Origin of the sequence: Bradyrhizobium sp. ISRA430, from assembly GCF_029909975.1 — a bacterium.
GTDB lineage: Bacteria > Pseudomonadota > Alphaproteobacteria > Rhizobiales > Xanthobacteraceae > Bradyrhizobium.
Window position 1 is genome coordinate 4,301,001 of record NZ_CP094516.1, and the last position, 57,671, is coordinate 4,358,671.

General features: G+C 59.3%; 42 protein-coding genes and 3 pseudogenes (2 of these 45 cut by a window edge). 12 read left to right on the forward strand and 33 right to left on the reverse strand.

Translation table 11 applies throughout. From position 1 onward, the window contains the following. Positions 1-1,582 carry the 5' portion of a thiamine pyrophosphate-dependent enzyme gene (locus MTX21_RS20570; protein WP_280966534.1) on the reverse strand. 176 nt of this gene lie to the left of the window's left edge, so 1,582 of the gene's 1,758 nt are visible here — the first part of the coding sequence; the start codon lies at positions 1,580-1,582; its stop codon lies beyond the left edge, outside the window. Positions 1,583-1,780: 198 nt separating this feature from the next. Between MTX21_RS20570 and MTX21_RS20575 the strand changes: the two genes are divergently transcribed. Next, complete coding sequence (locus MTX21_RS20575) at positions 1,781-2,809, forward strand: SDR family oxidoreductase (protein WP_280971119.1); 1,029 nt, start codon at positions 1,781-1,783, stop codon at positions 2,807-2,809. 8 nt (positions 2,810-2,817) lie between these two features. Here the strand turns inward: MTX21_RS20575 and MTX21_RS20580 are convergent, their stop codons facing one another. The 5 genes from MTX21_RS20580 to MTX21_RS20600 form a co-directional block, all read right to left on the reverse strand. After that, positions 2,818-3,324, reverse strand: coding sequence for a hypothetical protein (locus tag MTX21_RS20580; RefSeq protein WP_280966535.1), 507 nt, complete (start codon positions 3,322-3,324; stop codon positions 2,818-2,820). After that, complete coding sequence (locus tag MTX21_RS20585; RefSeq protein ID WP_280966536.1) at positions 3,321-5,153, reverse strand: glycoside hydrolase family 15 protein; 1,833 nt, start codon at positions 5,151-5,153, stop codon at positions 3,321-3,323. Before MTX21_RS20585 ends, MTX21_RS20580 begins: the two co-directional genes overlap by 4 nt. Before the next feature lie 101 nt (positions 5,154-5,254). After that, positions 5,255-6,709 (reverse strand): alpha-hydroxy acid oxidase, encoded by a 1,455-nt coding sequence (locus tag MTX21_RS20590; RefSeq protein ID WP_280966537.1) that lies wholly within the window; start codon positions 6,707-6,709, stop codon positions 5,255-5,257. A gap of 520 nt (positions 6,710-7,229) precedes the next feature. Further along, entirely contained in the window at positions 7,230-7,613 is a 384-nt protein-coding gene (locus tag MTX21_RS20595; RefSeq protein ID WP_280966538.1) for a hypothetical protein, read from the reverse strand. Positions 7,614-7,716: 103 nt separating this feature from the next. After that, complete coding sequence (locus MTX21_RS20600; protein WP_280966539.1) at positions 7,717-8,373, reverse strand: protoglobin domain-containing protein; 657 nt, start codon at positions 8,371-8,373, stop codon at positions 7,717-7,719. Between the two features lie 348 nt (positions 8,374-8,721). Here MTX21_RS20600 and MTX21_RS20605 point away from each other — a divergent pair, with 348 nt between their 5' ends. Further along, the gene (locus MTX21_RS20605) at positions 8,722-10,536 is read left to right on the forward strand and encodes an acetolactate synthase catalytic subunit (RefSeq protein ID WP_348637449.1); all 1,815 of its coding nucleotides are present in this window, start codon (positions 8,722-8,724) and stop codon (positions 10,534-10,536) included. A gap of 280 nt (positions 10,537-10,816) precedes the next feature. After that, on the forward strand, positions 10,817-11,296 hold the full coding sequence (locus tag MTX21_RS20610) for an aconitase family protein (protein WP_280966540.1): 480 nt from the start codon (positions 10,817-10,819) through the stop codon (positions 11,294-11,296). A gap of 319 nt (positions 11,297-11,615) precedes the next feature. Here the strand turns inward: MTX21_RS20610 and MTX21_RS20615 are convergent, their stop codons facing one another. The 3 genes from MTX21_RS20615 to MTX21_RS20625 form a co-directional block, all read right to left on the reverse strand. Then, on the reverse strand, positions 11,616-12,644 hold the full coding sequence (locus tag MTX21_RS20615) for an IS110 family transposase (protein WP_280966541.1): 1,029 nt from the start codon (positions 12,642-12,644) through the stop codon (positions 11,616-11,618). Positions 12,645-13,535: 891 nt separating this feature from the next. Next, positions 13,536-13,742, reverse strand: a complete 207-nt coding sequence (locus tag MTX21_RS20620; RefSeq protein WP_280966542.1) for a hypothetical protein — start codon at positions 13,740-13,742, stop codon at positions 13,536-13,538. Between the two features lie 1,190 nt (positions 13,743-14,932). Further along, the gene (locus MTX21_RS20625) at positions 14,933-15,679 is read right to left on the reverse strand and encodes a hypothetical protein (RefSeq protein ID WP_280966543.1); all 747 of its coding nucleotides are present in this window, start codon (positions 15,677-15,679) and stop codon (positions 14,933-14,935) included. A 90-nt stretch (positions 15,680-15,769) separates the two neighbouring features. Here MTX21_RS20625 and MTX21_RS20630 point away from each other — a divergent pair, with 90 nt between their 5' ends. Further along, positions 15,770-16,210: a CBS domain-containing protein gene (locus MTX21_RS20630; protein WP_280966544.1), complete on the forward strand. Its 441-nt coding sequence runs from the start codon at positions 15,770-15,772 to the stop codon at positions 16,208-16,210. A gap of 229 nt (positions 16,211-16,439) precedes the next feature. Here the strand turns inward: MTX21_RS20630 and MTX21_RS20635 are convergent, their stop codons facing one another. After that, complete coding sequence (locus MTX21_RS20635) at positions 16,440-19,520, reverse strand: AAA family ATPase (protein ID WP_280971121.1); 3,081 nt, start codon at positions 19,518-19,520, stop codon at positions 16,440-16,442. Between MTX21_RS20635 and MTX21_RS20640 the strand changes: the two are divergent. Both MTX21_RS20640 and MTX21_RS20645 read left to right on the forward strand, forming a co-directional pair. Beyond that, positions 19,506-19,645 (forward strand): annotated as a pseudogene (locus MTX21_RS20640) (transposase); the annotation flags it as partial. The gene MTX21_RS20635 and the pseudogene MTX21_RS20640 overlap by 15 nt on opposite strands. A gap of 284 nt (positions 19,646-19,929) precedes the next feature. After that, the gene (locus tag MTX21_RS20645) at positions 19,930-20,700 is read left to right on the forward strand and encodes a class I SAM-dependent methyltransferase (RefSeq protein WP_280966545.1); all 771 of its coding nucleotides are present in this window, start codon (positions 19,930-19,932) and stop codon (positions 20,698-20,700) included. Here MTX21_RS20645 and MTX21_RS20650 read toward each other — a convergent pair. Then, the gene (locus MTX21_RS20650) at positions 20,685-21,089 is read right to left on the reverse strand and encodes a hypothetical protein (protein WP_280966546.1); all 405 of its coding nucleotides are present in this window, start codon (positions 21,087-21,089) and stop codon (positions 20,685-20,687) included. The two genes, MTX21_RS20645 and MTX21_RS20650, sit on opposite strands and share 16 nt — an antisense overlap. A gap of 475 nt (positions 21,090-21,564) precedes the next feature. Here MTX21_RS20650 and MTX21_RS20655 point away from each other — a divergent pair, with 475 nt between their 5' ends. After that, complete coding sequence (locus tag MTX21_RS20655) at positions 21,565-21,882, forward strand: hypothetical protein (protein WP_280966547.1); 318 nt, start codon at positions 21,565-21,567, stop codon at positions 21,880-21,882. 196 nt (positions 21,883-22,078) lie between these two features. Here MTX21_RS20655 and MTX21_RS20660 read toward each other — a convergent pair whose 3' ends face one another. Then, on the reverse strand, positions 22,079-22,342 hold the full coding sequence (locus MTX21_RS20660; protein WP_280966548.1) for a hypothetical protein: 264 nt from the start codon (positions 22,340-22,342) through the stop codon (positions 22,079-22,081). A gap of 282 nt (positions 22,343-22,624) precedes the next feature. Here MTX21_RS20660 and MTX21_RS20665 point away from each other — a divergent pair, with 282 nt between their 5' ends. Continuing rightward, positions 22,625-22,825 (forward strand): CsbD family protein, encoded by a 201-nt coding sequence (locus tag MTX21_RS20665; protein ID WP_280966549.1) that lies wholly within the window; start codon positions 22,625-22,627, stop codon positions 22,823-22,825. Between the two features lie 733 nt (positions 22,826-23,558). Here the strand turns inward: MTX21_RS20665 and MTX21_RS20670 are convergent. From MTX21_RS20670 to MTX21_RS20700, 7 genes and pseudogenes are all read right to left on the reverse strand, one after another. Then, the gene (locus MTX21_RS20670; RefSeq protein WP_280966550.1) at positions 23,559-24,377 is read right to left on the reverse strand and encodes a response regulator transcription factor; all 819 of its coding nucleotides are present in this window, start codon (positions 24,375-24,377) and stop codon (positions 23,559-23,561) included. A gap of 438 nt (positions 24,378-24,815) precedes the next feature. After that, complete coding sequence (locus tag MTX21_RS20675; RefSeq protein WP_280966551.1) at positions 24,816-25,145, reverse strand: hypothetical protein; 330 nt, start codon at positions 25,143-25,145, stop codon at positions 24,816-24,818. A gap of 335 nt (positions 25,146-25,480) precedes the next feature. Continuing rightward, positions 25,481-26,497 (reverse strand): UDP-glucose 4-epimerase GalE, encoded by a 1,017-nt coding sequence (gene galE, locus MTX21_RS20680; protein WP_280966552.1) that lies wholly within the window; start codon positions 26,495-26,497, stop codon positions 25,481-25,483. Positions 26,498-27,046: 549 nt separating this feature from the next. Beyond that, positions 27,047-28,474, reverse strand: coding sequence for an HlyD family type I secretion periplasmic adaptor subunit (locus tag MTX21_RS20685; protein WP_280966553.1), 1,428 nt, complete (start codon positions 28,472-28,474; stop codon positions 27,047-27,049). Then, positions 28,461-30,629 (reverse strand): type I secretion system permease/ATPase, encoded by a 2,169-nt coding sequence (locus tag MTX21_RS20690; protein ID WP_280971122.1) that lies wholly within the window; start codon positions 30,627-30,629, stop codon positions 28,461-28,463. Before MTX21_RS20690 ends, MTX21_RS20685 begins: the two co-directional genes overlap by 14 nt. Before the next feature lie 243 nt (positions 30,630-30,872). Further along, a pseudogene (locus MTX21_RS20695) lies at positions 30,873-31,235 on the reverse strand (cysteine peptidase family C39 domain-containing protein); the annotation flags it as partial. Positions 31,236-31,942: 707 nt separating this feature from the next. Continuing rightward, complete coding sequence (locus MTX21_RS20700; protein WP_280966554.1) at positions 31,943-33,997, reverse strand: hypothetical protein; 2,055 nt, start codon at positions 33,995-33,997, stop codon at positions 31,943-31,945. A gap of 561 nt (positions 33,998-34,558) precedes the next feature. On the opposite strand from MTX21_RS20700, the pseudogene MTX21_RS20705 reads away from it, so the two are divergent. Both MTX21_RS20705 and MTX21_RS20710 read left to right on the forward strand, forming a co-directional pair. Then, a pseudogene (locus MTX21_RS20705) lies at positions 34,559-34,710 on the forward strand (integrase); the annotation flags it as partial. Positions 34,711-34,729: 19 nt separating this feature from the next. Further along, the gene (locus MTX21_RS20710) at positions 34,730-36,931 is read left to right on the forward strand and encodes a sialidase family protein (protein ID WP_280966555.1); all 2,202 of its coding nucleotides are present in this window, start codon (positions 34,730-34,732) and stop codon (positions 36,929-36,931) included. Positions 36,932-37,027: 96 nt separating this feature from the next. On the opposite strand, the gene asnB (MTX21_RS20715) is transcribed toward MTX21_RS20710, so the two are convergent. The 14 genes from asnB (MTX21_RS20715) to MTX21_RS20780 form a co-directional block, all read right to left on the reverse strand. Next, positions 37,028-38,899, reverse strand: coding sequence for an asparagine synthase (glutamine-hydrolyzing) (gene asnB / locus MTX21_RS20715; protein WP_280966556.1), 1,872 nt, complete (start codon positions 38,897-38,899; stop codon positions 37,028-37,030). A 155-nt stretch (positions 38,900-39,054) separates the two neighbouring features. Beyond that, entirely contained in the window at positions 39,055-39,198 is a 144-nt protein-coding gene (locus MTX21_RS20720) for a hypothetical protein (RefSeq protein WP_280966557.1), read from the reverse strand. 36 nt (positions 39,199-39,234) lie between these two features. Continuing rightward, positions 39,235-40,203 carry a glycosyltransferase gene (locus MTX21_RS20725; protein WP_280966558.1) on the reverse strand — a complete coding sequence of 323 codons (969 nt, stop codon included), beginning with the start codon at positions 40,201-40,203 and terminating at the stop codon, positions 39,235-39,237. A 135-nt stretch (positions 40,204-40,338) separates the two neighbouring features. Continuing rightward, positions 40,339-40,536: a Rho termination factor N-terminal domain-containing protein gene (locus tag MTX21_RS20730; protein ID WP_280971411.1), complete on the reverse strand. Its 198-nt coding sequence runs from the start codon at positions 40,534-40,536 to the stop codon at positions 40,339-40,341. A 1,104-nt stretch (positions 40,537-41,640) separates the two neighbouring features. Beyond that, positions 41,641-42,924: an NAD(P)/FAD-dependent oxidoreductase gene (locus MTX21_RS20735; protein ID WP_348637450.1), complete on the reverse strand. Its 1,284-nt coding sequence runs from the start codon at positions 42,922-42,924 to the stop codon at positions 41,641-41,643. A gap of 65 nt (positions 42,925-42,989) precedes the next feature. After that, the gene (locus tag MTX21_RS20740; protein ID WP_280966560.1) at positions 42,990-44,153 is read right to left on the reverse strand and encodes a GNAT family N-acetyltransferase; all 1,164 of its coding nucleotides are present in this window, start codon (positions 44,151-44,153) and stop codon (positions 42,990-42,992) included. A gap of 125 nt (positions 44,154-44,278) precedes the next feature. After that, positions 44,279-46,273 (reverse strand): asparagine synthase (glutamine-hydrolyzing), encoded by a 1,995-nt coding sequence (asnB, locus tag MTX21_RS20745; RefSeq protein ID WP_280966561.1) that lies wholly within the window; start codon positions 46,271-46,273, stop codon positions 44,279-44,281. Between the two features lie 89 nt (positions 46,274-46,362). Next, positions 46,363-47,184 carry a glycosyltransferase gene (locus MTX21_RS20750; RefSeq protein WP_280966562.1) on the reverse strand — a complete coding sequence of 274 codons (822 nt, stop codon included), beginning with the start codon at positions 47,182-47,184 and terminating at the stop codon, positions 46,363-46,365. A gap of 372 nt (positions 47,185-47,556) precedes the next feature. Next, positions 47,557-48,306 carry a hypothetical protein gene (locus MTX21_RS20755; RefSeq protein WP_280966563.1) on the reverse strand — a complete coding sequence of 250 codons (750 nt, stop codon included), beginning with the start codon at positions 48,304-48,306 and terminating at the stop codon, positions 47,557-47,559. After that, the gene (locus tag MTX21_RS20760) at positions 48,303-49,484 is read right to left on the reverse strand and encodes a DegT/DnrJ/EryC1/StrS family aminotransferase (RefSeq protein ID WP_280966564.1); all 1,182 of its coding nucleotides are present in this window, start codon (positions 49,482-49,484) and stop codon (positions 48,303-48,305) included. The genes MTX21_RS20755 and MTX21_RS20760 overlap by 4 nt, the downstream gene beginning before the upstream one ends. Positions 49,485-49,526: 42 nt before the next feature. Then, positions 49,527-50,186 (reverse strand): sugar transferase, encoded by a 660-nt coding sequence (locus MTX21_RS20765; protein WP_280966565.1) that lies wholly within the window; start codon positions 50,184-50,186, stop codon positions 49,527-49,529. Then, entirely contained in the window at positions 50,173-51,330 is a 1,158-nt protein-coding gene (locus MTX21_RS20770) for a Gfo/Idh/MocA family oxidoreductase (RefSeq protein ID WP_280966566.1), read from the reverse strand. The genes MTX21_RS20765 and MTX21_RS20770 overlap by 14 nt, the downstream gene beginning before the upstream one ends. Before the next feature lie 301 nt (positions 51,331-51,631). Next, positions 51,632-53,119 (reverse strand): hypothetical protein, encoded by a 1,488-nt coding sequence (locus tag MTX21_RS20775; RefSeq protein WP_280966567.1) that lies wholly within the window; start codon positions 53,117-53,119, stop codon positions 51,632-51,634. Positions 53,120-53,677: 558 nt separating this feature from the next. Continuing rightward, a complete protein-coding gene (locus MTX21_RS20780) occupies positions 53,678-54,949 on the reverse strand; it encodes a glycosyltransferase family 4 protein (protein ID WP_280966568.1) in 1,272 nt (423 codons plus the stop codon). A 105-nt stretch (positions 54,950-55,054) separates the two neighbouring features. Here MTX21_RS20780 and MTX21_RS20785 point away from each other — a divergent pair, with 105 nt between their 5' ends. Both MTX21_RS20785 and MTX21_RS20790 read left to right on the forward strand, forming a co-directional pair. Further along, on the forward strand, positions 55,055-56,863 hold the full coding sequence (locus MTX21_RS20785) for a hypothetical protein (RefSeq protein ID WP_280966569.1): 1,809 nt from the start codon (positions 55,055-55,057) through the stop codon (positions 56,861-56,863). A gap of 216 nt (positions 56,864-57,079) precedes the next feature. Beyond that, positions 57,080-57,671: the 5' portion of an O-antigen ligase family protein gene (locus MTX21_RS20790; protein ID WP_280971307.1), read on the forward strand. 851 nt of this gene lie beyond the right edge of the window; 592 of the gene's 1,443 nt are visible here — the first part of the coding sequence; its start codon is at positions 57,080-57,082; its stop codon lies beyond the right edge, outside the window.

The window sequence follows — 57,671 nt, forward strand, 5'->3', positions numbered from 1 at the left end:
TCAGCGCCTGGCGCAGAACCTCGCGGCAGCGCTTCGGATCATCGACACTGAAGGCATTGACGCCAAAGCCGCGCGCCACGGCGACAAAGTCGATTGGCTGGAGCTCGCAAACGTATTCGGGATTGCCCAGAAATACCATCTGCTCCCATTTTATCTGACCAAGCGCGTTGTTCTTGATCACCACGATCTTCACGTCGAGGCCATACTTTGCGCAGGTCGCAAGTTCACCCATCAGCATGGTGAGGCCGCCGTCACCTACAAATGCAACGACCTGCCTACCCGGATAGGCAACCGCTGCGGCAATCGCGTATGGCAAGCCACAGGCCATGGTCGCAAGATTGCCCGAGCAGGAGAACATCATGTTTCCGCGCATCACGAGATGACGCGCGATCCAGGTCGTAATCGTTCCGGAGTCGGTTGACACGATTGCGTCGTCGGCAAGGAGCTTGTCGAGTTCGTATGCGACGACTTCCGGCTTCATCGGCTTGTCGTCACGTGTGCCCCGTTCGGTCATCAGCTCGCTCCATTCCTTCATGCCGACTTGGGCCGTTTCCAGGAAGGACCGATCGTCCCGGTAGTCCAGCCGGGGCAGAAGCGCCTGAAGCGCCTTGCCGGTGTCGCCGACCAGGCCTGCCGCAACTGGATAGCGCAGGCCTATCCGCATCGGATCGAGTTCGATTTGCACCGCCTGCGCCTGTCCCGGCTTGGGATAAAACTCGATGTACGGAAACGCGCTGCCAGCGATCAGCAGCGTGTCGCAGCCCTCCAGCGCCTCCTGCGCAGGCTTGGTGCCAAGCAGGCCAATGCCGCCCGCCGAGAACGGACTGTCGTCGGGAATCACCCCCTTGCCCAGCAATGGCTTGATGACAGGCGCCGCGAGACGCTCAGCCACAACCAAGACCTGGTCACGCGCCTCAAGCGCGCCGCGTCCAGCGAGAATGGCCGTTTTCTTGCCGGCATTGAGGATCGCAGCAGCACGGCCGAGCTGTTCGTCGCTCGGAGCCTGTGCAGAGCGGGCCATCAGGTCCGAAACGTGATGGGCGACGTTACGCTCCGACTTCTTGTCGGCGCTCACTGGTTGAGCCTGCATATCGACTGGCACTGTGACGTGCGAAACGCCGCGATAGGCGAGCGCGGAACGACAGGCCAGCTCCATGACATTCTCAACATGCTGAGGTCCCATGATGCGGCTGTTATAGACGCAGACATCCATGAAGAGCTTGTCCAGTTCCACATCCTGCTGGGTGAAGGTGTGAAGCAGGTCATGAAACTGGAGCCCCGTGATGGCGAGGACCGGCTGCCCATCGAGTTTGGCGTCATAGAGACCATTGAGAAGATGAATGCCGCCGGGGCCGGAGGTTGCAATGCATACGCCAAGCCGGCCGGTCCACTTTGCGTAGGCGCAGGCGTTGAACGCCGCAGCCTCTTCGTGACGTACCTGAATGAATTTGATCCGGTCCTGGCGTGTGCGCAGCGCTTCGATGATTCCGTTGATCCCATCACCGGGAAGGCCAAAAACAGTGTCCACGCCCCAGTCGAGCAGCTTCTCGACCAGGACGTCTGATGCAGTAGGAGATGCCATGGGACCTTATCCGCAATTTCAACGTCGCCCGTCGATGGAAGAACGGATCGTAGCCGAGAGCGTTCCTACCAACCTTCGACGGGGACGCCGATGTCTTTGATTCCATGGAACTCCCCGATGCCCCGCGCGGTTTGCTCGGCAGTGGCCTGATCGCCCCGCCGTCGCTTTACAAGCCAGCCAGGGAGGATGACGAGCCGGATGCCAGGTGAATTTCGAAACCGCACGGTTGTGATTACGGGGGCATCCGCCGGCGTGGGACGGGCCGCCGTTCATCGGTTTGCGCGAGCAGGCGCAAGGATCGGACTGATCGCCCGTGACGAGGCTGCCCTGACCGACGTGAAAGACGAGATCGAAAGGCTTGGTGGAAGTGGCTTTGTGGCGCCGGCGGACGTTGCGGATGCGGACCAGGTTTTTGCCGCGGCGGATGCCATTGCCCGGCAACTCGGACCGATCGACATCTGGATCAATGATGCGATGGTTACCGTCTTCTCGCCGGTCTGGGATCTGACGCCGGAAGAATTCCGTCGCGTCACCGATGTCACTTACCTTGGCGTTGTCCACGGCACGATGGCCGCGCTCCGCCACATGCGTCCGCGCAATCGCGGCTCAATCATTCAGGTCGGCTCGGCCCTGGCGTTTCGCGGCATCCCATTGCAGGCCGCCTATTGCGGCGCAAAGCACGCCATCCGCGGGTTCACGAATTCCCTTCGCACCGAACTCATCCATGCGCGCTCCCGCATCAGAATCACGATCGTGGAACTGCCGGCCGTCAATACACCGCAGTTCGATTGGGCACGCACCCATATGAAGCATCAACCCCGTCCGGTACCGCCGGTCGTTCAGCCGGAAGTGATCGCAGACGCGCTCTACCGAGCAGCCCTGCGCCCCGCGCGGGAATATTGGGTCGGCTCGAGCACGCTGGCCGTCGTCCTTGGAAACATGCTGGCTCCCGGTTTGTTCGATCGCTACGTCGCGGGAACGACCGTCAGCGGACAGCAGACCAGGAAGCCCGTCGCGCCTTATCGCAAGGACAATCTTTTGGAGCCAATCCGCGAACTGCATCGCACCCGTGGGAGCTTTGGAGACGAATCCCGAAGTAACGCGATTGTGGCTCGCGGCACTGTCGCCCGCATAGCACCGGTCGTTGCATGCGGGGCTGCCCTCCTGACGCTTGGCCTGCTGATCCGGTCTCATTCGCGCGGAACGTTGCGCACACGGTACAACTAGAGGCTCCGTCACGAACTCGCCCAGTGTGTGATCTGGGTGAAACCGCCAAGCGTCGCGCCATATACGACCTGGGCGATCAAGGTGCTCAAGGGTGTATGGTAGCCGTAGTTCATTGCGAGGAAACCAGGCGGCTCGAGCTGCCGGATCGAGCTCGCGGAATGGTATTCCGACGCCATCCGAGGATGCACGAACGGCAACAGAGGCAGCGCGCACGTCAGGAGAAACACGCCGTGCACAAAACCGGCGAGCGCTCCGAACCACCAAGTGTAAATCCGAACACTCGAAAACAGCAGGAAATAGATGAATGCAAACAGCCATCCGCCGATCACATAAACGGTGAACCCGGCGATCACTGCACGTCCACGCTGCCCCGTAAAAAAAGTACCGATCAGCAATGGCAGGCTCAGTCGCGAAAATCCGAGACCGCGGCTGGCCTCCAGAATAGACGTCATCACCAGGGTCGCGATCAGCGCCCATAGAGGCAAATACAAGGAAGATCCGTTCAGCGCGCTCACTGGCCGGCTCTCCGACGGGCCCGCTCGATTGCCAGTGCGGAATAGATCAGCCCGACATGGGTGAAGGCTTGAGGATAGTTGCCCAGCGCTCTTCCGGAACGAGGTTCTATCTCTTCACCAAACAGGCCGACGTCATTTGCAAATCCGCACAGACGATCGAAGCGTTGCACCGCTTCCTGAACAAAATCGCGCTCCGCCAGGTGAACGACCGCAAAGAAACTGACGATCCCGAAGGCGCCTTCCCTGCTGCTGAGACCATCATATCCCGGGCGATATCTATAGAGCAGGCCGTCGCAACCGAGTTCCTTCTCAAGCAGGTTGTAGGTTGAGACCATTCGCGAGTCTGATGCACGCGTGTAGCCGAAGCAAATGAGCAATAGCATCGCCGCATCGATCTCCGCTCCACCGAGCTCTGCTGTGTAACTGTTGAGCTCTGTGCTAAACCCTCGCGCTTCGATACATTCGGCGATTTCCGCACGCGTCCGGCGAAACCGGTTTTCGCGAGATCCAATATCGATCGCTCCCCGGTCGTGCAGGGACATCAGCCTGTCTAACGCCACCCAACACATGGCTTTTGAGAATGTATATGGGCGACGTGATCCCGGGATCTCCCACATGCCGTTATCCGGCTCTCGCCACCGCTTGCAGATCACGTCGCCGAAGCCGACGAGCATTCGCGCCTCCAATGGGCTCAGTTCACTGCCCGAGGCAGCAAAGATATGCGCGGCGGCGATCACCTGACCGTGTACATCAAGCTGAAGCTGCGTGATCGCGTCATTTCCGACGCGAACCGGGGCGGTGTTCAGATAGCCGGCGAGCCAATCAACGGTCCATTCTCGCAAATTTGAGCGTCCGTAGACGTCATAGAGGCTGTTCAGATTTGGTCGCGTCAGGCGCGTGGCGTGCAGCAACCAGCCCAGATATGCCGACGCCTCCTCATGAAAGCCCAAATCGACCAGCGAGCTCATGGTCAGTCCCGCGTCTCGAAGCCAGCAGTATCGATAATCCCAATTGCGCTCGCCACCGATCGCCTCCGGAACGGATGTGGTGGGTGCTGCGATAATCGCGCCGGAAAGGCAGAACGTCATCAGCTTGAGCATGATGGCACTTCTCAGCACAGCATCTCGCTCACGCCCCTGGAAATTGCAGGCCCTGCTCCAGTCGCGCCACCACGCGATCGTGTCATCGCAGCGAGCGTCGGCGTCAGGGCCGACCGGGGCGATTGTACCGACGTCGCGCTCGACATAAGAAATGCTGAAATACTGGCGCTCGCCCACTGTCGTGCGGAACGCTGCCTTCAGCATTGCTCCATCATAGAGCAGATCGACGTTGCTGTTGAGGAGGAGCAGCTCATCCGCGCATCCGCAGCGCCACACGGCGTCGGTCAGCTTACGGATCGGAGGTCGCGCGCGCCCATAGTGCGGTCGCGGCGCGAACTCGATGTCTAGGTCGACAGAGCCTGCGACGCCCTCAACAATGCGCAGAATCTCACGCATGGGTGAAAGGGACCCTACGCTGTCCGAGATCGGACAGAGGTCGATCAGCCGCACAATGCCGCTGTCCGTTGCAAACGTCGTTTCGAGCACGGCTGTCGCGTGCACATAGTGGCGTTCGACAACAAATGATGAATGTGGCTTGATGGAGAAGTGACCGGCGGCCGGGTCAAGCAGGCGGGCAAATGCACTCGGGCTGGAGAAGTTCGGCAAGCACAACCAATCGAGCGACCCCTCCCGCGAGATCAGGGCGGCCGTTCTGCAATCGCCAATAATGGCGTAGTCCTTGATTTCCGGTTGATGGATTTCTCCAGCACGTGACGTCTGCCGGTTCAATGTCGATCTCCGGCGCTTGATGTCGTTTGGACCAAGGCCTTGTGGTTCTGGCTCGGTTGCGCCAGGACGCCACATGATCCGTAAAAATTGACGCCGCCGAGCTACTTTGGTTCCCGACGTACGAGGCCCATGTGCGCGAGAAGATGCGGGCCAAGCTCGTCCACCCGGCTCACACCCAGCAGGCCCATCGCATCCAATGCCTCGATCTTGAGGATTTCGAGAGCGCGGACGGCACCTGCAGCCCCGGCAGCGCAAAGGCCGTACAGAGGTGCTCGCCCCACCCAAACCGCGTCGGTGCCCAGCGCGCAAGCCTTGAGCATATCGGTCCCTCGCCGGATGCCGCCTGACATATAAAGAGCCATCTTTTGGTCGACGATATCCCGCGCCACCGGCAGGAGATCGAGCGGCGAAATCGTCCAGTCCAGTTGGCGACCGCCATGGCTGCTCAGCACAACTCCATCCACGCCGCTGTCGAGCGCGCGGCGCACATCATCGGGACAGAGAATGCCCTTCAGGATGAAAGGCTTCTTCCAGCGCTCGCGTATTTTTGCGACCGTGTCCCAACCGAGCGAGGTCGGTTGATGCATCCGGATCCAGCTTGAGGCAGCGAAGAAGCTGCGCTGATCCCTGGGCACGAACTCGATGATGTTGGCAAAGTTCGGCAGCCCGTGCGACAGCGGATTTTCGGCAAACCAGAGCGGATGCGTGAGGCTTTCGAGGGCTGCCGACGCCGAAAGCCGCTTCTTCCCGATCTGATTGCGGCGCTGCCACTCGCGGTCACCGAATATCTGGGCGTTAGTCGTCAACACAAGAGCTTCGCACCCGACGCGTTCGGCACGGCGGAGGAGTTCCTGCCATATCTCATCGCCGCCGAAGACATAGAGCTGCCACCAGTGGCGTACGCCAGGTGCGGCGCGGGCCACCTGCTCCATCGTGTCGTTCGACATCGTGCTTTGGACAAATGGAACGTTCGCACGCAGCGCGGCCTGGGCCAGCGCGCTATCACCATGAGTGCGGAGGATGCCGTTGAGGCCAGTGGGTGAAACCACCAGCGGCATGGCGGCAGAGCGGCCAAGAATACCGGTCGCGAGCGTGCGACGAGAGACGTCGACCAGCGTCCTGGGCATGAAGCGCCAATCGGCAAAGGCATGCCGCTCACCAAACATCGCGGCCTCATCTTCTGCGCCGCCTTCGAGATATTCGAGTGCAAAGCGCGGTAGCCGCTTGTGGCTCATCGCGCGCAGATCGGAGATGGCAATCGCTCGCTGTGGGTTGAAGCCGGTGTAGTACCGCCGCGAGGGTGTATCATTGAGTTGCGCCAATTGCGTATGGCGATTTGGCTCGTGCCCGATCGGATCCCCCCGGCGCGCCAACGCGACGCCGGCAACGGCACCCGCGAAGCCTGCAAGAGCACACGCCAACAGGCGAGCGAGGTCATGATCCATGATGCGGTGGGGAACAAACCTGTCCAAAGCCTGCATTGGAGCCTCGATCACGCGCGTGCAGCCAAAGCGACCGAATGCGGGAAGATCCGTCGGCGCACTGACGCCGCCCATGATCTGTCGTCTTCGCGAACGCCGTGGCGAAGCCCCTTGCAATCGCCGCTCGGTCGAGGGACTTCTCAGTCCGGCCGCGGGCTGCAGCGTCTGCTTTTGACAATTGTCCGCCGGCTGCTTTGGTTCCCCCTTGGAGGATTCGCGATCGGGCGAGGCCGCCGCAATAGTTTGATTGACCCCACCTGAGGAACGCGGTGAACGCGCTCATGAATTCGCCCGCCATGCTCGCGCCGCGTGCCGTTGACGTCCGGACCAGGGGCGCTCGTGGCTTCCTCTGGACTGATATAGATGTCCGGCAATGGCGGCGGTTTCGTCGTCCCGCTTGTGCATCGAAACACTGTGCACCCCTCCCGATCAGCTACCGCCGCAACCGAAGTGATCAGCGCAAGCTGCTCCTCGTCGTAGATCGGTGAAGCAGCAATAGTGATATTGTCGATCAAGGGCTGCGATCACCTGATGAGAGCAAATCCGCGGAACTGGAATCTGACACCGATCGTCTTGCGACGCTCGTCTCGAAGCATTATTCGTCCTGATCGCGGTGATACTCGTTGCGCTGAAGTATACGAAAACCGAACCAACCCCAATTGACGCAGTGGCGCTGGATGAGACTATGGTCGTTGAGATCCATCGCTTCCACAAGATCCATCTGTTCGCCTTTGCCGGCATCGCGCGGATATTCCCAGACCCGTCGCTTGCCATCGGTGAGGTATCCAGTTCGATAATACTGGCGCACCGGAGGCTTTCGGATCGCAAGGGGGTCGAACAGGGGCTGCATCTCCTTGTGCCCACGCAGATACCCTCTTTCGATGCCCAACAGATGCGGTACAGGTGGGCTTTCGAACCAGACCATCCTCGGCATAAAGTGCAAGGAGGCCACCCGCATCGTCGTGAGATAGCGCATCATTCCAGGCAAAGTACATCCGTTCGACCGGCGTCGTAGGCTGTGACTAAATTCCTCGGCAGTGCTCGGTCGCCCCCTTTCCTGCAATTGACCACGAGGTTAGCTGTTAGAAGTCGCCTTCCCGGACGTAAGGCTGGGCCCACAGAGTTGCCTGGAGGATCATCGATTTCCACCAGGCATCATACATCCGGTTAACGATATCGGGAGGATGTCCGTTCTTGGCCAGGAACGGCCTCATCGGCACGATGATCGTCGCGCAGAATGCGAGCAGGTCGCGCGCGCGGATGTGGCCCAGCGTGTGTCCGTGGTCCGTCTTGTTCTTCTTGGAGCGATGATGTCTCAGTCCGATTTCGTACTGATAGTCGAGCCAAGCTTGGTCATATTTGGCCCGGGCCGTGTCGATCACCCATTGGCCAAATCTCCGTGCGACTGCCTTTGCATACTCCGCGTCGACTTCGTGCGTTTTTGGATCTTCGTCATAAGCGCGAAGATGGGGGTGATCGAAGATGACGCCACGCCAGACTTTGAGCAAATCTTCAACCTGGTCGGCGAGGATACGCTCTGACATGCGCAGGTAAACAACGTCCTCCTCCGAAAACAGAGCCGATTTCTTCAACTCTTCCCATTCCTCGAGGGAGATCGGCGATTTGGCCACCTTGTCGGTTCCGTAATCATAACCCGGGATCTTCTGTTGTTTGCCTGGGGCATCCATCGTTGATCCTCCTTGTTGTTCGACGGAACGATACACGATTGCCCCAGCCATTCCTTTTCGGGCTCTTCGACCCGAATTGCAGCGACAGAGATGCCACGTCTCCGGCGGATCAGGTTTTTGGCAAAAGCCTCGATGCAGGCCGCCATGTGCGGGCCGAACGCCCGGAGGTTCGGGACGTTGCAAAGGAGCGGCCATCAAAACGGGATACGTGATCTCCAACTGATGCAGGCCTCCAATTTGGAGCGGCCTTGCCCGAGCCGTTTTGAGTTAGCCCGCATCAGGAGGAACAGGTTGAGGCGATCCATGTTGGGTACGGGTGTCGCGGTTGTCAGGCGCACCTGGCTATTCAGGCACGATTCGAATGCCCACTGGGCCAGACCTGAAGATCGACTACCATCTTTGAAGCGACACACCCAATGGAGGATACTCGAATCGCGAGGTGGCGGGCGATGTTGGAAACGCAGCTTTTTGAGGGCCTGTGATTCTGTGATGATGGCTAATACGTCGCGTACTCTCGTCGATGTTGTCGCCGATGGACTCGTGCGCCATGGCGTTGAGTTCATTCTGGGACAGAGCGTGCCGACCGCGTTAGTGCTGGCCTGCGAAGATCGCGGTATCCGCAACATCACCTATCGCCAGGAGAATGCCGGCGGAGCGATTGCCGACGGGTTCGCGCGCGTCTCCGGCCGCGTGCCGGTCATGATCTGCCAAAATGGTCCCGCTGCGGCACTCGCCGTCGCCCCGTTTGCTGAAGCCATGAAGGCAGGAATACCCATCATCGCCATCATGCAGGAAGTGGACCGGTCGCACATCGGCAAGAACGCTTTTCAGGAATATGATCACAAGGCGTTGTTGGGACCGGTGACCAAGTGGTTTCATCTCGTCGAAAGCGTTGATGGCATTGAAGATCATCTCGATCGGGCCTTCATCGCTGCCACGACCGGCAAGCCGGGCCCGGCTTGCCTTATGCTTCCCGTCGATCTGCACAAGGCGCATCTGGACGACGGCCGACATCGCAAGATGCGGTTCGGCACCTGGCCGCTCGACCGACCACGCCCCGACGATGGTATCATCCGCGAGGCGGCGCGGCTCATCGACTGCGCTCGCCTCCCCATCGTGATCGCTGGCGGCGGGGTGCACGGATCAAATGCGTGTGAGGCGCTGCTTCGCTTTGCCGAAAAAGCTGCTGTTCCTGTCGCGACGACCAGCATGGGCAAGGGCGCGATTCCCGAAACGCATCCCCTCGCCATGGGCGTCATCGGCAATCTCACCGGCCCGGCTGGGCTTGGCAGGCAGATCAAGCCGCTCGTAAAGCAAGCTGATGTCGTGCTGCTCGTCGGCAATCGCACCAACGAGGACGGCACCGACCGCTGGTCGCTGATCCCGGACAGCGCGTGTGTCCTCCACATCGATATCGACCCGCAGGAGATTGGCCGCAACTACGAAGCAGTGCGTCTACTCGGCGACGCCCGCGCGACGCTCGATGCGCTCACTGATGCGCTCGGCTGCCACGCGAGAGATCGACAATCGATCGAGCGTCGCGTTGCCGATGCTTGGGCAGCATTCGAGCGCGAACGCGCGCCGCTCCTGGCGGACACCGAGCCCATTCGCGCCGAGCGCGTCCTCAGTGCGATCCAGAAGCGCTTGGGCCCCGAGACGGTGATAGCCGCGGACGCGAGTTACTCCTCGAGTTGGGTTGCGGGCCAGCTTCGAACAAATCACCCCACAACGCGCGTGATTTCGCCTCGGAGCCTTGCGGGACTCGGCTGGGGCTTGCCGCTCGCGCTCGGCGCAAAGCTGGCACGCCAAAATGGAGAGGTCATCGTTGTGGTTGGCGACGGCGGATTTGGGCATGCCTGGGCCGAGCTGGAAACCGCCGTGCGGACCGGCATACGTGTGACCGTCGTGGTGCTCAACAACGGTGTGCTCGGCTATCAAAAAGATGCCGAAACAGCCAAATTCGGTCGTTACACCAGTGCCGGTCATCTGGACCGTGTCGATCACGCCGCGATTGCGCGTGCCTGCGGTGGCTATGGCGAATTGGTCGAGCACGCGCGGGACCTCGATGCGGCATTCGATCGCGCAGCCAGGTCCGACACCGTGGCTTTGCTCGACGTATTGACCGATCCTGGCAGTCATCCGCCGATCGCGCTCTACGATGGAACGTTAGATCGGTTGCAGAAGGGACGCGTGATCCAAGATCCGGTGCCGTAGAGCATTGCTTGGCCCGGATGCACACCCGAGGAACCGACAGGCACGGCATGCTTTAGCGAACTGAGCTATTGGTCTGATCGAGAACTTCTCCGGCACAGCTACGCGATCATGACTTCCAATAAAATTCGGAGGCAGCTCCGATGACCGACAATTTGACGCGTCAGCTTATTGCGGCGCATCTCGTCAATGGCAACATGCGCTCGGGTCATGAGATCGCTCTCAAGGTCGACCAGGTGCTGATGCACGATGCCAATGGTGCACTTTGTGCGCTCCCGAGGCCATGGGCGTTGACCGCGTCCATGTTGAAACCGCGGTCGCCTATATTGACCACCTTGTCGTCGAGGGCGACAGCAGGAACGCTGACGATCATCTCATGCTCGAGAGCGCAGCCCGCAGCTATGGCATGTGGTTCTCGCGAAGCGGCAATGGCATCAGCCATCCCGTCCATCAGCAGTGCTTCGGCATCCCGGGCAAAACGTTGGTCGGCGCGGACTCACATACACCGGCTGCAGGCGCGATCGGCATGCTCGCGATCGGCGCGGGCGGCCTCTCTGTCTCTCTGGCGCTGGCTGGCGAGCCGTTCCATATACCGATGCCGGAGATCTGGGGAATTCGCTTGACAGGCGCGCTTCCGGATTGGATCAGCGCCAAGGACGTCATCCTCGAGCTCCTGCGCCGTCACGACGTATCGGGCGGCAATGGGCGGATCGTCGAGTATCACGGTCCCGGAGTGTCATTCGGCCCTTTAATTGCGGTTTGATGTCAAGTGGTGTCTCCTTTCTTGAAGGCGGTAGCGCTCGACCTGTCGGAGCCCGCCATTGCGTAGACAGGGCGAGCGCGGGTGATGACGATGCCAGTCCGGTTGCGGTTTGGCGTCGTTGGGTCTGATGCCATCGCTGGGGTCATGGTCCTTTCCGAGGTCGCGCAGCGCCTCATGATGATGTCCGGGGCGGACGCCTCAACGTCTGCAGCAGGGTACGGTCGAGCCGCCACCAGCCGAATGAACGAGGTCGTCACAACCACCGTCCCAGCGGGACATCGCTAGTCCGGCGAACCGGACCAGGAGCTAATAAATAGGATCAGGCTTCCTTCGCCTGCCCCCAATGGAACGGTGTGCCATCGACCCAGACGCAGTGGAGGATCACGGCGATCTTGCGGGCGATGGCGACTTTTGCCTTTCTCATGCCAATTCGCTTGGCAAGCTTTATTCCCCAAGCCTTGAGAGAAGACCATTTCTTGGTCCGATAAAGCAGCACCGTCGCCGCCTCGAACAGGTAAGTCCGGAGCAGACGGTCGCCCCATCGGGATATCTTGCCATTGATGTCCGTTTCGCCAGATTGGCTGCGCCGCGGTGTAAGACCCAGATAGGCGCCGACGCTTGATGCCGATCGGAAGCGCGATGGATCATCGCTCGTATGGCGGAACGTCAAGGCAGTCACCACGCCAACACCAGGAACCGTCATTAGGCGACGCGTCGTCTCATCCGACTTCGCCAACTGGCGGACTTCGTTGTCGAATGTGCCTTGTTGCTTGCAGATCTGCTCATGGATCGACAGAAGCGGCGCGATCGCACTGAGGAGCTGATGATCTTCACCCAATAGCTCCCGAACCTGATTGCGGAATTGCAGTCCGATCGCACGGGGGAACAGCAAGCCGTATTCTTTGATGAGACAGCGGACCTGGTTCTCGATATCTCGACGAATGGCTACGAGCCGGGATCTCGCCACGAGTATCGCACGGATCTTCTGACTTTCCTCGCTCTTGACCTTGACTTCTCGATACCAGCCAACCCGTACCAGTTCGGCCAGGCCTCGAGCATCGTTCTGATCGCTTTTGTTCATGCGCACTGACAAAGCCGCGTGCGCATGCCGAGCGTCGATACAGACCACTGGAAGATCGACCCTACGAAGCTCGTGCCACAGCCAACTCGCCATCGCCCCGGTCTCAAAACCAATGCGCTCGGCGTGTGGAGCTCGCTTGCGAAGCAGTGCCGTGAGCGCCCCGGGGTCGGACTTGGCCTTTCCCTCGAACAAGACCTGACCTACCTCGTCGACCACACATACTGACGTTTCTTTCTGCGAGACATCCAGCCCAACAAATTGCTTCATAGCCCCTCCGATTCGTAAGATTGCGGAAGGCTTGAAGATAGCGGACCTTTCGTGCCGCGGGCGCCGACCGCAATTACGTCATCGTCTGCAATATGACCCCCTGAGCCGGGGGATCGGCGTCCAAAATTTGGACGCCGATTGACACGGTAGTGGGATCAGGGGCGCGATTGATGTCCGCGCGAGAGCGGACACTATAGGGGTCCGAATCGGAATCACAAGCCGACATGGCTTACGTGCTAAGTCGCCAGCTTTGCGCCGTGGCATCGGCAAATCACAAGCTTGGCCGGTGAGTCAAAGTTCTGGTTCAACCTTCTAGATTTGTCTCTACTTTCCTGGCGGCACGCTTTACGGCGCCGGCCGCTCTCTTGGCCGCGCGCTTTGAAGCTTCACTCGAGTACCTGGCCGCACGCTTTACGCCACCGGCCGCTTTTTTTGCCGCACGCTTTACCGCTCCAGTTGCAGTTCCAGCCGAGTACTTGGCCGCACGCTTTACGGCGCGGGCCGAACGACGAGCCTTCTTCGCCGGATGGCGCACGAGGCGCCGGACTTGCGTGCGGCCTCGGGCGGTCTGCTTTTTCGCCTTTTTCGCCATTGCTGATCCTCCTACTTGAGGATAATGCGAATACTTGAGGATAATACGAAGTCGCGCAGCGTGGTTCCTAAAATCGGAACAAAGAGCAAGCGCGTGTAAAGTATGCGTTCTTTATCAGAAACCAGCCGAGGACCGGTTTTGGTCCAAAAGTCGGCATGCTCTAGAAGAAGATTTCGGCTCAGCCCAAAAGTCGACATGTGCGCTTTTGTGTGCACTCCCGTACAGGTTCGGATCAATTCGTGGCTCGGCGTAGGCCTGCAGCAGATTCTTGATACCCTGATTGGGCTGCAGCGATGCGATCACCGATCATGGTTGGGGATCCATTCCTCCGCGGTTGAATCCCAATGATGGGTGTCGTCGAAGTGTTTCCAGAGTGGCTGCCTTGGTTCGCTTTCACCCTTCTGTCCTTTTGCATTCAATGTGCTGAGTTGAACGACCAGTGCCCCAGCCATCATCACCCATTCGCGAGCCTTATTTCCGGGGTTCCATTTGGTTGTCGCGAACATCGGATGTCTCCTCCAGAGTAAGAAGCCTTCGTCATCTTAGCATAGCAGGAACATTGGGATGTAAGGTACTTCACAGCAAGCCAACATCTTCGATACAACCTGCGGCGATCCTCGCACGGGTCTGGCGGGGCTGAGCGTCCCTCGATCATATCCTCTCTATCACAATGACCAGACATCATTGGCGAGACGGTAGATCCGCGAACCGGTGACTTGGCGGCCCTGTACATCTCTAAACGACACCGACACGTAGGATTGAGCGGTTCTACGCTCCGCAACGAGCTGGGGCGCTTAGTCTGCCTGCAGTGGACACTGCTGATCGAGGGTTCGGACGGCAGGGGCCGCAATAGCTCCAACGGCCTTGGCGGTCTCGAGAAACTCCGCGGTCGTAAACCAAAGGTTAGTGACACCGACGTTCTCAAGATCGTGGATTGTATATTCGCCACCACGATAGGCGTAGTGACGCGTTTCGCCTGCGGCGTAGGTTGCTTCTTACGACGGGTCCGTCCTCCCTGTATATTCGTGCGCGACCCGCCATGTTGGCAGTCCCGAAATAGTCTAGCACCTGCCGATGAAATCCGATGTGCTCGCCGGGGTAGGATGCACCCAAGGACTTTGAACCCAAAGCTCCTTCGCCCGACAGAACCTGTCCCAGGGGTAAGCGGACGTTTCATGCGTTTGAAGACACTCACGTCGCATTTCCTTACCTGCATCGTGAGCCTCGCCGGTCTGATTAGAGCGCAGCAAGCATTTTCCTACCAGGCAGATGTTAGCGCGAAAGCCGCCATAGTTGTCGATCAAGTTGCCAATCGAGCGGTCAAAGGTGACAAGCTGCCTGCTATGCGAGCGCGGCCTAACGCTCAAAATGGATTACTCGTGCCAAAATCGCGCTTCGGCGCGAATTGCAAGCCGCCGATTGACGTCGTGGGACGCTGTTTCGCCGACGCGAGATTGAACCAGAGCATAGCCTGAGCAGAACCGAATTCCCCTCCGTTCGTTATGCTGTGACCCACCGGCCCGCCGCGGCCGGGTGAATTAGGGATTTGTCCGTTTCAGCGTTTCACCGGATCTACGGGCGCTGACCTTGAGATGTCGCGCAACGGGATTTTCATTGCGAGGCCCGCAGCAAGAACCCGCAGGCGGCGTCACAAACCTGTGGCATGGCCATTGCACAGTCGAGATCAATTGGGATTTCAGCGCTCAGTTTGAGAAGAAAATGCCGCCGGGGACCTGTATTTCGAGCCCAGCAGCGTTCTATTTTCGAAACTAATGAGACAGCCGACAACGTCAACCTTCGGTTCCTTAACCGGCTTAGTGAGCTTGGTCTTCGAGCTCACCACCGTATCAAGAGCATTCCTAATTTGACGGGAGGTGGCCCTGCTCCAACCAGTTCCGACCTTCCCAATGTAGCGCAGTTCTTTCCCTTCTTTCTTGCCAAGGTAGAGCGCGGCAACGCCTGTAGGGTCTTTGATGAAGCCGACGACGGGAAACTTCTCGCGCTGGACGGTCTTCACCTTGAGCCAGGCTTCGGTCCTGTCAGAACGGTACGGCGCGTCGGCGCGCTTGGAGACAATGCCTTCATAATTGAGCTTGTTGGCATGCTCGGACAGCGCGTGGCAAAGCCTACCCGCATTTTCTCCAGGAGTCGCTAAAACTCGGGGTGTAACAGCGTTGCTACGGCTCGGACCAACGCTGTGGGCCTTGTTGAGGAAGGACTCGCTATCGCCAAGGGCATCGAGCAGGCGCTCCGTCTGTTGGCTGCCATCCCGTCCCTCAGCCACGCGAAGAGAGCCCTCGTGTTCGCCTTCGGTTTCTCGGACGGTGCCAAACCAGCCGATTTCTCGCCAGAGCGCGTCCGCATCTCTGTTGACGCAAGCGGCTTCGACTATCGAGGGTTCCTCTTCATGGTCACCAGTCTCATCTTTGGAACGCGCAACCACCGCATCCGTTGAGATTGCATTGACCCGTCAATCGAAAAAGCCCTCGCTTTAAGCGAGACTTACCGGCGATGCGCGGCATAGGAGGTGACCATGAAAAAGATCAGCGATGTAATGACGCGCGACGCGAAACTCGTAGATCCAAACGACACGGTCCAGGACGCGGCAAAGCTGATGAAGGAATGCGATTGTGGCGTGTTGGCCGTGGGCGAAGGTGATCGGCTCGTGGGCATGATCACCGACCGCGATATCGCGGTGCGCTGCATCGCGGATGGCAAAGGGCCGGACAGCAAGGTTCGTGACGCGATGACCCAAGAGGTGAAATACTGCTTCGAAGACGAGGACATGTCTCACGTCTGCGCGAACATGAGTGAGATTCAGGTGCGGCGGTTGCCCGTCGTGAACAGGAACAAGCGCCTGGTCGGTATTGTATCGCTCAGCGACTTGGCGCGCCAATCGGCGGGAACTGCCAAAGCACTGCATGGAATCGCTCGGCCCAGTCAGCAGCACAACCAGAGCTCGCCTACCGCCTGAGCCTTTTCATCGCCCGTTGATATCGTGGGTCCCCGAGCGATGTTGCATGGTATGGCGGGAAAGTTGGAGTCCCCGCTCTGGTTGATGCCCTGCTCTCGCTGTGTGAAAGCATTGTGGGATCGCCTCAAGATCCCTCTCACCTCTCGCGGATGCAATGCGCTAGCTCTGCCGGGATGGTCATGCGCGGTGTCGGCCTGCGAAAAGACTTCGCCATTAGTGTGCATCGCTCTCACGGGCGTGGAGTGCCCTTGACGTCCAGCTCATCCAAGAGCGTCTTGGCGTCCCTGAGGTCAGGAGTATCGAATCCTTCCGTGAATTGACCGTAGATCTCGCGCAGCAGGTCGCGCGCTTCGCCGCGGCGGTCCTGGTCCTGCCACAAACGGGCAAGGTTTATGGCGGCGCGGAGCTTGAACGCAAGCGCCCCTTGCCGGTCGGCAGTGTCGATCGCCTGCAACAGTCGCTGCGCGGCCTCCACGGTCGCTTCGCCGCCGCGAGCCGCGAGGCATGTACCCGCCAGACGATGCGCTTCCGCCTCGAACAGGCGGTTGCGGCTGGTCGTGATGACCTCGAGCGCCTCGTGGACGACTTGCTGCGCGCGGTCGACTTCACCGGAGTTCAGAAGGGCTTCCGCGAACACCAGAAGCTCATACTCGTAATAGAAACGTCGCACCGACTGCCGCGTGGCCTGGACGGCATCCTCCATGCGCTCCAGGCCCTCCGACACCTGCCCGGATTGAAACACGATCCAGCCTAGAAGGAGCGGGCACACGACGAACATGTTGCTCCCTTGGTCGCGCCCGATCCGTATCGTCAGCTCGGCATATTCGCGGCACGGCTCCGGGGCGCGAAGCATTTGGCGAAGCGCTGCCGACCACCATGCCGCATGGGCCAGGCTCGGAGGATGGCCGAGCCGGTTCCCAAGTTCGAGCGCGCAAACCGACATTTGCATCGCCTTGTCCGCAAAGCCGATGACCCAGAGCGTGATAGCGCTGTGCGCGTAGGCGCACACGCCGGTATCGTGACCGCCATAGTCGTAGGCGTGCGCGTGATGACGCTCGGGATCGTACAGCGCGATGCCGCGCTCTGTGTCGGCCAACGTAATCGAATTGAGGCCCAGCACGTGGGAGTTCGCCCAGCGCGAGTGATAGGCCTCGAGCATCAGATCGGGATCGGCGAGCCGTTCGGCCACCTCGACGAGCTCGTTGGCCATTCCAAGCGCCTGCTCGGTCCGCCCGGTAATCAGATTCGTGTACCAGTTGCCCCACATCGCCCGGAAGAGCTTCTTGTCGTCGCCCAGTCCCCGACCGAGCGTAACGGCCCGAGCATAATGATCGACGATTTCGTGCCCAGCCGAACGAAAGCCGCGTGCGATGATCAGGGCGGTGCCCAACCCAAGCCGGATGTCGAGCTCCTGCTGCCAGCGCTCCGCTGAATCAGGCATCTCTTCCAGAAGCCGCAACGCGTTGGAAAAGTGCTTCAGCGCCTCGCTCCCTGCCGAACGGCGCAACGCCAGCTCACCAGCGCGCTGCCAATAGACCGCGGCCTGCTTCCTCAGACCCGCTTCGGTCCGGTGGCGCGCCACCACTTCCGGTTGGCTCTCGACGATTTCGGGAAAAATCTCCTCGATCGCCTGCGCAATGCGCGCGTGCAGGCTTCGTCGCCGGTCCCGCAGCAGGGTGCTGTAAGCGGCATCCTGCAACAGGCCATGCTTGAACAGGAAGCTCGATCGCGGCGGCTCGCCGCGCTGGAAGATCAGGCCGGCCTCGACCAGCCGACCAAGCGTCTCCTTGATCTCCCCCTCAGGCCGCTCGGCGACCCTGGCCGCGAGCTCGTAGGAAAACTCCCGGCCAATTGTCGCGCCGATCTGCGCAATCTCCTTGGCCGCGGGGCCGATGCGGTCAAGCCTCGCCATCAAGGAAGCATGCAGAGTCGGTGGGACCGAGAGCGACGGGCGCGACGTCGAGGCTTCCGCCCGACGAGCCGGGCTGGCATCCACGACTGTCTTGGTTACCTCTTCCAGGAACAGCGGAACGCCATCGCCGCGCTCGACGATTTCTCCGATCAGTTCACTCGGCAATGATTTCGCTTTCGCCGCGAGCTGCCGGACGAGGGCCTCGCTATCAAACCGGTTCAGACGGTTCAGCGTCAGCATGGTAACGTGCGCCTGGTCTGCCCATGGCGCGATGAAGTCCGGACGAAACGTTCCGATCAGCATGACGGGCATGCGCTCGATCCGACGGATGAAGAGGTCCAGCAGCTCCCTCGTGGTCGGATCAATCCAGTGCAGGTCTTCAAAGATCATCAACACCGGCTTCTTCCGCGCCAGCGCGGTGAGCTGCTCCTGCAATGCTTCAAAAGTCTCCTCTCTCCTGCGTCGCGGGTTTTGCTCAACGCTGCGGTAGCGTCCGGTGGGCAGCAGCAAGAGGTCAGCCAACAGCGCCACGTCCCGTTCGGCTGCCGAGGTTTCAGCCATCAGCGCTTCCAGCTTGTCCAGCTTTGCGGCCGGCGTGTCCTCTCGCCCGAAGCCGGCGGCACGCTCGAGCAGATTGATGACCGGGAAGAGCGCGCTGTCCTGGTGGTGCGGCGAGCAAAAGTAATGCAATTCGATGTACTGCTCCGCATCAAGTAGGTCCCGGAGCGCCACCGTCAGGCGCGATTTGCCAATGCCGGGCTCGCCGGAGAACAGGATGACACGCCCTTCGCCGGCTCTTGCCTGCGCCCAGCGTCGAAGCAAGAGCTCGGTTTCCTCCTGGCGATCGACGAGCGGTGTCTCAGCGGAGCGCAGCGCCTCGAAACGGCTCTTGAACCGGTCCTCGCCCAGCACGCGCCAAGCGCGTTGAGGCTCGGTGAAGCCTTTGAGGTCCTTGAACCCGAGGTCCTCCAGCGCAAAAACCGATCCGATCTGCCGCCGCGTGCTGTCGGCGATCACAATCGTGTTCGGCTCGGCCAGAGCCAGCAGCCGGGCGGCGAGATTGGGCACCTCACCCAGAACCTCCGCGTCGTTTCCCGATCCGATCAGGTCACCCACGACCACGAGGCCGGTAGCGATGCCAACTCTGATCTGCAGCGGCTCCGGGCTCCCCAGGCGCCCGATGCCCTCGATCAAGGCCAGGCCCGCCCGCACGGCCTGCTCGGGATCATCCTCATGAGCGTCCGGATAACCGAAATAGACCAAGACACCGTCACCAACGCGGCGGGACACAAAGCCGCCGAACCGGGGCAAGATCTGTGCAACGCGCTTGTGGTAGGCGCCGATGAGTTCGTGAAAGTCTTCGACGTCGAGATGGATGGAAAAACACCTCACCCGCATGTCCACATGATCGTGCCGGGCGGCGGCATCTTGCCCGATGGCGCGCACTGGTGTCCTGCCGACCCGGATTCTTCCCCCGATGCGTGCTCTCCCGCCTGTTCCGGCGGCTGTTCCTGGAGAAGCTCATCGAGTGCGGCACGGTCAGCCGGCGGCGAGAGTGTGGGCCATACTCGATCTATTTTGCACCTGGCAGGCAGGAAGCTGCGACCCCGTGCCCGTTCGTTGAGCGGAACAGTTCGGTATCAGAGGCGTTTTTTTCGCACTGAGAAGAAAGCCATTGGCGCATGTGCTGATGCGAAACGACCGAACTGCGCTTACGCTTAAGTGTCCCGCTTGCGGTCGGGCGACGCCGCATCGGTTTCTTTACATCAAGAACGGTTGTGACATTTTTCAATCTCGTGACTGCGGATTGGGACGCATCGAAGCATCGAGCTTCGATCCCCTCGCCTATTATGACGACGGCTACTTTTCCGGCCGTCAGTCCGACGGCTATGCCGACTACCGCGGCGCCGAACCCGTGCTACGGCGCGAGTTCGCCCGTACGGTCGAGTTCATCCGGCACCGCAAGCCACAGGGCTGCCTGCTCGAGATCGGTTGCGCCTACGGCTTTTTTCTCGATGAGGCCCGCCGCGCCGGATTTGAGGTGAGCGGCATCGAGCCGGCGGAAGCGGCTGCTGCCCATGCTGGCGATCTCGGCTTGAACGTCGTCTGCGGCCTGCTGAGCGAAGCGACTCTCAAGTCGCTTGGCACCTTGGATGTTATCGTCCTCCTCGATGTCATCGAGCATCTGCCCGACCCACAGGAAGCCCTCGCACTGTTCGCGGACCATCTCCGGCCGGGCGGAATCATCGTGCTGACGACCGGAGACTTCGGTTCCTTGGCGGCGCGGTCGATCGGCGCGCACTGGCGCCTGATGACGCCTCCGCAGCACCTGTGGTTCTTCAACCGCGACAACATCGGGTCTCTCGCCCATTCGGTCGGCTCGCGCGTCGACAGTTCCGATCACCCCTGGAAATTCGTGCCGTTCTCGCTGATCGCCTTCCAGGTCGGTCGCATGCTCGGCCGCAAGATCGCGGCCAGCCCGACCGGCAACCGGTTCGCTATTCCGGTGAACCTGTTCGACGCGATGCGCGTGGTCTTGAGCAAGGCGCCCCCACGTTCGGATCAGAGCCTCCCATGACAGAGCGCCTCAACCTCGGCCAGATCGCTTTGCTCATCACCTACGCGGCCGGCATGGCGACGGGCTTGCTTGCGGCCCATGGTCCCGTTTTCCTTGGGAGCGGCGACCTGTTTCGCGGCGCGGTGACGAACCGACTTCTTTGCCATCGGGGTCCTCTCGGCGGCCAGGAACCAGCATTTGCGGTTGCTATCGAAACGATAGACCCAGCGCTGGCTCTCGGCCGTCCCGGGCTGCGGCAAGCATTCCTTTTCGGCGGGCGCCGGCGCGGTGGCTTCTGCAGGAGCGGCTTGGCCAAAGAAGGCGGCGAAAGGATTCGAAGATGCCGCCGACGTCGAGAGACCTGCGAGAAGGAGAAAAGCGGCGAAGCAAAATCGCAAATGACCGGACATGAAAACCCCAGTGTTGCGCCCCCTCGCCTACGACCATTGGCCGCGTTCTAGGTCGCGATGCGACTGAACCGTACGGCCTGGGTGAAGTTCAATTACTTCCGCAACGACCGCCTCACATGCGCAGGCAAGTACGCGCACAGGAGCGCAAGATCGGTCACGTCGTCGCGAAGAAGACGATCCGATTGTTCGGGATCTTCTTGCTTCACCCAATCCGAAGCAGAAAACGACGATCGATTTGTTGCTTACGCTGGACGGCGCGGTCAACAACCGCGCCATCCTCTCGAGCGAAAGCGCTTGCGCCGCGTGGGGCGCGGAGGTTGATGCTCGCTTTCTCTGGCCGCTAGGACCCCGCGCAGGCAGCGGGCCCAATTCACGACTAAGTGAATCGGGCCTGACCGCCAACAGGGACCTCCGGGCAGCCGTTCGCCGTCAGGGTATTGTTCGGCTGTTCTCCAAATCTTGTTTGAGCTCGGCGATGGCTGCCTTTGCATCGGCTCGCCGTTCCTGCAGCAACAGACGAAAGCTATTCGCGCCGCGCATCAGCCTGACGCCGTCGGGCGTAACCTCGTACACCGCGATGCCTAAGCCATCCTGCCTTGACCATCGCGATGGCGGTCTCCTCGCTGCATTTACGGCGGGTGCCGCCGGGGAAATACAGATTGCCATCGTGCGCAATCAGGCGGCCGTACAGGTGCGCCTGCCTCAACACTTTGCGCATTCCGGGCGACGGCTTGACCATATCGGCTATCAAACTCAAGGGTTGCCCGTATTGGTCCCGGTGAGCTTATTGTAGCGCGTTGCCGGCGACGGGGAAATACCACTGGCTCCGGCGGACGGTGCGCCCCGGGGGACGCACCTAATCAACAGTTCTAAAGTGGAAGTTCTGCATGCCCTGAAGTGCATCACGGGCGACTTTCTCCTCACGCTCGATAGCCGCGATAGCGAAATTCGCTAATCCCAACGGCCTTTGCTCACCCCGGCTATAAATTTCAGCGACATGCGCGATTGACAGTTGCATCGCCTGCGGTGGCGCTTTCTTTATCTCGTTTTGTGCAATGCAATCCGCCGCTATAAGCTTCGATGAGAGGAATTCCAGGATTTTTTGAGCTTGCCCCGTTTTTGACGCTTATGAATGATGCAGCCATAAACATTTTTGAATTTGCGAAACACCATGCTTCCCAACGACCTGAGCCCTTCCCTATTTTCGAGAAATCAGGCGTAGCGCGCGCAAATCTTTGGACGATGCCGAGCATGACGTTGCCCCGGCGGTCTGCCTTGCGCGCCATTCTCCGCCAAAAAATCCGACCATTCCGATGAGGTCCAACGATGGCCGGCACGCTCAAATCTGGAGACGTGCGAGCGGCAAATGACGCCGTTGGCTTTGCGGCCCAGGATGAGCAACATCTTGGCGGACTGCGCGCAGATGTACTCCGTAGTTAAGCATCCAAACGACGCGAACAATCGTCGCCGCGCGCGGTAAGGAACGGCCGTCCCTTGCGATCGTTGAAGGGCCATTAGAACTCCAGGAGATAGTCATGGACTGGAACCGAATCGAGGGCAATTGGAAGCAGTTCAGGGGTGCTGCTAAGGAGAAATGGGGCAAGCTTACTGACAACGACCTCAACACGATCGAGGGTCACCGCGAACAGCTGGAGGGCAAGCTGCAACACCGCTACGGCATGGCCAAGGACCAGATCCGTAAGGACATCGATGATTGGCTCAAGTCGCTACACTAGCGGCTACCTCCGCAAAGGCCGCGGCTCAACGCCGCGGCTTCCACTGCAATTGAGCTCCAGAATAAAAGTGGAGCCATAACGTTAGCGTCGTCTGTCGAACTAAGTGACCGGACGAGACCGGTTATCTCTAGCTGAATCCGGAGCCGCTCGTCGTTGTTCATCTTGTTCGAACTCACCATCCATTCTAGTAGCGGCGCCCCCCATCGCGACGTGTGCCGCCTACGTCATGCGGCGGCCGCTCAAAGCAGGGTAGCAGCTGCAATTGAAAAGGCCACGATGATCGAGCTGCGGCGCGTACGGAGCAATAGCCGTTTTGGAATCCGCAATGATGCCATCGACCCGCCGCTCAGACTCTTGCTGCGATAGCCCGGTTCTTCCTAAGACACCACTATGACTTGAGGCTCGGATGTCCATTGAAAGACTTTTTCTATATCCGGCGGTCTCAATGGCCGCCGGATTCGTTTCGCAAGAAGGACCCTGCTCGGCTGGCGTAGAGGGGGATGGATTGGGAGGTCACAGGGCGGAGTTTCGCGTCATGAACCTCATGCGAAACAAGCCGCCGACTATGAGTTTCACCTTGGTGTACTCACCGGTCCAAATTGAGTCCGGTCAACGGGCCTGTTAGGACTCTTGTTGTGCCAGCAAACTAGAAGGGGCATTCCATCGTGGAGGATGGCCAAACAGCGGTTGTCGCAATCTAACGGACCACACGCGCCGCCGGCGGCGAAGCAGCTCAGTGAGGCTTGCCAGTTGGTGGCATCGACCCTTCAATTTGTCCGACTCCAGAGCGCAGTCCACTCGCGTTGGCAAAGTGGATATCCGCGCCGGATGCCGGTGGCGGCGAACTATCGCTGATTGTTCGAGCCAGCCACCGGTTGTGCATCGCCCAAATCGCTGCCTGTGTGCGATTACTGACTCGGATCTTGCAAAGTGTGGTTCTGACGTAGGTCTTCACGGTGCCCTCGGTGACCTGAAACTTTCGTGCTATGGATTTGTTGGACTCGCCTTCGACCAGACAGCGCAGAATCGCTTTCTCCCGTGGTGAAAGCTGCGGTATGATATCGTTCTGTGGCGTGGCGAGCGCCTCGTTGTTGGCGTCGCTTGGGCCAACATTGTCCCTGAGCGCGCCTTTTGGAGCGAAAACAGATCGCAGAAATGCCGTCGGGAGGACTACTTCCCCCATCATCACCAGTTCTATTGACTTGATGAACAGGTCAGATGGCATGGCGCCGACGAAATAGCTGGAGGCTGTCCGAAATGCTGCAGCCATTTCTTCTTGCCGATAACGATCGGCAACAACCGCAATTTGCCTACCCGGGCTGCCGTGCCTTAGAAGGTCGATTTGCTCCGCCACCACGGCGAAATCGTCGCAAGTATGGACAATGAGAAACAGCAGCTGGCGTGATTGCAGTTTGCTACTGAGAAAGTCTTCGGCCCGAGATACAGAGGCTGCAATGCGAAAATTCGCCGAACGTAGAATTCTGGCAACTTCTTCTTTGAGTAAGCTTCCGTTTCCAACGAGCACGATTCTGAGCGAATTTCTCCGTCCCATGTTGCCCTCCAATCTGGACACAATTAGAAGGTCGATGAGGCGCGCTTAAGCTCGACTGTCCCGCCTGTGGATGGTTGATGATCCTCACCAAGGACGATTGGTGTTTTTGGACTTGGGCCAGTGGAGACGCCCCTCCCAAAAAAAAGCCTATGGTTGCAATAATGCCGTCATGAATTATCGGGAAAATTTAGCATAAATTAGAAGACTTCTCCATTCTCCTTTTAGCGTTATGCATTTTGGGTTAGCGGAGCCAAAACCCTGTAGGTTCCGTTCGGCTAAGTTCCAGCCAGGTTCCATTCGGCTAGGCTCCGTTCGGCCAGGACCGCATCTCTCACTTGCGCCTCTGCCACTTAGAACGACAATCGCGGTCTGCAGTGTGAATATCGAGCCAAATGGACTAGTTTCGAAGATAGGTCCCCCACCTTCTGACCCTGCAAATCACGGGTTGCTGCGCGATGAGATCTGCCACATGGCGGTAATGCCGGGCGAAACGCTGACACAACTGATGCGAAACTCGTGATCGAAGCTGTTCACGTGATAGGCGGGAAGCTGTAGAAGATCGTCGCCGCGACGCTGCAGGCTCGCGAGCGCACGATAAGGCACTGAAATGCCGGAGACGAAGACTCGAAAAAGATGATGGCGGCGCTGCGCGTCGACCTCGAATTCTTTGCCGGCGGCGGCGTCTCCAAAGCTGGATGGCTGGCACGTCGTGATCAGAAGGAACCGTGGACTCTCTCTCTCTCTCTCTCTCTCTCTCTGAGGGCGCATTTGTCGCTCTCTGAGGGCGCATTTGTCGCCACCACCACGTGGAGGACGGCAACCAGTTCACGACGCACCCTGTGCTCTGATTCGGCAGCCGTCACCGGTTCGTTCGGAAGGCGAGCGCGCCCTATGCGCTCGGCAAGAAGGCCGGCCAGGAGATCCCCGCCGATGGAGTCGATCTATGACGCTGCGATCTTCTGCTTGATTACTCCGTCGCCGTAGCAATCTCTGCGGTCTCGTCGCGGCGGCGCGGCACAAGGCCGAATAAGCTCGCACGGCCGATCCGAGCGATCGAACGCTCAGCTGTGGAGGATAGAAGCACCTGGACCTTTCCCGGTCCTTCATAAGTTCGGTGCCAGATAGCCGGTCGGGTTCTTCAATTGCCAACGCCAATGGTCGGCACACATTTGCATCAAAGACCGCGTCGATTTCCAACCCAATACTTCTTTCGCAAGCGTCGGATCGGCATAGCAGACTGCAACATCACCGGCCCTGCGTTCACCGATCACGTACGGAATTGACCTGGCGCTCACGGCCTCGAATGTCCGAACCACCTCCAAGACGCTGCTGCCCGCTCCCGTTCCGAGATTGACCGTAAGCAGGGCGGGCTGCTCCAGGTGGCGCAAGGCACTTAGATGACCGGATGCAAGATCGACGACATGAATGAAGTCACGGATTCCGGTACCATCCGGCGTGTCATAGTCGTTGCCCCAAATCGTGAGCTTGTCGCGTCGTCCAACTGCCACCTGTGCCACAGCCGGCAACAGATTGTTCGGAACGCCGAGGGGATCTTCTCCAACGAGCCCGCTTTCATGCGCGCCAACTGGATTGAAGTAGCGCAGAATGCCAATGCGCCACTTGTCGTCGGACTGATACAGACCCTTCAGCATTTCTTCGATGAAAAGCTTTGTGTGACCGTACGGATTTGTTGGTCCAAGAGGATGCTTCTCGTCGACTGGCAGGTACGTTGGTATCCCGTAAACAGTAGCCGACGAACTAAAGACGAGCGTCTTGACCTTCGCCTTCGTCATGGCCGACACAAGCCGCATCGTTCCCAGAACATTGTTCTCGTAATATGTCATGGGCTGAACGTTGGATTCGCCTACGGCCTTCAGCCCTGCAAGATGAACAACCGCGGTCACTCCGCAACAACGAAGTATGTCGTAGATCGCCGCAGCATCCCGGATATCCGCGTGCCGAAAGTCGAGCGACCGCCCGCAGATGGATTGTACCCGTTCGAGTGACACTTCATTGCTGTTGGAGAGATTATCGACTGCAACGACATCGAACCCGGCATCCAGCAACGCGATGCACACATGGGATCCGATATAGCCGGCCCCGCCCGTCAACATGATCATCGGCGACACCTTCCCTATTGGCTCAACCCGCCCAGGCGTCAGCGCGATTCAGAGGGGTTAGTCGTCCCTGTGCGTGCCTCTCGCCCGAGCCAGCGCAAGTCCCGAAAGTTCATCCCCTCTGGTGTGTCCCATGGTCCGCCAACCGATCTCGTAGTGCAGTTTCCGGTCGCTTAGTATAGTTTCGTGTTCTCAAATATCTCTGCAACCAAGTGCCTAGTTCCCCGGATCGGTAAGTCTCCGCGGTAGTAATAGACAGCAGGCTGAACGCGCTGGCGGGTGGAGCACCGCAAGAGCGACTGCAAGCTTTACCGCTTCCGCCCCCACAACGGCTGATTTTGCACGACAAAATCAAGCTCCGCAAGCATTGAAGCTTGAGCGCCATTTCGCAGCGCGCGAGCGAGGCCGAATGGCGGGAGTGGAGAAGCTGGCGCTTTTCCCCGCCCAAGCCGGACGGCTTTGTTTGTTCGGCGCGGCGTTCTAACGTCACGTTTACACCGCGCCAGTAGCCCGAGTCGGCTATGACGCCCTGCACCCCCAAAGACGCCGGCTCTACCGCTCCCGCAGGGATTCCTGCTTGTATTTCGCCAGAGGTGAGAGCAGGTAGCTAATGATCCTGCGCGCGCCGGTCTTGATCTCGACCGTCACCGCCATGCCGGGACTGAGCTTGACGAGCTTGTCCTCGATCTGCATGTGCGTCCGGTCGAACGAAATGCGCGCGGCATATTCCAGCTCCTGGCCTTTCGGCTCGCTGCTACCTTGCGCCGAGCCCACCGCCCGGTCATTCGAGCCGCCCTGTGGCCGATCGCGCGTGATGGCGTCCGACGACACGCTGAGCACATCGCCATGGAGAAGCCCGTAGCGCGTGAAGTTAAACGTGTCGACCTTGATCTCCACTTTCTGGCCCGGTTGCACGAATCCGATATCGCGGTTTGAGAGCATGGCCTCGATCTCGAGCTGGCTCTCGCTCGGCACCACCACGGCCAGCGCCTGGGCTGGCGTCACCACGCCTCCCACCGTGTGAACGGCAAGCTGCTGCACGACGCCATCGACAGGTGCAGTCAACTGCTGGAGTTTCGTGCGCTTCTCGGCCTTAATCACTTCCTGCTGAACGCTCGCTGCCTTCTGCTCGGCTTTCGCGAGTGCATCATAGGTCGCGCGCCGATACTCTGCGGCGGTCTTGTCCTTCGTCTCCTTCAGAAGTGCGATACCCGCATCGGCTTCGTGCAGCCGGCTCTGCTGCAGGACGAGATCCTGCTGGAGGCCAACCAGCTCCTGATATTCGGAGAGATAGACGACCTTCGATGCCAGTGCCTTGTCGACGAGATTCTTGCGAATGTCGACGCGCTCCTGCAGCACCGGTATCGTCGTCTGCAGCTTCGCGACGCTCGCCAACGTGGTCGCCCGTTCCGCTTCCTTCTGGCCTTGTTGGCGCTCGATCTCGGCGAGCTTGGCATTCTGTTCGGCACGCTGGCTGATCAAAAACTGACGATGCATCTCGATCTCCGCGGCGCCCGCGCTCTGCGGCGGCCGGAATGCGGCAAGCGGATCCTCCGCGAGCGCCGCGCGTAGGCGCGCGACGTCGAGTTCGGCCGCAGCGAGATCGGCTCTTTGGCGTTCCTGGTCGGCCTCCGTCATCGTCGGGTCGAGCTCAATCAGGACATCGCCGGCCTTGACGCTCTGTCCGTCGCGAACGTGGATGGCACGGACAACGCCGGTCTCGAACGGCTGGATCAGCTTGGTGCGTCCGCTCGGCACGATCTTGCCTGTTGCGGTCGCAACGATATCGACGGTGCCGAATGCCGCCCACACCAATGCGATGCAGAACATCGCGATGATACTCGCCGCGATCGCGCGTCCGACCGGCGACGGCGGCGATTCCGTGATCTCGAGCGCCGCCGGCAAGAAGGCAATTTCCTGCTCGCGGCGGCGAACCTCGGTTCGCGGAAATGCGATGATGTTTCGGCTAGCGGATGTCATGGATCCCGGCCTGTAGATAATGAAGGTTTGCGTAACGCCCGTTCGAACGGATCAGCTCATCATGGCTGCCGTCCTCGACGATGCGGCCATGCTCGAGCGTGATGATCCGGTTCGCATTGCGCACGGTCGAGAGCCGATGCGCGATGACAAACACGGTCCGGCCGGCGGCAATTCGCCTCATGTTCTGCTGGATGGCGCGCTCGCTTTCGTAATCGAGCGCACTGGTTGCCTCGTCGAGGATGAGGATGCGCGGGTCGGTAATGAGTGCGCGCGCGATCGCAACGCGCTGGCGTTGCCCGCCGGACAGGCTGCTGCCCCGTTCGCCGACGATGGTGTCGTAGCCCTCGGGAAGCTCTAGGATGAAGTCATGAGCGCCGGCGAGCGTGGCTGCCTCAATCACGCGCTCCATCGGCATGGCCGGATCGGCGAGCGCGATGTTCTCGCGTATGGAGCGGTTGAACAGCACGTTCTCCTGCAGGACGACGCCGATCTGACGTCGAAGCCAGGCCAGATCGACCATCGCGAGGTCCACGCCGTCGACCAGCACGCGGCCGCTTTCCGGCACATAGAGACGCTGGATCAGCTTGGTGATTGTGCTCTTTCCCGAGCCGGAGGAGCCTACGACGCCAACGACCTGACCGGGCTCGACGTTGAACGAGATGTCGTGCAGCACCTCGGGACCGTCGACGCGGTAGCGGAAGGTCGCGTGCTCGAACGTCACCTGCCCGCGGATAGGCGGCAGCGCGGCGCGACCTGGATTGAAGTTCGGCTCGGGAATGGTGTTGAGAATGTCACCGAGGCGATCGATCGATAAACGGGCCTGATGGAAATCCTGCCAGAGCTGCGCGAGGCGCAGCACCGGTGTGCTCACGTGCGAGGCAAGCATGTTGAACGCGACGAGCTCGCCGACGGACAGATCACCGCCGATCACCAACCTGGCGCCGAAGTAAAGCGTCGTGGCGACGACCAGCTTGTTGATCATCTGGACCGCCTGGCTCGCTGTGTTGTTCAGGCTGAGCACGCGGAAGCTCGCGCCCACATAGGCGGCGAGCTGTTCCTCCCAGCGGAGCTGCATCTGCGGCTCGACCGCCATTGCCTTCAACGTCTCGACGCCCGTGACGCTCTCGACCAGGAAGGCCTGATTCTCGGAGCCGCGATTGAACTTCTCATCGAGGCGTCGGCGAAACAGCGGGGCAGCTCCCGCAGAGATGCCGATGTAGAACGGGAACGACGCCATGACGATCACCGTCAACGTCGTCGAGTAATAGAACATCACCGCAAGGAAGACGAAGGTGAACAGGAGATCGACCACGAGCGTGAGCGCCGAGCTTGTCAGGAACTGACGGATATTCTCCAGCTCACGCACGCGTGCGACCGAATCGCCAACCCGGCGGGTCTGAAAATAGGCGATCGGCAAGGCCATCAAATGACGGAAGAGCCGCGCGCCGAGCTCGACGTCGATGCGGTTCGTCGTGTGCGCGAACAGATAGACACGCAGCGTGCCCAGAACGGTTTCGAACACGGTCAGCACGACCAGGCCTATGACCAGCACGTCGAGCGTGCTCATGCTTCGATGTACGAGCACCTTGTCGATGACGACCTGGAAGAACAGCGGTGAGATGAGGGCAAAGACCTGGAGAAAGAAGGACGCGACCAGCACCTCGCCGAGGAGGCGGCGATATTTGTGGACCGCACCGACGAACCAGCCGAGATCAAAGCGCCGGGCGAGATCGGTCAGGGACGCGCGCCGGGCCATCAGGATGACGTCGCCGTCCCAGATGGCTTCCAATTCGGCCTGCGTCATTGTTTCAGGCCGGGGAGACATCGGGCGCTGAACCAGGAGACCGTCATCGATCACCTTGCCAAGGATCAGGTATCCCCCGTCACGTAGCACCGCGATCCCGGGCAGCGGAGTCACCGCGAGCCGATTCCAGCTCGTCTTCTGTATCCGTGCCTTGACCCCGAACTCCTTTGCGCAGCGCAGAATCTCGGCAACGCCGACCCTCGCCGTACCCATCCGATGCCGAATCTGATCCGGGTCGGCCGCGATGCCGTGGCAGCGCAGCAGGATAGTCACCGCGATGAGGCCCGATTCGTCGCCGCTCCCGGACTCCCCGCTCGCCGCCCGGAATTGATCGTTCGTTGAGGCGGCCACACTATCGCTTCGATCGGCCGTAGGCGCGCGCATCAGCGTATCGCGGGCGCGTATCAAGACATCCCGTGTGCGCATCAAGGGATCGCGCGCGCGCGTCAGGATATCCCGGGTACGCATCAAGGGACGCCGGGCGCGCGTCGCGGCATCGACGGCGCGGCGCGCCAGTTCACGCACGCCGCCGCTCATGCCGGCAAGGGAGTGGAGCACCCGTTCCGCGAGGTTCCGTGATCCGGGCAGGATCAGACGGCCGTCCCAGACTTCCTCGAATTCCGCGCGCGTCATGACCTTCGGACGCGACGCGGCTGGATGCAGCACGAGGGCCGCCTGACCGTCGATCTTGCCGAGAAGCAGGAATCCACCATCACGGAGCGAAGCGATTCCCGGCAGTTGGAAATCCGCAAGTCGCTTCCAGCGCGTCGTGCGCGAGCGGACCTCGACCCCGAGCTCGCGCGCACAGCGAAGCATAGCGCGGATGCCGATCTCACGGCTGCCGCAGTGATCGCGGAGCTGCTCGGGCTCGGCGTTCACGCCATGAAGGCGCAGGAACAGAGCCAGGGCTCGAAGCCCTTGATCTGCGGCGTGGGCATTTCCGTTCTGCATCGCCATTTCTTACTCAACCCTCCGCGGCTACTCGGCCGCGTTTGATGTTCCTTCTCATGCATTTCCAAAACTCGCGGTGCCGCACCCGGAGGTCGGGTGCCTGGCTGCGGAAGCGGATCCGTGCTGAGGCCTGGCCGGACGGGGCCTGACAGATGGCGCCATTCGAACGGATCGACCCGGCCGGTGCTACCGGCCAGCGCACGTGTGGACACTCCACGACCTTCTTGGCAGGTGGAGTTGAAGACGGGGAATTCCACTGCCGCGCATCGCGAAGGCGCGCGACATACCGCATGCTCGCAGCCTAGACCACGAGCAGATTTCAAAGCATTGCAGCCTCGAACCGCGAGGGGATTTCAAAGCAGTGGGATTTTGGAAGCTTGCCCCCCAACTGCTGGCCGGTTGGTTAATGAGCAAAAATGGCGAAAAAACTTTCAGAATGTGATTTATACACACGTATGCAGGAGCCACGTATGTTGCGCCGACACATGCCCAATTCGCCGGAAGACACACGATCGATTTTTCTGTCAGATTGCGTCGGTGTCGGCGTTGCGGAAAGTTCGCGACCGAGTGAGCCAGCCGAGACGAACGCGTGTAAGTGACAATCGAACCCTTCGCGGCTATGGCCGCGTTCGATGTTGCTTCTCATGCATTGCTGACGGTCCAAGGCTGATGGTGCCGCACCTAGGCGCCAAGCGACTAGGTGCGGCAGTGAATCAATGTTGAGGTCTGGTCAGGAACGACGAGCCCTGTGCCCAGGTGTTGGCATTCGACACGGGTGCCATGATCTGACCGGGGTCGACCCGACCGGTGTTACCCGCCAGATGCTGGTTCAGCAGTGCAAAGCTCTGGCTTGCCAGCGACGATGCAGTCGAGCCGCTCGCATGCGAGCTATCTGCCGCTGTGATCGGCGACGCAGAGGTCGCAACGCCTCTGTTGGCGACCAGATCCCTGATCTCGCTAAACAGAGCAGACCCCTGGCTCGTGCGCGTCGTGGTGGTCCCACCGCTCGCGACCGAGCCGCGATGCTGGCTCTGCCATCCAACGCCATGGTCTGACTCACCTGTATCCGTGCCGGTCGACGACGAAGGATTTGTCACAGTCTGGTTCGTGGTGGTCCGCACTTGAGGATCCGTCACGGTGATAGTCTGCGGCGTCGATGACGCCACGTCGCCGGTGATCGGGTCCTTTGCGGTTGCGGTCAGCGTGAGGTTTGCGACCGGCTGACCGCCGCCCTTGTACGACGATGTCAGCGTCAGTCCGCCGTCGACCTGCGCGGAGGTCAAGGTGATGTTGCTGCCCCTGAATTTGGTGCCATCGCTGGTGGTAATCGTCTCGTATCTCGGCAGCCCCTTGATGTTCAGGGTGACCTGATCATTGGGGTCAGTCGTTGTCACCGTTGTCCCGAGGTCGACCTGGCCGCCTCTCCCGGCCACCCAGAGAGAGTTATCCGCGACCGAGAGGACCGGCGTAGTCACGGACGGGGTCGACGGAGTTGACGGCGTCGTTGGGGTGGTCGGCGTCGTTGGAGTGGTCGGGGTCGTTGGCGTGGTCGATGCGGTCGAGATCTGAAGACCGGAGAACGTTTTCACCGCGCCGGAGAGGTTAGCTGCGAGACCGCCGGAATCCTTGATGCTCGCGCCGTTCGGGAGATTGACCCCAGTGATGGCGAGCGCCGAAGTATCGGTGTCGGTCGACGCGACGGTCGTCTTGAAGGTGAGCGCGTTCGTCCCGTTGCCGCTCACATAGGTGGCTTTAGCGCCATCATTGAGCGACAGCGTAGGCGTACCGGTGACGGTCACGGCCTCGCTGAAGCCGAGCTTCATTGTGACGGTATCGCCGACATGTTCGACTCCCGTCCCCGGTGAAGCGGAGGCCTGGGTCACTGTCGGCGCGACGTTGACGGGGTCGGTTGGAGTCGTTGGGGTAGTCGGCGCAGTCGGGGTAGTCGGGGTTGGCGAGCCCCCGCTCACCGCTTGGAGCATTGGAAGGACCGAATTCAAGTCCAGACGGAGGGAATTCATGGTCGCCGCATCATAGGCGTTGCCCTGGGCGCGAATGGCGGTCTGGTCGACTCCATTGTCGATGACGTAGGCGCCGTATTGCTGGAGGGCGCGGAACACCTCCTGGCCGAGCTGCGAAAGGCCGGAGGGCATCGGCGTTCCGGGCGGAATGGCCAGAAGCTGGCCTTCCTGCACGGTGCCGTTGGGATTGACGCCGTCGCCGGCAATTGCGGGGCCGGTGTAGCCTGGCTTCAAGAGCGAGCTGTCGAGGGCGATCTGCAGGGCATGATTGATCGTGCCCGTGTCCGTCTGCGCCTGGACAAGAAGCCCGCCGAGCTCGCTCGCGCCGGCGGCAACGATGCCTGCGCCTTGCGAGTTGGCGCCCCAACCGGTGTCCGTGACCACGTTCGCCTTACCATACGACTGGGCGGTCGCGGTCGTGTTGCTCGTGCGGTCGAATTGCCAGAAATTGTAGGCGGTGTCGCCGTCGATGACTACGAATGCAGCGTCGGTGCCGGTCCCGCCGGTCGCCCCGGCCGGCATATGGACGCTGACGGTCCCGCCGGGCCATCCCCAGCTTTCGGGAACAGATACCTGCACAACCGGATCCGACGACGAGGCGACGTAGACTGGCGGCGTTGAGCCTACGTCGTAGTTCCATCCGGTCGAGCCGGGCCAGTTGATCCGCGTATATGTTGCTCCTGTCGGGACCTGCTGATTCCAAAGCGAGTCCGACGAAAACGGAGCAGAAGACAAATCGAACGACATGCTATCCTTTCCTTGTGGTTTGGCGCATCAAGAGCCTGGTAACGTACCGAGACGCTCGACCTCTTGAGCGGTTGGCGCCGCGCTACCTGCGTTTTACCTCTCAGTTTGTTCGAACTTTGGTCCGAATGGGACGGACAGACAGCCGAACAACGGCTTTTCCTACGAATGAACCGGAGTCGGCGCCGCCGCTCGACATGCCTGGAATTGCGCGTAGAATCGTCGGTCGCGTCTGCGATACCCCTGCAGATTGCGGTTTGAACTCCTTCGATTGACTCGCAGCAAAGCTTGCCTTCGGCGGCGATCGCCCGATGCCTCCTTACGGATCCTGACCGATCCGATGTCGGCCACCGATATTCGGAAAGCGACGCATGATCTTGAGCTTGCAAAAACGAAGTCGCCAATTCGAAAGATTTCTCCGAGCCTTTATGGTTAGCCCCGTGGAGGCCGCCCGGGACACAACGAAGCCGCTTGCGCGGCAGCTAAGCGGTAGCGCCGCTTGGCTGGTGTCTGAGAGGATTGAGGGTTCTCGAGGCGCGAAACCTTTTGACAGGAGGTTCTCCGATGGTTGAGATCAGCCCTCTTCGCCGCCGCATGATCGAGAATATGACGGTCCGCAATCTGTCGCCGGCGACACAGCGATCGGACGTCAACGCGGTATCGAAGTTCAGCCGGTATTTTGGCCGCTCCCCCCTGATCGTTTGGGCCTGGAAGACTAGGCGGTGCGATCCGTTGATGGCGCGCGGCACTGGTGAGCGGGCCGGAAGATACCTGCCCCAGGCAAAGGCTGCCTGGACCGCATGGTTCATTCATCGAGCGTGTCTAGGAACGCTGCTGGCCGCTTCGAGCCTGATCGCCGGGCATGCAGGCACTGTCAAGAGCGAGCCATACACCTGGACAAACGTGAAGTGGGGTGGCGGTGGGTACGTCACCGGGATTGTCGCGCATCCGTCCGCCCCCAACTTGCTCTACATCCGCACCGATGTCGGTGGATGCTATCGGTGGGATGCTGCCAACCAGCAGTGGATTCCTTTGCTCGATTGGCTCCCACTCTCGCAGGAGAATCTATTCGGCGGAGAAAGTATCGCTATCGATCCATCGAACCCCAACAACGTCTACTTCGCTGCCGGGATGTTCAATTCGTGGCCCGGCGGACCGTGGGATGTGCTTAAGTCTACGGATCAAGGCAAGACATGGGAGCGCACTAATCTGAACGTCGTAATGAACGGCAACGATTTCCCCGGCGCGCTCAACGGGGAGCGCTTGATTGTAGATCCGAACGACGGCAACGTCCTTTACTTTGGTTCACGCAACGACGGTTTGTGGAAGAGCACCAACGCCGCAGCAAGTTGGCAGCGGGTCGAGAGTCTTCCAAAAGGCACGGCGGGAATCGGGATCACCTTCGTGGCCATCGATCGCACGACAGGCAGGGCGGGATCGCCTTCTTCAACAATCTATGCCGCTGTACGTGGCCAGGGAGTCTACCGAAGCACGGACGCAGGGCTCTCGTGGGCGGTCATGGCCGGCAGCCCAGTTGACCCTCACCGTGAAGCCATCGCCTCTGATGGAACCCTCTACGTGACCCACGATGGCGGCGTCGCGAAATTTTCCGGGGGCGCCTGGACCAACATCTCGCCGTCTCAGCAGAGGCGCAACTTTTCGGCCATCAGCGTTGACCCGACCAATCCAAACGTAGTGGTGGTGATGGAGAGCAACTACGGCTGGTACCGCTCCACGAATGGCGGCACCGGTTGGACCTTTTGGAACGTGAGCGCCACTTCTTCGGTCCCGTGGCTGCCCAACAGCGAGTTCGCGGATGGGCCGTCGGCGATGGTAGTTGATCCCAGCGATCCGAAGCGGGTCTGGTTCACGGACACCGGTGGGGTGTGGCGCACTGACGATATCACCGCGAAGCGCCAGATTTGGCAGAGCCACGTAAATGGGCTGGAAGAGATGGTCGTCTTCGACGTCAAGTCCCCGCCCCGGGGCGCTCCACTGCTCTCAGCTGTGGCTGACCATATAGGGTTCCGAAACGCCTCTCTCACCACGCCACCGCCCAACGAGATGGGATATACGCCCTTCGGATCCTCCACCGGAATCGATTTCGAGGAGGCGGATCCAAACTTCGTCGTGCGGGTGGGACATTCTCATGCTGGAAACACCTCGCCGGCTGGTGGCTACTCCATCGACAATGCGCAGACCTTCACGGCCTTTTCATCCTACCCAAATAGAGACTTCGACGGCCGGGTGGCGGTTTCGGCCACGTCACGGCGGATCGTGTGGCTGCCGAAAGGAAGCGTTCCCTACTACTCGACGGACCTGGGCGCCTCGTGGACGAAGTCGATTGGAACGCCATCGGGCGCCGTCGAAGGAGCGCACCACTGGACCAAGAACAAGCCGCTGGCCGCGGACCGCATAGATGGGAGCAAGTTCTACCTGTACGATTACCACAGCGGGCATTTCTACGGCTCGACCGATGGTGCGGCGACATTCGAGAGCATCTCGACTATTCCGTCTTTGGGCTGGCGACAGCAAGTTGTAGAGGCCGCCCCAGGAATGAAAGGGGAGGTTTGGATGAGCAACGGTGCCTCGGGCCTTTATCGTTCGTCGGACGCAGGTAAGACTTTCGCCAAGGTTGCTAACGTCCAGAACGCCTTCATGTTCAGTTTCGGAGCGCCCCCGAACGGGTCGAAAGTCCCGACCGTCTTTCTCTACGGCACAGTAGAAAACACGAAGGGAATATTTCGATCCGACGACATGGGCATCAGTTGGATTCTGATCAATGACGCCCAGCACCAGATGAGCGATTTCGTGAACGGAGCGGGGGCCATGGCGGGCGACCGGCAGGTCTGGGGCCGCGTGTACATCGGGACCGACGGACGGGGCGTCTTCTACGGTGTACCGTCTGATGCAGTCCCAAGCCCGCGGGCGCAGTGACTGATTTTGTCAGCTCATTTAAGCCTTGGGCTGCCACACCGCTTAGCGAGCCATTTAAGGCGTCCAGCCTGTTCATAACACGTCGCGTTCGCCGTATCAGACGGACGTGCGGAGCCATTGCTCCAGCATGAGGACACTAAATAGTATCTTGTGGTGGTCGGCCCGGCCTGCCGCGTGGTCAACCAGCATGGATTGCACAGCAGCCTGCTCCAGGAACTGGTAGACCTGTGACTGCGGATCGGCCAGGTATTGTCGGATCCGTCCGTCGAGAGATTGGCGGAACCACCCATCGACAACATTCATCGCGAATGCGCGCTTCTTGCGATGGATTATTTCCGACGACAACAGCCGCTTGCTCACTTCGCGATGAAGCCACTTGCGAACGCCGTGACGCACCTTGAAGGACGCGCCCAATTGCTGCACGTACTCGACCACTTCGCGATCGAGATAGGGCACGCGAACCTCGAGGGCGTGCGCCATGGACAGCTTGTCGCCATACATGAGCAACTCATCCGGCAGCGACGAGCGCAGCTCGAGTAACTGAAAGGCGTTCAGGTCGTCCAGGTTTTTGAAGGACGGCCGGTATTCCTCCCAGCAGCGGGCCGCCACGGTGGTTTCCCCGTCAGCGATCAGCTCGGGGCGAAAAAGCCTCTGCATCGCGTTGTCCGAAACGAGGGAGAATACCTGCTGGAAACGACGAAGGCGGTCGGGCTCGTGCAGCGAGTAAAGGCCACGCTTGATCGTATCGTTCCGCGGGAGGGCGCGCGCGAGTGCGGCACCGGGTGCCCGCAACCAGCCGGGCAGCGCGCGCCAGGCGGCGCCATAGTGCACGCCGAGGTGTCGGGTGTATCCGCCGAACAGCTCATCCGGCCCCTGGCCGATAAGCGCTACCTTCACGTTTTCACGAGCCTGCTGGCAGACGAAGTACATGGGCACGATCGACGGCGAGGCTACCGGTTCCTCGAGGAGGTCCACGATGCGGGGCAGGACGTCTTCAAACTTTTCCCGGGTGAGGTGAATCGCGTTGTGCTTGGCCCCGTAGGTCCGGGCTGTTTTGGCGGCATCCTCGAGCTCATCATCGGCGAACGATGATCCATACCCGACGCTGAACGTGTGCCAGTCGCGGCCATAGAAGCTCATCAGAGCGAGCAACAGGCCCGAGTCCAGGCCGCCGCTGAGCAGCAGTCCGAGCGGAACGTCGCTGATGAGATGCCGTTTCATCGCCGCCTGGTAGAGCTCGACCAATCTTTCCGTCGCCTCCTCCGGGCGGGGCTGCGGCGCGAATGGCTCCGGGGCGAACTGGTAGTAGCGCAAGACGTGCACCTGGCCGTTTTCGACGACGAGTTTTTCACCCGCGGCGAGCTTCTGGACACCCTTGAACATCGTGCGCGGGGCCGGCGTGTAGCGATAGCGCAGAAAAAGAGCGACGGCTTCGGGATCAACGCCCGGAGGTTCGTCGAGAGCAACGCAGACCGGCCGGATCTCCGAACCAAAAGCGAGCGATCCGTTGCGGATTGCGTAGTAGACCGGCTTGATGCCCATTGGATCGCGCGCCAGCAGCAGCCGGCGCTTTTTCACGTCCCAGATGGCAAGGCCGAACATGCCGTTGAAGCGGTTCAGCACGGCGTCACCCCACTGCTTGTAGCCGTGCACGATCACCTCGGTGTCGCAGTTGGAACGAAACACGTGGCCGTGCCCCTGCAATTCCTGCCGGAGCTGCTGATAGTTGTAGATCTCTCCGTTGAAGACCACCCATACCGCCTGGGCTTGGTCGGACATTGGTTGGTGGCCAGCGGGTGACAGGTCGATGATCGCCAGCCGGCGGAAACCGAGGCCGAGATTCCCGTCAAAATGCTGGCCGGCGTCGTCGGGGCCGCGGTGGATAATCGTGCCCATCATCGCTTCGATGGTGGAAGCGCTGACGAGCGCACCGCTGCTGAAGTTAAACTGCCCGCAGACGCCGCACATGGTGGAGCCCTTTCAAGTGGAGTTCGAAGCGTCTTGCTCGTCGCGCAGCCGCAGGCAGAGCGCGCGGAACACCTCCGCCTGGCCCCACCGGTGCGCCCTACGTGGATTGCGCTGGGCGCCATTTTCGTAGGGGAACTTGTGGGCAACTGAAAGCTTCACCGGATGGATACGCGAAGCTCTTCGTTAATACCTTTCATATGGAGAGTTTTCCAAATTGTTTTCTTCAACGTGGCGCCGGCGTGACCATCGGCGGTGAAGCGTTCGTCGTCGACGGCGTGCCGTTCATCAACGATCGTCATACGAGCGCCCCGCGCCAACCACTCGCTCCTGTAGCTTCACGAAAGAACCTGCTCGTACACAGATTGAATTCGCCTTGCGACCCTTGCGAGCGAAAGTTCATCGACCGCGGCATAACCGCCGGACAGACGCTTTCCACGGACCAGTACCTTCTCTACAGCTTCCGCGATAAAGATCGGCTCGTCAGATACGATGTAACATCCTTCAAACTCTTTAATTCGCTCGGCCACATCGCCAACATCGACGGAAACTATCGGTAGATTGCAGGCAAGAGCTTCTTTGACAATGTTCGGAGAACCCTCGTGAGCGGACGTAAGGAGCAAACAATCGACGGCGTTCAGGAATCGCGCTACTTCTTGTTGAGGTCTCCTATCAAGCGTGACCAGTCGGGCAGATGGATTGGATTTTCGAATCAACTCAAAAGCCGCTTCGGCGAGTGGGTATCTCTTATAACCCCCCGCTGAGGGCCTCCCTGCAAAAAGGACGTGCTGCTCGTCTTCTTTTAGACCCACTTCGCGCTTAGCGACCGTTCTGGGATAGAAGATATCAAGATCCACCCCATTGGAAATGATGGACGTTGTTTTGGCGCGAAGATATTTTGCAAGTCCGGCACTCTTCGCAATATTGTGAGCCGTCGCGTACGACAATAGACGGGAGAATAGCCCGTGCAACACTCGATTAGAGAATCGATATTCTCCCCACTTGTTGCAATCTCCATATACATCGTTACCCATAAAAGACACAACGAGTGGCTGGATAGTAGCGAATCTGGCAGTCCAGCCTGAATACATATAATGCGCATGAACAATATCGTAATGCCTCAAACGCAGGGCCTTCCGTACTTCAGCAATACCCTTCGTATATTTGCCAATGCCAGTGCCATTGAGCAGGCAAACATCAACATCAATCCCAAGCTTCACCAGCGACTCCACCTGAGTGTAGATGAAAACGCCCGCAGACGGATTCTGTTCAGTAGGGTATGCGCCCGTAACATGCAGCACCATCATCGCAGCTTGCTCCTTGTGTCTCCTGGAAGGAGAGCGCCTGATAATTCGCGATAAACCTCGATGAACTTTTCCTTTCTTGCCAAAGCGAAATTTTGGAAGCTCCGGTGCATCACCGCGACGATCAGAATACGGACGTCACATAGCGCCGGCTCGCTTTCGAACTGCGGATAGAATTGCGAACATCAGCTCCTGCTTGCGCATGGTGCTGGCATTTTCGACCCCATTGTCTTCGGCGAGCGCAACGAGTTTGGCCTTCAGTCTTGCTTTTACACCTCTTGCTGATTTCAGTAGTGCCGGACCTGGATCGTCCCAACGCCAGTAGGCGTTGTGAATCCGATGATGTGGTGGATAGAAACAGCTGGTGCCGAGGATTCGGGCCGAGATAAAATCCGTAAATTCGTCGCGCCAGACATGGGTTGGGTCAAGATTGAGTGGTGGACAAGGCTGACCGGCGGCGTCGCAATAAGCGACATGACAGAGATTGATGCCGCAGAGTGCGGAGATCTCCACCTGTCCATCGGTCCGCCCGACAGTTGGCTCGACAAACCGGAAGCCGCGGTCACGCTGATCGCGCTTGTATTCCATGCTGGCGAAGCCGTTCGTAAACCCGATTGATCGGAAGAAGCGTATCGTCAGATCTTCCAACTCCTCGGCGACTTCCGGCGCCGCCCAGCAACTAGCGGTCAGGCCGATCTGCGGCGGCCAAGAACGGCCTTTGCGGCCCGTAAAGGCAACCGAGGAACGCGGGCCGATGTAGCAAAGGCAAAAGTAGATGGAGTCATTCGACCCCTCGATCCACTCCTGAACAATCACCTCCCCCACCTTGTCCAGCACTCGCTCGCAGAGCGACCGCGCATCGGCTTCGCACTCGATGCGATAGGCCTTCTCAAAGGAGCCGTCATACGCTTGGGAACGGCCGTTCGGCTTCACGCATAGTGGAGGCCGAAGATAATGGAGGCCCTTCAAGTCAATCTGGTTGCGCAGCAAAAGGGTCTTGGGCACCGGAAACCCACCCCGCTCGGCCAGCCGGAAAAACCGTTGCTTCAGAGTCAAATCGACCACCAGTTCGTGGGGTGGAAGTCGGAAACCGAATAAGGGAGCTACATGGTTCCGGTACTGCGACACTGTCAAAAGCGGGCGGTCATCGGTAAATATTATGACACCGCCATGAGGCATTCCTTTTCCTAGTCGAAGCAGTTCTTCCACAAAATCTTCGCCGTGAAAGGTCGAAACTGTAAATGTTCGCGCATATCGCGATCCCATTGTCCCATCGTTTGCGTCAATGACTACTACCGAGCGAAGTCCTGCCCGGGCCAAGCTGCGTACGACGGATAGGCCGTTTATTCCTCCTCCCAAGACTATAGCTGCTGGTGCGCCATCGGCTGCTACAGCGCTTTGCCGCGGATTTATTGCCTGATTGGGCATGACGCCTCAGTCCTATCGCGAAGACCGATCTCCCTTGACTGCTTCCGGACGGGCGTCCACTGGCATCCCCGTGCTGAAGATGTCGACCGCAGGTCTTCGCCTAAGCGCCACACTCGCCAGATGTCTCGATATCCTGCGAGATGCGAAATCGGCGCCAAACACGAAACGCATTACGGGTCCAAACGTTGTGGTCGATGCATGTCCCACAAAGTACAATCCAGGGACGGACGATTCGAAATTCACTGACAGCCGCGGAGTTTTCCCGACAAGATGCAGTCGCTCCAAAACTGCAGAACTTAGAAACGCAAGACGATGCACATCGGCTCTATAGCCCGTCGCCGCGATTACGTGATCTGCCTCCACCATCTGGGAGCTGCCGTCCATCGAGATCAATTGCAATTGCACACTATGCCCGGATACTCTCGCCTCCCGCAACGAGCGCCCGAGATGTAAAGGGACAGATGCTACGCGATACTTCATCGGCCACCCTCCGGACGCTGAGGGGAATTTTTCCGCTATCCCAAGTCGATAGGACTCGGGGAAGTAGCGAAACAGCCAAGGTAAGTCCGCGAACAGCCAGTGTTTCCAACCCGGACCGATTCCGGATACCGGCCGCCATTGACCTGGGTGCAAGCCCAAGCGGCCCCATGGGCCACTGAAGATGATGGTTGGCTTGCGGTAGATAAGTTGAACGTTTCCCACTGCCTCGTTCAAGAGTACCGCTATATCTATTGCGGATGCTCCGCCTCCGAGTACCGCGACGCGCTGCCCCTGGAATCTCTGAAATTCGTGAACATCGGAGGAATGCGAGAGCTTATCGCTCGGCAGATGAGAGAGCGACTCGGGGATATGGCGAAAATAGGTTAGGCCTGTTGCGATCACCACTTTGTGCGCCCTGAAACACAGTCCGCTCTTCATGCGAAGATCGAATCCTTCTGAAATTGGAATCAGGGAAACGAGCTCCTCGTGTTCTACATTCGGCACGAAGCGCTGTTGAAACGCCACCCCGTAAGCCGAGAATGTTTCCAACGGAACTGGACGATCCAAATCGTCATAAGGATTGCCCTCTTCGATGCAGAACTGCCTCAGCGTAAAGGCCTGCTCGGGATCAGAAAGGTTTGATGCGAACCCAGCGGATTTGAGCAGCATGCCTTTCGGCATGTTGTTTTTCCAACTAGCCATCGGACTTCCGATGACACGGCAATCAACGCCGAGTTTGCGCAAGTGTGCTGCAACCGACAATCCAAAGGGGCCAGCACCGACAATGGCCACATCGCATGATCTAGTCAAAGTCACACCTCTCGTGGGTTCTCGCCTGCCAAACGGCCCGATCCGCCTTCCGAACCTTCAAGAGCTCGCGTCTACGCACGGAATACGGAGGACAGCTCCTTCTTGGTCAGCCGCAGCCTAAGATTCGTAGCAATGGTCCTTAGCACTGACTTGGCATGCCTGAAGTTGGCCTCGAGGCGGCGCTCTGGACCGTCTCTACCTATCGCGATCCACTTCATAGCATGCGCCGCATTAGCTAGATGGGGCTTGTGCCCGGCGGAGCCCGCCAGAAAATCGTAGCCGCGCTCCCCGCGCACGATGCTGTCCTCAATAGACAGCACATGGCTGACTAGCCCGGGCTTGAGCCGGCCATCGCGCTCATAAAGAAAGCCGCTTTGGTAATTAAGAACACGGTCGTCATGCACAAAATTGTACAAGACCCCGATCGTCTGGTCCCCTACCAACGTCCGTGAGATGCGGACGGCCCCTATGGGGACTCCGAGCGCAATCAGTTCCTCGTGAAACTGACGGAAGTCCGGATTGGCAAGAGGCCCCCTGCATCCCCATCGCGCCTCATGAAACGCCTGCAGCAAATCGAACGCGGCGAGAGCTTCCGAGGTCGTTTCCATAATCCGGAACTCAATGGGCCCGCGTTCCGCATATAACCGCATGGCACGGTTCACGGCCTGGCGCGTATTGCGGCCCAACGTCGCGCGGTAATGTCCGCCTCTCTGGCGGACCTTGGCGAAATCAATCCACCATACCGTATCTGTCTGCTTCACCTCCGTAACGAGCCCAACTCGGCTTGCGGTGCGACTCGCGGCCATCTCAAAGTCGAGGTCGATTCCAGAGAGCACCAGTTGGTCCGAGTGCCGCAAGCGGTGCGTCAAGGCCTCGAGGCATGCGTCTATAGTGGCATCGGCTAGAGATCGATCTGCAAGAATATCATTGTACTCGATGTACAAGCTGTCGAAACGAGTATCTCCGGTTTCGTTCAATAGCCAACGCGCCCCCGCATGCGGCCCGAGACTCCACGCTCGCCGCCGGCAAATAATCGCCAAACCAACGATCTTGCCTGACGCCCGAGCGACGAGAACGTGCGGTTGCGCGGCCTTCGGGAGATGCCGTAGCCAAGTGCCGATCCAGAGCCAAGACAAGTAGAATGAGTGGGGCGCCCGCGCTTCGAGCTCCTTCCACGAGGCCTCAAGTCTCTCAAGGTTCCGCAAGGTCTCCACGCTGACGTCGATGAGCATCATGACCCCCATCGAAGAAAAACTTCATATCGCGAGCACACTTGTAAAGACGAAATACTTGACTATCCGCTAAGGCTCCGGAGCCCGGTCTCTGCGGGACTCGGATACATGTCGGTGACAGAGGATTCTCACGATCCGACGATCCCTAAGCGCCCGGCAGGAATTGCCATCGCATTACTGGCCTGCGCCGGCCGCCGGTGCATTTGCTCGGCCCATTGTCTTCGCCATGCCTCGAATGAAAGTAGGGTCCATAACTGGTATCCATAATCCTTCTCCTCCGAGATATGCCTCCGCCAAATCTCTTGCGCCGGTTTTACGTCGAGGATCCCACCGCCGTATCTGGCAGGCGCAAGCAGGTCCTCGGCCCAATCTCGTAACGGCACTCTAAGCCATTCGCCTATAGGGACACTGAATCCCATTTTCGGCCGTTCGACCAAATGGCGAGGAACAAAACGGTCGAGGACCCGCCGCAGCAGCCACTTCGTCTCTCCGTTCCGCACCAAAAATCGTGGAGGAAGGCGCCACGCAAATTCGACTATCCTATGGTCCAGGAGTGGCGGACGCGCCTCCAAGGCTACTGCCATTGACGCCCGATCGACCTTCTGCAGTATATCGTCCGGAAGGTAGGTAACTGTGTCGAGAAAGCGAGCGCGGTCCAAAACGCCAAGTCCTGGTGGCGCGCACCTCAACCCGGGGGAATTTTCCCGATCAGCCATGTGAAGCCCAACATCCGGAACCAGGCTGACAAGCCGAGTGTAAACCCCATCCGGATCCAACGACAGCACGCGAGATAGAGTTCGCACCTTGTCTCCAAGTCGTTGCGGAATCATACTGCCACGAAAGAGGTGCGATAAACGATTTAAGATGGCGGGAGGCAAAGCGCCCAAGATGGCACCGGCGGCCACCCGAAACCGAATAGGCATCGGGCCAGCGTATCGCGCGAACCGCGTCAGAATTTTGTACCTGTCGTATCCGGCAAACAGCTCATCGCCGCCGTCGCCGGACAATGCTACGGTGACGTGACTTCGCGTCAGCTTCGACACCAGAAAAGTTGGTATTTGCGAAGAATCCGCCAATGGCTCGTCATACATTTCAGGGACCAGAGGTACCGTCGCAAGCGCATCAGCAGCGGTAATGACCAGTTCCGAATGTACACTCCCTATGTGACGAGCAACGCGGGCGGCGTATGCCGATTCATCAAACCCCAGGTCGGGAAATCCAATCGAAAACGTACGGACCGGCCCCTTCCCGGCTGCCATCATTAGCGCCGCAATTGAAGAGGAGTCGATGCCTCCTGACAAAAACGCGCCAAGCGGCACATCGGAAATCATTTGCCTGCCGACTGCATCGGCGAGCAACGAGGAAAACGTTTCTATTGCCTCTTGGTCACCAACTTCCAGCGGCGCTTCGACGCCTTGTGCCACTGCATCTTCCAAGCGCCAATACCGGGTCCGGGAAATATGCCCATTGACGCCAATCGATACGATCTCACCCGGCATCACCTTCTCGATACCGCGCAATATCGCACCCGGTGCCGGAACATAACCAAATTTGAGATAACTGCTTACAGCTGCCGCATCGATCTCCCTTGGCACAAATCCCAGTCCCAGCAGGGCCTTTATCTCCGACCCAAATGCGATCTTTCCTCCATGGCGGGTAAAAAACAGAGGCTTAATTCCAATTCGATCGCGTGCGAGATGCAGCACCCGCTCTCGGCGATCCCAAAGGGCCATCGCGTACATGCCGTTGAGCGATTTTATCGCTGCCATTATTCCTTTACTTGCAACGGACTCGACCAGAACCTCTGTGTCCGAATGACCGCGCCATTTCACCCAGGCAACGTTCGGCTCCCGACGAATTTCCTCCGTATTATATATTTCGCCGTTGTAACTTACGACCCACCGTCCATCTGCCGACATCATGGGCTGCGCTCCGGCCTCACTTAGGTCAATGATGGCAAGGCGGCGGTGCGAAATCGCGACGCCAACCGCGGCATCAATCCACACCCCCTCACCGTCTGGTCCGCGATGCGCAATCGCATTCGCCATGTCGCGCGCCGAACGTTGCAAGGCCTCCGGCCGCGCAGCGAGACTAGGGTCAATCAAACCTGCAATCCCGCACATAGCGATCAATCCCTTTCAGCAGTCTCCAAATATGATCGTTCGATCAAGCTGAGGCCCCAGCTTGCAGCCAAACTTCGAAAGAAGGCGCGCTATTCCGCGCTTGCCAATCGCCGAAACAGCTCAACGTGCTTCTGCACCATTTGCTCAATCCCGAACTGCTGCTCCACGAGCGCCCGTCCTGCACGACCGAATGCGCTTCCAATGTCAGGGCGGTCGACAATTTCCCTTATCCGCAGCGCCAGCGTGTTTTCATCTCCGAATGGAATCAGGAATCCGTTCTCTCCGTCCTTGACAATTTCGCGATTGCCCGCCGCGTCTGTGGCTATGACCGGCTTTTCAAGCGCCATGTACTCCATAATTACATTAGAGATTCCCTCTCCGTTCGTTGAAACCAATACTCCGACGGAAAACGTTTTTACGATTTCTTCGACCCGTTTGCTGACTCCCAGAATGCGTATATTCGACTGACCGTCGCTCTTCAAACGCATCCTGAAGCTTTCCAGATCCGGTCCTTCGCCCACAGCGACAAACGTAATGTCCTTCCGCTCACTGCACAGCAATTTTGCCGCTTTGAAAAACGTACGATAGTCTCTCTCTCGATGGAATCTTCCGACCATACCAACTACGTGTTTGGTTCTTATATCCAACGAATGCTTGACGTCATCGACGTCAGGAAGATCATTTATTCGATCAAGATTGAAACCGTTTCGTATACAGAGACCTTTTTTGGCATCAACTCGAAAAGCTCTAAGTCCCGCTAATGAATTTGCCAATATCACAGTTGAAAATGGAGCTGTCAGAAGTAATCGTCGGTACCCGCGATCTTTCAAATTCATAAAGAGCGGCGCGTTTCGTATCATCCCGTTGATCAAAGCCGATCCAGATATCAACGCAATTGGTGAGGCATACATCGAGCACATCGACTCCCACGAATATATTATATGCGGTCGGTATTGCCTCGCCAGGCGATACAACTTTTGGAGAACACTGAAATCCCACCGTCGGTTTCTGCTGAAGATGTGTATTTTTACTCCCAGCGATCTCACCTCATCGTAGTGTATGACGTCTGAAAGAACGACTACTTCGCTGATGAATCCTTCCGTTTTGCTGAGCCCGCGCAGCAATTCGACCAATTGTCGTTCCTTCCCTCCGGAGGCCAAGGTGTCGGTTATATGCAGTATCCTGATCGCGGAACTTGACGAATTCAGCATTCCATCACCCGACCGTTATGAGCGCAGTCCCAGAGGATCCTCACGATTGGTGTTGGCAGGAACTGCCATCGGTCACTGGTCTGCGCCGGTAGTCGCCTTGAGCCGTCGTCGGATCTCCGCCGGGACGCCCATCACGAGCGAGCCGTCGGGCACGTCCTTCGTCACCACCGCACCGGCGCCGACGACGGCGCCAACGCCGATTCTGACGCCTGGCAGTAGGTTGGCTCCCAACCCGATCGCGGCGCCGCGCGCGATGTGGGGCCCGAGCATGGGCGAACCGTCGTAGCCGTTGCGGCCGATCGCATTGTCGTTCGAAGTGCCGACGCACCCCGAAATGAACACGTCGTCTTCGATCGTCATATTGCCCGCCAGCCAGGTGTGATCCTGCACCCGGACGCGATCGCCGATCTGCGTGTTGTAATTGACCGTGACGTAACGTCCGATGACGGCCTTGGAGCCGATCCGCGATTGTTCACGGATCGAGGCGCCGTCACCAATCAGGGTCCCCGCGCCGACCGAGACGTCGTAGAAAATTACCGCGTGCGGTCCGATAGAACAATCGGCACCGATATCGACCCACTCCTCGAAATGCGGCGGGCGCGTCAACGCGCCGGCCCCCTTGGTTGCCTTGCCGATGTAGGCTCCCGGAAAGATTTCGACGTTGTCCCCGACCCTTGCGCCGCTCTCAATCACGACATGCGGGTGAATGACCACCCGGTTGCCAATCGTAACGTTAGACCGCACCACGGCGAACTCGGCGATCGCCACGGCCTCTCCGATCGCCCCGGTCTCGACCACCGCCCAAGCACTGATTCGAGTCATCGAAGCTCCTTCGCGGCCTCTGCGCGCAACGCGGCGGGCGAATGCGTTAACGTCCGCCCCAATTTCTCGTGACCGTCCTGCTCGGCCGCAGCGCGCGCAATTGCGGCGATACCAAGCACCTGGTCGCGTGTGAGCTCGGGGAACATGGGCAGGGACAATGATTGAGCGGCCATCGCTTCGCAGTACGGCAAGTCGCCTTGCTTGTAGCCGAGATGAGCAAAAGCAGGCTGTAGGTGGAGCGGCACCGGATAATGGATCCCGGTCGTCACGCCAGCCTCGTGGAGCTTGTTCCGCATTGCGTCCCGCTCGTTCGTGGCGATCACATACAAATGATAGACGTGCATCGATCCCTTTCGAACGAATGGCGTCTTGATCCCCGACTGCGCCAACTCCGCGGTGTACCACTCTGCAGCGCGCCGCCGATTGGCGTTCCATTCATCCAGGCGCCGGAGCTTGACCTGCAGGATTGCCGCCTGGAGAGCGTCGAGCCGGCTGTTGAACCCGATCTCGGCGTGGCTGTAATGGCTGGTTCGACCGTGGTCACGCAGTCGTTCGATCCGCTCGACGATCGCGGCACTGTTGGTGGTGACCGCTCCGCCGTCGCCATAGGCCCCGAGATTCTTCGCCGGATAAAACGAGAAACAAGCAACATCGCCGAGCGCCCCGGTTCGGCCCCCCTGATATTCCGCCCCGTGCGCTTGGGCCGCGTCCTCTACTACATACAGGCCGCGCCGCCGTGCGATGTCCTTGATTGGACCCATATCAGCCGGCTGGCCGAAGAGGTGAACTGGGACGATCGCTCTTGTACGACCCGTTAGGCCGCGCTCGATCATTCTGGGATCGATCGTGTAGGTATCCGGATCGATATCGACGAACACGGGCCGCGCTCCCGACGCCACGATGGCCGCGGCGGTGGCGATGAAGGTGTGGGCGGTTGTAATCACCTCGTCGCCATGACCAACACCCAAGGCCCGTAGCGCCAAATGAAGCGCGTCCGTGCCGCTCGCCACACCGCGCGCATAGCGCACCCGGCAATACGCGGCGAAATCTCTTTCGAACGAGGCAAGCGCCTCACCGCCTATGAACTGCGCGGAGTCGATAATGCCCCGAATTGCTTCGGCCACCTCGTCTTTCAGCGCCGCATATTGCGCTTTAAGATCGACGAACGGAATGTGCATTTGTCGAACCTCACGAGAATCCGTATCTGTCACTCGGGGCTCTCATCGGGCACCGCGCCCCCGCAGCACCGCGGGAAACGTCAGCGCAATCAGCTTCAGGTCGGTCCATAGGGTCCAGTTCATCGCGTACTCGACATCCATCTCGAGCATTACCTCGGGGCAGAGGCGACCCCGGCCGCGCACTTGGCAAACTCCAGTGATGCCGGGCTTCACAATGTGGCGTTTATGGTGCCAGCCCCGGAAGTATTCGAGTTCATAAGGAATCGCCGGCCGCGGACCGACGATGCTCATTTCGCCCGTCAATACGTTAAGGAGTTGAGGCAGTTCGTCGAGGCTGGTTCTCCGCAGCCACCGCCCCACGCGCGTCACGCGAGGATCGTCTGTCAGCTTGTATGGGGCGCCGGGGTCGTTCGAGATGGATTCCTTCGCCCAAGCCCGCCGGATCGCCTCGCGATGGACGTTTTCGTCGGCCTTGTGGCAAAGCGTCCGGAATTTAAAGCAGTTGAACGGCTTCTCGTCTCGCCCAATCCGGCGTTGGCGAAAGACCGCGGGTCCAGGACTGTCGAGACGGATTGCTATCCACACCACCGGGAAGAGGGGGGCCAGCACCACGATCGCGAGAACGCTGATCACGACGTCGAGCGCCCGCTTGCCGAACTCCTGCGGGATCGCCCTTCGTCGCTTTGCTTCATGCGACCGCAATGTCGGCCCCCCTCACCGGTATGTTCCGACGCCGAAACATCCGTTGATCCTTGCCTTTGTGGTTGAGCCGTAGACACATCGATGCCGCTTCGAGCGCTTCGACAACGCGCAGCCCATGCGCTCCGTCCGCGCGCGGCCGTCCCCCGGTCATGATCGCGTTGACGAAGTCGAGTACCTCGAGTTTCAGCGGTTCGCTGTTGGATATCGCAGGGATATGAACGTCGCCATGATGGTAGGCGGACTGGAAGTCGGCGTACGAGTCGCCGTCGATCCGCGGCCTGAATCGCTTCTGATAAACGCGCACTTTCTCGGACGGCTGCACGTCGTCGAACACCAGCATCGCATCGCTTCCGACGATCGTGATTTGGCGCACTTTGACCGGGTCCAACCAGGAAACATGCACATGGGCGGTCGGCCCGCTCTTGAAGCCCATCTTGGCGTAAACAACATCCTCAACGTCGGGCAGAACGTGCGCGCAACCCCAGGCGCCGATTGTTCGCGGCACCTCCTCCAGCAGGCAGAAGATGATTGAGAGGTCGTGCGGCGCCAAGTCCCAAAGGACATTGGCGTCTTGCCGGTAGAGACCGAGATTCAGGCGTCGCGAATCAATGTAGTAAAGCTCGCCGAGAGAGCCGCTCTGGACCATCTGACGTATGAAACCCACCGCCGGGTGGTACTCGAACGTGTGCCCGACCATCAGCACACGCTTGCGCTCTTGAGCGATCGCATTCAACTCGCGGCATTGCGCGCTCGTCATAGATAACGGCTTCTCGACGAGCGCGTGCTTTCCGGCCTGGAGCACCGCCCGCGCCAACTCAAAGTGCGTCTCCACGGGAGTGGCGACAATGACCCCGTCTATAGAAGGGTTATTCAGTATCGCGCCGATATCGCGCGAAACAGCGACAGAAGGATATTGTGAACGGACATATTCCAATCTGTCAGGACTGGGATCAACGGCCATCGACATCCTTGCGTCGCGTATATCGCAGCTGACACGGATGTGTTTCGCGCCCCAATAGCCGCAACCGATGAGGGCGAGCGACGGGCCGTCTTTCGCGGTTTGAACTGCCGCGTCCTGGGTTTGGTTCGGAGTATCGAGTAAAGGAGGGACAAGTTTGGAGCGCAGTACTATCGAACGAGACATGCTCCCCTCCATAGGTCGCGCTCTTCGAACTTACTACAACACTAGTACAACCGCCCTTCTCGCCAGCCCAGTGGAGCGCACTATTGAGGGATAACCCTAAAGTTAGCGGCGCGGAATCACCGCGTCGCAAACGCTAAGTTCTTGGCGCTGATTGCCAAGCCAATAAACGTTCTTCTAGGGCATTTGGGAATAGTTTGGCGTTCCTGACCTCGTCGATTGCAGGACGGTCCTCCCCGCAAACTATGTCGACGAAGCGGGTCGAACCGACGATAGCGCTTGTGCGACGCCTGGCGCAGGGAGGTTAAACGACGTGGGGTTTCGCGCGGTTTTCGATTCGCGACGGCACGTCTGTCGCTGCTTCCGCGGACCCGGGCGATACGGCATCGTATGTTCGAACGCTAGCCAACGCTTCTGGCAAAAGAGCCGCAGCCGATGCCAAAACGGCCCCGCCCACCAGGCCCAGCGCCAGGAAAATGATCAGTTGGGGAAAGGCCGGAGAGTCTGGCGGGCGGGCTAATTGCGCAATTCGCAGACCCGATACGCGTGCGTTGGCGAGACTCGTGTTGATCCGCTCTTCCGTGGTTCGCTTCGCATAACTCTCGGCAGCGGCCACCGCTAGCGCCAGGTCCCGGCTCAGCCGATTGTATTCCGCCTCTCTCGACGAGAGAGTGGAAAGTTCATTGTTTACACGCTGGAGCTCCGTGCCAAAGTGTGTCTCGCGATTCTTTGCCCCGGCAAGATCCGCGTTAACCTTGAAAAGAGTATCCATTGTGTCCTGATAGACGCGAATGAGAAGGAGCGGTGGAGCCTCGGTGAGAGATCGCTCCGTCCGGCTCGTCTTGGCGTCACTTTCAGCCCTTTCGACGTTAGTTGCTCCCAAGCTGCTCACAATCCCGGAGACGTATTGGGATTGCGTGACCGGCTTCAGCCTCAGCAACTGCTCGGTCAATGCTTCCTTCCGACCTTGTAGCTCCACGATGGAGCCCTGCGTTGAACTAAGGGATTGGTTAAGTTGATCGGCACGGTTGAGAAGGAGAGTGCGCTGATCATGGATGGAATAGATCGAGACTGCAGCCGAAAAGTTCTCAAGCCTGGAGGCCGCTTTCTGTACCTCTTCCTGCAATTGTTTCCTCTGCACGACAAAAAACTGAAAGGCACCCGGCACGTTGAGAAGCTCCACCTGCTTGGCGACCAATGCGTCAGCAAGCGCATTGACGAACTCGGCCGCGATCACCGGATCGCGGTGAGGAAATGAGATCTTCAGAAGGTCGGTTTTGCCCTCTGCTTGTGCGGACATGGAGCGCCGCAGCATCGAAATCAGGATGTCGTCCTTGCGGCGGTTCTCATGAGCTGGAAGCAAGCGCTCAAGACCCAGCTTAGCTGCCGTTTCGCGTAAGGTCGAAATCTGATCAGCGGAAAACCAGCGCTTGACACCTAGCTCAGCTATCAGGGTGCCGTCGTTCGAGTGCATCCGGTCGAGGTCAGGAAAAAGGCGCTGAAGACCTACCTTGTTCGCCGCTTCGCGCACAACGTCGTCTGTCTCGGCAAGTCGGGCGAGCGAATTGATACCGGTAGGATCGACGATGCTGCGGGAGTCGACGACACTGCGAGATTCCGAGTCCTTGACACCATTGCCAACCAGGAGCAGGGCCTCGGCGTTGTAACGCCGCCCGACAAGCTGATAAGCGAAAAGAGACGCGGCGAGGACTGTCAGGAAGACGGCAAGCGCCACGACTTTGCGGCGCCGCAGTGCGGCAATTAGAACCTTGGCAGCAAGCAGCAGCTCCACCTAAAGCTCCGTTTTCTCAACAGGCCCGGCACCCGTCCGCTCTGTTCGCTCGAGAACGCAGTCTGCTGCGCCTCGAGTCGTCCACGCGTGGAGCGTCTTCGTGAGGTTAGCGCAGAGCAATGCGATTTACGATCGCATTAAAACACGCGGACAAGAATCGAAAGAAGTAGACCAAAAGAGGCATCGCCCAAACGCGTAGACAAAGACACATCCGACAGGGCAGATAAAATCGCGTCGGCTGGCAGTTACCCGCCCAATCCCTCAACGCTTAACGTTATGTCAAACTATGACAATGAGCCTCACTCTTCGCTGGAGGCCTTGAAACCGCAATTTCAATGAAACGCTTTCTTTCCGCCTGCGCGCGGACGTCACAACGATTGCCACGCGAGGTCTGACCCCGACGCGCACCCAGTGCAGATCGGTCTCGCCGCACGAGAGCCAATATCCGGACATTACGCTTGCGATCAAGAGGCTGGACCTTGGTATACTCTCGGCGACCTCGCGATCGGTCACAGCAGTTCACCCGCTCCACCGCATGGACGCTGATTGCTTCCGCTCTCAGGGAGCATCCGCATCGGCGGGTGTCCCTGCCTTCCTCGCATGCGCACGTGCGCGCCTCGGCGCCAACGTCTCATAGGCGGCGAGGAGGGAACGCTTTTCGAGCTCCCATTGAAATTCGCCGTAGGCACGCTCCCTGCCGTAGATCTGCATACGCTCGCGCCCGGCCTCGTCCTCAAGCAGCGCCACGATTCCGTCGCCGAGCGCCTGCGGCGTCAGCTTCGCTACCACCAGGGCGGCGTCGCCTGCATCACGCCTCGCCTGTGCCAAGTCGAACAGTACGAACGGCAGCCCAATGGCCATGTATTCAAAAACCTTGATCATCGACATCAACACGTTGCAGGCATTGGGCGGATCCGGAACGATGCCGATATCGCAAGCAGTCAGCATGGCAGGAAGCGCATCGCCTGAAATGTAACCGGCAAATTCGACATTGTCGGCGATTCCAAGTTCACCTGTGAGCCTCCTGAGCCGGCATGCTGCCGGCCCGTCGCCGATGATCAGACAGGCGATATCCGTTCGATGCTGGCGCTTGACGATGTACTCCATCGCCTGGACCAGCAGGTCTACACCGTCCTGCTCGGCAATCATTCCCACATAGCCGACGAGATATCGAAATGACCGCCTGACCGACAGATCGGGCTTGACCTGCCTGAAGCGCCCAAGATCGGGGACGCTTCTGACGATCCAAACCCTGTCTGGCGGCATCCCGCCTCGCTCCACGGCTTGCTGCTTCAGCGTAGGGTTTGTCGCGAGGCTCCCGTCGGCCGATCGAAACGTCCAGCTTTCAAGCAGCAACAGGAGACGATAAAAGAAATCCTGGCGGCCGAACTTGACCAAATAGAGTTCGGGGGCGGGATCATGCTGGTCAAACAGAAATTTCTTGCCGAAGAAGAACTTGTAGAAAATCGCGATCAAAAAGATCAAGTCCGGCGGATTGCACGCATGAAGGATATCGAATCCATGCCGGCGCGCCACCTTCAACGAGAGAACGACTTCCCAAAAAAGAGCGACAGCATATTCGAGAAGATAAGTTACGGCGCCCGAGCCTTCCACACCCCGTCGATGGCGGTAGATATGCACACCGTCCATCTGCTCGTATGCCTTGTCATATCCCTTCCCTTTCGGACAAATGACCGAAACGGTGTAACCAGCCTGGTGCAGCGCTGTGGCCTCCTGCCAGACCCGGCGATCGGCCGGCACCGGCAGGTTTTCGACGATTATAAGGACCGCGCCCGCTGCATCACCTAACGCAGATATGTTGTCCGACATAACCATTGCGCCTACGTCCGTCAGTTGAAGCGTGGCGACCTTTCGTATAGGACTCCTAGAGGAGGAGCACAATCTCGAGGTCGCGGACGATCCGCAGGATGCACGGTGGCCCTGCCGGCGAAGGATGATGCGACAACATCAAGAGGGAACGTCGACGCCATGGACACGGGCTCTTCGATCGCGCTCCTGCTCCGCAGCGACACTCCATCGCCCGACGATTGCAACCTAGCGGAAATCCTCGATTTTTTTGGAATTCCATGGACGGCGCTGACCGTTAGCGAAGCGAACGAGGCCAATATAGCCTCGCTGACCGCAAGTCATCCGCAGTACTCCATCCTGACTTCCGCGCCCTATCTCGCCGAAGCCCTGCAGCCCTGCAAGGCCGGAATGTTTCCGGCTTGGTTGGTGGCAGCCGCTTCGGTGTTCGTCTACGGATTTCGAGCTGCGGATCCCTGCAGGGCTCTGCTGCGCAAGATCACGGGAGACCCAGAGGCAGACATCCGCGGCATCGACGCTTGGCCGATAACCGTGTCCGTCACTGGTGCTTTTCCAGACATGTGCGGCCCAATGTCGGCCCAGCGGATCCAATTGGAGCCCGGCGCCGCGGATGCGGCGCTTGTCATTCGGCATCGTGGCGAATTGCAGAGCATCGTCGTGGCGCCCGAGGGACACCTGTTCGCCGGATTTTCTTATTCGGGCGTGCGCTTTTTTGCCGATGCGTCACTGGTGATGGTGGACATTCGCGAACGCGCTGCGACCTATTTTGATGTGAAGAAGCGCTTCGCCGGTGCGGTGCCGGTCGTGATGTATCTGAAATGGTCGTTCCGCGACGTCTGCTGGACCACCTCCGAAGCAAACGCATGCCTGATCATCGACGATCCGCCTCTGTGGCCACGGTACGGCTTTCTCGATTTTGGCGAACTATTGCAGTTGGCCGACAAGCAGACGTTCGCGACCACCATCGCCTTCATTCCATGGAATTGGCAACGAACAAATCGCGGTACCGTTGCCGCATTTCGGCAAAATAGCGGAAAACTGTCGGTCTGCGTGCACGGCTGCGATCACACCCGTGGTGAATTTGCAGCCCGTTCAGCCGACCTACTCGACAGAAAGCTGAAGACCGCCAGGTGTCGGATGCAATCCCTTCTCAACAAGACCGCACTCAATTATGAAAACGTGATGGTTTTCCCGCAAGGGGCATTCTCGCCCGAGGCAGTGTCGGCTCTAAAGCGAAATGGCTTCGTCGCGGCAGTGAACACAGAAGTCGCGCCAGCCGATGACGCGTCGAACGAAACGACACTTGCAGACCTGTGGAGTGTCGCCATCGTCCGGTATGGGGGCTTCTCGATTTTTACCCGGCGATACATTGACCATGGCATTGAAAACTTCGCATTTGATGGACTCCTGGGCAAGCCGTGCTTCGTCGTCGGACATCACGATCTTTTCCGGAACCACGGCAGCGAACTGACGGACTTCCTCCGACAGCTTGCGTCCTTGCGGTGGAAACTCCGTTGGCGGACTCTCGGCGACGCCGTTTGCCGCAGCTACAGCATTCGACGCGACGGCGGAACGATCATAGTAAAGATGTTTGCTGAACAACTTCGCATCGAAAACATGAAGGCGATGACGCAACGGATCTGGGTCGTGAAGCAAGCACCGCAGGTCGTTTCTTTGAAAGGTGTTACAGTCAACCAAGACGTCGTCGCGTACGAATACGTGGATGGATGTCTTCGATTGATCGTCGATATCCCGCCCGGCGGGATGGCGGATATACGCTGGGTTCATCACGAAGAGCCGGATGCTTTCCCGGATTCAGAATCGGTCTCATACCGACTTGGGGTGGCGGTTCGGCGGTATCTGTCCGAACTTCGTGACAATTACGGGCTCCGCGACCTGTTTCGTTTTCGCAAGTAGCCGGGAGTAGATCGCTTTGTAGCGGACTCCGACGCCTGACCCGATACGTGTCGGAGAACTCAAAAGGATTACTCCCAATTCGCAGAGCTCGCACAGTATCAGACGTCAAACGGCGCGGCATATGATCGAAGAATGAGACGGCGAATCTCGCGCGCTGTCACGTCGCGGACGATGACGGCACGCAAAAGATCATTCGACGAACACGGCCATCGATAGATGAATGGCTCCCGCTCGAATTCCAGCTCCCTCGCGCCGTTGCGAGCCGATACGTTATTCTTAATTCTCCTCGGAATATTTGCTGCGATCGCAGGCGGATTGACGGCAATGGTCGGGGGAGCGATTCCCCTTGTTCTTTATTCGTTGCCGATTGCCGCGGCGGTGGTTCTCGCCAACTACCGGAATGGCGTCTGGCTGTTGGTGTTACTGTTGCCCTTCGCGTCAACCTACATGGTTCCGCGTCAGATATTCGGGGTCACGGGACTTAATTCGGAAAACTGCCTGCTCGTACTCACGTTGTTGTCGTTAGGCTTGGCTGCGCTCTTAAGCCAAGTGGCCGTTCGGTTTCCCCGTCTGCCGCTGGCACTGCTGGTTTATATCGCACTGATTGCTTTTGCTGCCTACCGGGGCTCCGGTTCGGCAGAGCGCGGAATCACACCTCCAGGCGAAGAGCCTTTAACGTTGAATAGATACCTGCTGGATGGTTTCGCGAAGCCGATGATTATCGTTGTCGTGGCTTGGCTGGCGGCCGTGGTCTCGCGAAATGGAAATGGGCGACCTCTGATCTGGGCGCTCGCACTTGCCTACGTTG

What these genes read in the sequence shown, in the direction of transcription:
- MTX21_RS20630 (WP_280966544.1), top strand. Translation starts at nt 15,770, where the DNA reads ATGAAAAAGATCAGCGATGTAATGACGCGCGACGCGAAACTCGTAGAT.
- MTX21_RS20675 (WP_280966551.1), bottom strand. Translation starts at nt 25,145, where the DNA reads ATGCGCCCTCAGAGAGAGAGAGAGAGAGAGAGAGAGAGTCCACGGTTC.
- MTX21_RS20600 (WP_280966539.1), bottom strand. Translation starts at nt 8,373, where the DNA reads ATGGCTGGGGCAATCGTGTATCGTTCCGTCGAACAACAAGGAGGATCA.
- MTX21_RS20660 (WP_280966548.1), bottom strand. Translation starts at nt 22,342, where the DNA reads ATGCTCGGCATCGTCCAAAGATTTGCGCGCGCTACGCCTGATTTCTCG.
- MTX21_RS20655 (WP_280966547.1), top strand. Translation starts at nt 21,565, where the DNA reads ATGGCTGCCTTTGCATCGGCTCGCCGTTCCTGCAGCAACAGACGAAAG.
- asnB (WP_280966556.1), bottom strand. Translation starts at nt 38,899, where the DNA reads ATGTGCGGCGTCTGCGGGCAGTTTAACTTCAGCAGCGGTGCGCTCGTC.
- galE (WP_280966552.1), bottom strand. Translation starts at nt 26,497, where the DNA reads ATGATCATGTTGACGGGCGGGGCCGGCTATATCGGATCCCATGTGTGC.
- MTX21_RS20780 (WP_280966568.1), bottom strand. Translation starts at nt 54,949, where the DNA reads ATGTCGGACAACATATCTGCGTTAGGTGATGCAGCGGGCGCGGTCCTT.
- MTX21_RS20635 (WP_280971121.1), bottom strand. Translation starts at nt 19,520, where the DNA reads ATGCGGGTGAGGTGTTTTTCCATCCATCTCGACGTCGAAGACTTTCAC.
- MTX21_RS20615 (WP_280966541.1), bottom strand. Translation starts at nt 12,644, where the DNA reads ATGAAGCAATTTGTTGGGCTGGATGTCTCGCAGAAAGAAACGTCAGTA.
- MTX21_RS20725 (WP_280966558.1), bottom strand. Translation starts at nt 40,203, where the DNA reads ATGATGGTGCTGCATGTTACGGGCGCATACCCTACTGAACAGAATCCG.
- MTX21_RS20665 (WP_280966549.1), top strand. Translation starts at nt 22,625, where the DNA reads ATGGACTGGAACCGAATCGAGGGCAATTGGAAGCAGTTCAGGGGTGCT.
- MTX21_RS20595 (WP_280966538.1), bottom strand. Translation starts at nt 7,613, where the DNA reads ATGATGCGCTATCTCACGACGATGCGGGTGGCCTCCTTGCACTTTATG.
- MTX21_RS20755 (WP_280966563.1), bottom strand. Translation starts at nt 48,306, where the DNA reads ATGACTCGAATCAGTGCTTGGGCGGTGGTCGAGACCGGGGCGATCGGA.
- MTX21_RS20610 (WP_280966540.1), top strand. Translation starts at nt 10,817, where the DNA reads ATGGGCGTTGACCGCGTCCATGTTGAAACCGCGGTCGCCTATATTGAC.
- MTX21_RS20760 (WP_280966564.1), bottom strand. Translation starts at nt 49,484, where the DNA reads ATGCACATTCCGTTCGTCGATCTTAAAGCGCAATATGCGGCGCTGAAA.
- MTX21_RS20685 (WP_280966553.1), bottom strand. Translation starts at nt 28,474, where the DNA reads ATGACATCCGCTAGCCGAAACATCATCGCATTTCCGCGAACCGAGGTT.
- MTX21_RS20620 (WP_280966542.1), bottom strand. Translation starts at nt 13,742, where the DNA reads ATGTTCGCGACAACCAAATGGAACCCCGGAAATAAGGCTCGCGAATGG.
- MTX21_RS20700 (WP_280966554.1), bottom strand. Translation starts at nt 33,997, where the DNA reads ATGTCGTTCGATTTGTCTTCTGCTCCGTTTTCGTCGGACTCGCTTTGG.
- MTX21_RS20770 (WP_280966566.1), bottom strand. Translation starts at nt 51,330, where the DNA reads ATGTCTCGTTCGATAGTACTGCGCTCCAAACTTGTCCCTCCTTTACTC.
- MTX21_RS20650 (WP_280966546.1), bottom strand. Translation starts at nt 21,089, where the DNA reads ATGTCCGGTCATTTGCGATTTTGCTTCGCCGCTTTTCTCCTTCTCGCA.
- MTX21_RS20720 (WP_280966557.1), bottom strand. Translation starts at nt 39,198, where the DNA reads ATGACGATCGTTGATGAACGGCACGCCGTCGACGACGAACGCTTCACC.
- MTX21_RS20590 (WP_280966537.1), bottom strand. Translation starts at nt 6,709, where the DNA reads ATGGGCGGCGTCAGTGCGCCGACGGATCTTCCCGCATTCGGTCGCTTT.
- MTX21_RS20710 (WP_280966555.1), top strand. Translation starts at nt 34,730, where the DNA reads ATGGCGCGCGGCACTGGTGAGCGGGCCGGAAGATACCTGCCCCAGGCA.
- MTX21_RS20670 (WP_280966550.1), bottom strand. Translation starts at nt 24,377, where the DNA reads ATGGGACGGAGAAATTCGCTCAGAATCGTGCTCGTTGGAAACGGAAGC.
- MTX21_RS20575 (WP_280971119.1), top strand. Translation starts at nt 1,781, where the DNA reads ATGCCAGGTGAATTTCGAAACCGCACGGTTGTGATTACGGGGGCATCC.
- asnB (WP_280966561.1), bottom strand. Translation starts at nt 46,273, where the DNA reads ATGTGCGGGATTGCAGGTTTGATTGACCCTAGTCTCGCTGCGCGGCCG.
- MTX21_RS20740 (WP_280966560.1), bottom strand. Translation starts at nt 44,153, where the DNA reads ATGATGCTCATCGACGTCAGCGTGGAGACCTTGCGGAACCTTGAGAGA.
- MTX21_RS20750 (WP_280966562.1), bottom strand. Translation starts at nt 47,184, where the DNA reads ATGTATGCCTCACCAATTGCGTTGATATCTGGATCGGCTTTGATCAAC.